Source organism: Streptacidiphilus sp. EB103A (genome assembly GCF_041261405.1).
GTDB lineage: Bacteria > Actinomycetota > Actinomycetes > Streptomycetales > Streptomycetaceae > Streptacidiphilus.
In genome coordinates this window covers 1-57,671 of sequence record NZ_JBGCAQ010000033.1, presented here as the reverse complement: position 1 = coordinate 57,671, position 57,671 = coordinate 1, and the positions used below count along the sequence as shown (strand labels likewise).

General features: G+C 72.1%; 40 protein-coding genes (1 of these 40 running past the window's edge). 10 read left to right on the top strand and 30 right to left on the bottom strand.

Features of this window, described 5'->3' with window-relative positions; translation table 11 throughout:
* The 5 genes from dapB to eccD all read right to left on the bottom strand — a co-directional run.
* Positions 1-596, bottom strand: the 5' portion of a protein-coding gene (dapB, locus tag ABH941_RS38290) for a 4-hydroxy-tetrahydrodipicolinate reductase (RefSeq protein ID WP_370135735.1). Its footprint begins 163 nt before the window's first position; 596 of the gene's 759 nt are visible here — the first part of the coding sequence; its start codon is at positions 594-596; its stop codon lies off the left edge, out of view.
* Between the two features lie 72 nt (positions 597-668).
* Positions 669-2,027, bottom strand: a complete 1,359-nt coding sequence (locus tag ABH941_RS38285; RefSeq protein ID WP_370135732.1) for a M16 family metallopeptidase — start codon at positions 2,025-2,027, stop codon at positions 669-671.
* Positions 2,028-2,160: 133 nt separating this feature from the next.
* Complete coding sequence (locus ABH941_RS38280; protein WP_370135729.1) at positions 2,161-4,377, bottom strand: polyribonucleotide nucleotidyltransferase; 2,217 nt, start codon at positions 4,375-4,377, stop codon at positions 2,161-2,163.
* A gap of 431 nt (positions 4,378-4,808) precedes the next feature.
* Entirely contained in the window at positions 4,809-5,099 is a 291-nt protein-coding gene (rpsO, locus tag ABH941_RS38275) for a 30S ribosomal protein S15 (protein WP_030265570.1), read from the bottom strand.
* Between the two features lie 161 nt (positions 5,100-5,260).
* Positions 5,261-6,745 carry a type VII secretion integral membrane protein EccD gene (eccD, locus tag ABH941_RS38270; protein ID WP_370135726.1) on the bottom strand — a complete coding sequence of 495 codons (1,485 nt, stop codon included), beginning with the start codon at positions 6,743-6,745 and terminating at the stop codon, positions 5,261-5,263.
* A 305-nt stretch (positions 6,746-7,050) separates the two neighbouring features.
* Between eccD and eccCa the strand changes: the two genes are divergently transcribed.
* Both eccCa and ABH941_RS38260 read left to right on the top strand, forming a co-directional pair.
* Entirely contained in the window at positions 7,051-10,998 is a 3,948-nt protein-coding gene (eccCa, locus tag ABH941_RS38265; RefSeq protein ID WP_370135724.1) for a type VII secretion protein EccCa, read from the top strand.
* A gap of 400 nt (positions 10,999-11,398) precedes the next feature.
* Positions 11,399-12,805, top strand: a complete 1,407-nt coding sequence (locus ABH941_RS38260) for an APC family permease (protein ID WP_370135721.1) — start codon at positions 11,399-11,401, stop codon at positions 12,803-12,805.
* Between the two features lie 39 nt (positions 12,806-12,844).
* Here the strand turns inward: ABH941_RS38260 and mycP are convergent, their stop codons facing one another.
* From mycP to eccB, 4 genes are all read right to left on the bottom strand, one after another.
* Complete coding sequence (mycP, locus tag ABH941_RS38255; RefSeq protein WP_370135719.1) at positions 12,845-14,071, bottom strand: type VII secretion-associated serine protease mycosin; 1,227 nt, start codon at positions 14,069-14,071, stop codon at positions 12,845-12,847.
* Positions 14,072-14,178: 107 nt separating this feature from the next.
* On the bottom strand, positions 14,179-14,475 hold the full coding sequence (locus tag ABH941_RS38250; RefSeq protein WP_370135716.1) for a WXG100 family type VII secretion target: 297 nt from the start codon (positions 14,473-14,475) through the stop codon (positions 14,179-14,181).
* Positions 14,476-14,531: 56 nt separating this feature from the next.
* Entirely contained in the window at positions 14,532-14,843 is a 312-nt protein-coding gene (locus ABH941_RS38245) for a WXG100 family type VII secretion target (RefSeq protein ID WP_370135714.1), read from the bottom strand.
* A gap of 223 nt (positions 14,844-15,066) precedes the next feature.
* On the bottom strand, positions 15,067-16,572 hold the full coding sequence (gene eccB / locus ABH941_RS38240) for a type VII secretion protein EccB (RefSeq protein WP_370135712.1): 1,506 nt from the start codon (positions 16,570-16,572) through the stop codon (positions 15,067-15,069).
* Positions 16,573-16,740: 168 nt separating this feature from the next.
* Between eccB and eccE the strand changes: the two genes are divergently transcribed.
* The 3 genes from eccE (at position 16,741) to ABH941_RS38225 (ending at position 20,909) form a co-directional block, all read left to right on the top strand.
* A complete protein-coding gene (gene eccE, locus ABH941_RS38235) occupies positions 16,741-18,099 on the top strand; it encodes a type VII secretion protein EccE (protein WP_370135710.1) in 1,359 nt (452 codons plus the stop codon).
* A 14-nt stretch (positions 18,100-18,113) separates the two neighbouring features.
* Positions 18,114-18,851 (top strand): hypothetical protein, encoded by a 738-nt coding sequence (locus ABH941_RS38230; RefSeq protein WP_370135708.1) that lies wholly within the window; start codon positions 18,114-18,116, stop codon positions 18,849-18,851.
* Positions 18,852-18,944: 93 nt separating this feature from the next.
* Positions 18,945-20,909, top strand: coding sequence for an AAA family ATPase (locus ABH941_RS38225; protein ID WP_370135706.1), 1,965 nt, complete (start codon positions 18,945-18,947; stop codon positions 20,907-20,909).
* A 57-nt stretch (positions 20,910-20,966) separates the two neighbouring features.
* Here the strand turns inward: ABH941_RS38225 and ABH941_RS38220 are convergent, their stop codons facing one another.
* From ABH941_RS38220 to rimP, 10 genes are all read right to left on the bottom strand, one after another.
* Positions 20,967-21,920 (bottom strand): bifunctional riboflavin kinase/FAD synthetase, encoded by a 954-nt coding sequence (locus ABH941_RS38220; RefSeq protein WP_370135703.1) that lies wholly within the window; start codon positions 21,918-21,920, stop codon positions 20,967-20,969.
* A 35-nt stretch (positions 21,921-21,955) separates the two neighbouring features.
* Entirely contained in the window at positions 21,956-25,024 is a 3,069-nt protein-coding gene (locus tag ABH941_RS38215) for a serine protease (protein WP_370135700.1), read from the bottom strand.
* Positions 25,025-25,202: 178 nt separating this feature from the next.
* The gene (gene truB / locus ABH941_RS38210; protein WP_370135697.1) at positions 25,203-26,114 is read right to left on the bottom strand and encodes a tRNA pseudouridine(55) synthase TruB; all 912 of its coding nucleotides are present in this window, start codon (positions 26,112-26,114) and stop codon (positions 25,203-25,205) included.
* Between the two features lie 61 nt (positions 26,115-26,175).
* Complete coding sequence (locus ABH941_RS38205; protein ID WP_370135694.1) at positions 26,176-27,264, bottom strand: bifunctional oligoribonuclease/PAP phosphatase NrnA; 1,089 nt, start codon at positions 27,262-27,264, stop codon at positions 26,176-26,178.
* A 2-nt stretch (positions 27,265-27,266) separates the two neighbouring features.
* Positions 27,267-27,743 carry a 30S ribosome-binding factor RbfA gene (gene rbfA / locus ABH941_RS38200; protein ID WP_370135691.1) on the bottom strand — a complete coding sequence of 159 codons (477 nt, stop codon included), beginning with the start codon at positions 27,741-27,743 and terminating at the stop codon, positions 27,267-27,269.
* A 117-nt stretch (positions 27,744-27,860) separates the two neighbouring features.
* Positions 27,861-28,157 (bottom strand): DUF503 domain-containing protein, encoded by a 297-nt coding sequence (locus tag ABH941_RS38195; protein WP_134000350.1) that lies wholly within the window; start codon positions 28,155-28,157, stop codon positions 27,861-27,863.
* Positions 28,158-28,286: 129 nt separating this feature from the next.
* On the bottom strand, positions 28,287-31,430 hold the full coding sequence (gene infB, locus ABH941_RS38190; protein WP_370135686.1) for a translation initiation factor IF-2: 3,144 nt from the start codon (positions 31,428-31,430) through the stop codon (positions 28,287-28,289).
* 152 nt (positions 31,431-31,582) lie between these two features.
* Positions 31,583-31,882, bottom strand: a complete 300-nt coding sequence (locus ABH941_RS38185) for a YlxR family protein (RefSeq protein WP_370135755.1) — start codon at positions 31,880-31,882, stop codon at positions 31,583-31,585.
* Positions 31,883-31,973: 91 nt separating this feature from the next.
* Complete coding sequence (gene nusA, locus ABH941_RS38180) at positions 31,974-32,987, bottom strand: transcription termination factor NusA (RefSeq protein WP_370135683.1); 1,014 nt, start codon at positions 32,985-32,987, stop codon at positions 31,974-31,976.
* A 44-nt stretch (positions 32,988-33,031) separates the two neighbouring features.
* On the bottom strand, positions 33,032-33,604 hold the full coding sequence (gene rimP / locus ABH941_RS38175; protein WP_370135681.1) for a ribosome maturation factor RimP: 573 nt from the start codon (positions 33,602-33,604) through the stop codon (positions 33,032-33,034).
* A gap of 146 nt (positions 33,605-33,750) precedes the next feature.
* Here rimP and ABH941_RS38170 point away from each other — a divergent pair, with 146 nt between their 5' ends.
* The 3 genes from ABH941_RS38170 to ABH941_RS38160 are packed head-to-tail and all read left to right on the top strand — an operon-like array spanning position 33,751 to position 36,705.
* The gene (locus tag ABH941_RS38170) at positions 33,751-34,737 is read left to right on the top strand and encodes a ferritin-like domain-containing protein (RefSeq protein WP_370135678.1); all 987 of its coding nucleotides are present in this window, start codon (positions 33,751-33,753) and stop codon (positions 34,735-34,737) included.
* Between the two features lie 48 nt (positions 34,738-34,785).
* Positions 34,786-35,709, top strand: coding sequence for an aminoglycoside phosphotransferase family protein (locus ABH941_RS38165; protein ID WP_370135675.1), 924 nt, complete (start codon positions 34,786-34,788; stop codon positions 35,707-35,709).
* A gap of 51 nt (positions 35,710-35,760) precedes the next feature.
* Entirely contained in the window at positions 35,761-36,705 is a 945-nt protein-coding gene (locus ABH941_RS38160; RefSeq protein WP_370135673.1) for a sensor histidine kinase, read from the top strand.
* 47 nt (positions 36,706-36,752) lie between these two features.
* On the opposite strand, the gene ABH941_RS38155 is transcribed toward ABH941_RS38160, so the two are convergent.
* The 11 genes from ABH941_RS38155 to ABH941_RS38105 all read right to left on the bottom strand — a co-directional run bounded on the left by ABH941_RS38155 (position 36,753) and on the right by ABH941_RS38105 (position 54,728).
* Entirely contained in the window at positions 36,753-37,307 is a 555-nt protein-coding gene (locus ABH941_RS38155; protein ID WP_370135669.1) for a GNAT family N-acetyltransferase, read from the bottom strand.
* A gap of 67 nt (positions 37,308-37,374) precedes the next feature.
* The gene (locus ABH941_RS38150) at positions 37,375-39,255 is read right to left on the bottom strand and encodes a hypothetical protein (protein WP_370135666.1); all 1,881 of its coding nucleotides are present in this window, start codon (positions 39,253-39,255) and stop codon (positions 37,375-37,377) included.
* A gap of 185 nt (positions 39,256-39,440) precedes the next feature.
* Positions 39,441-40,274: a GNAT family N-acetyltransferase gene (locus ABH941_RS38145; RefSeq protein ID WP_370135751.1), complete on the bottom strand. Its 834-nt coding sequence runs from the start codon at positions 40,272-40,274 to the stop codon at positions 39,441-39,443.
* A gap of 122 nt (positions 40,275-40,396) precedes the next feature.
* Entirely contained in the window at positions 40,397-41,557 is a 1,161-nt protein-coding gene (ispG, locus tag ABH941_RS38140; RefSeq protein WP_370135663.1) for a flavodoxin-dependent (E)-4-hydroxy-3-methylbut-2-enyl-diphosphate synthase, read from the bottom strand.
* 170 nt (positions 41,558-41,727) lie between these two features.
* On the bottom strand, positions 41,728-43,035 hold the full coding sequence (locus ABH941_RS38135) for an RIP metalloprotease (RefSeq protein ID WP_370135661.1): 1,308 nt from the start codon (positions 43,033-43,035) through the stop codon (positions 41,728-41,730).
* The gene (gene dxr, locus ABH941_RS38130; RefSeq protein ID WP_370135657.1) at positions 43,032-44,276 is read right to left on the bottom strand and encodes a 1-deoxy-D-xylulose-5-phosphate reductoisomerase; all 1,245 of its coding nucleotides are present in this window, start codon (positions 44,274-44,276) and stop codon (positions 43,032-43,034) included. The genes ABH941_RS38135 and dxr overlap by 4 nt, the downstream gene beginning before the upstream one ends.
* A gap of 37 nt (positions 44,277-44,313) precedes the next feature.
* The gene (locus tag ABH941_RS38125) at positions 44,314-46,737 is read right to left on the bottom strand and encodes a protease pro-enzyme activation domain-containing protein (RefSeq protein ID WP_370135654.1); all 2,424 of its coding nucleotides are present in this window, start codon (positions 46,735-46,737) and stop codon (positions 44,314-44,316) included.
* A gap of 203 nt (positions 46,738-46,940) precedes the next feature.
* Positions 46,941-48,932, bottom strand: coding sequence for an acyl-CoA dehydrogenase family protein (locus ABH941_RS38120; RefSeq protein WP_370135651.1), 1,992 nt, complete (start codon positions 48,930-48,932; stop codon positions 46,941-46,943).
* Positions 48,933-49,276: 344 nt separating this feature from the next.
* A complete protein-coding gene (locus tag ABH941_RS38115) occupies positions 49,277-50,722 on the bottom strand; it encodes an aldehyde dehydrogenase family protein (RefSeq protein ID WP_370135648.1) in 1,446 nt (481 codons plus the stop codon).
* Positions 50,723-50,874: 152 nt separating this feature from the next.
* Positions 50,875-52,482 carry a PucR family transcriptional regulator gene (locus ABH941_RS38110; RefSeq protein WP_370135645.1) on the bottom strand — a complete coding sequence of 536 codons (1,608 nt, stop codon included), beginning with the start codon at positions 52,480-52,482 and terminating at the stop codon, positions 50,875-50,877.
* Between the two features lie 116 nt (positions 52,483-52,598).
* Positions 52,599-54,728: an ATP-binding protein gene (locus tag ABH941_RS38105; protein WP_370135642.1), complete on the bottom strand. Its 2,130-nt coding sequence runs from the start codon at positions 54,726-54,728 to the stop codon at positions 52,599-52,601.
* A 241-nt stretch (positions 54,729-54,969) separates the two neighbouring features.
* Here ABH941_RS38105 and gabT point away from each other — a divergent pair, with 241 nt between their 5' ends.
* A complete protein-coding gene (gabT, locus tag ABH941_RS38100) occupies positions 54,970-56,340 on the top strand; it encodes a 4-aminobutyrate--2-oxoglutarate transaminase (protein WP_370135639.1) in 1,371 nt (456 codons plus the stop codon).
* Positions 56,341-56,726: 386 nt separating this feature from the next.
* The gene (locus tag ABH941_RS38095; RefSeq protein WP_370135634.1) at positions 56,727-57,338 is read left to right on the top strand and encodes a phosphatase PAP2 family protein; all 612 of its coding nucleotides are present in this window, start codon (positions 56,727-56,729) and stop codon (positions 57,336-57,338) included.
* Positions 57,339-57,671 lie beyond the last annotated feature (333 nt).

Sequence of the window (57,671 nt, the reverse complement as noted above, 5' to 3'; positions counted from 1 at the left end):
TGGGCCAGCAGGCCGCGCATCCGCACCGCGTGCACCGGCACCCCGTCCACGACGGCGCCGCGGGCGCCGTCCAGTCCGTGGGTGGTGGGATCCGTCTGCGGAGCCAGGCCGGCCTCGGCGCGGGCCGCGGCGATGAGTTGCGCCGTACGGGTGGCGGTGCCGCTGGGGGCGTCCGCCTTGTTGTTGTGGTGCAGCTCGATGACCTCGACGGACTCGTAGTAGCGGGCCGCCTGCTGGGCGAAGCGCATGGTGAGCAGGGCGCCGATGGAGAAGTTGGGCGCGATCAGGACGCCGGTGCCGGGGGCGCCGGCCAGCCAGGTCCTGAGGGTGTCCAGGCGCTCCGCGGTCCACCCGGTGGTCCCCACCACCGCGTGGATGCCGTTGTTGACGCAGAACTCGACGTTGTCCATCACCTGGTCGGGGTGGGTCAGCTCGACGGCGACCTGCGCCCCGGCGTCGATGAGCTTCTCCCGCTTGTCGGCGCGGCCGAGGGCGGCGACGAGTTCCAGATCCGGGGCGGCCTCGATGGCGCGGACGGCCTCGGAGCCGATTCGGCCGGTGGCGCCTACTACAGCGACGCGAATGGGGGTGGTCATCCGGGGTGCAACTCCTTGTCTGAGGGCGGGTGACGGCAGGGCGTTGGTTGGCAGCGCAGTTCCTCGCGCCCCTTACAGGGCTTCGGTGAGGCGTTCGGCGCGCTTGCCGCTGACCGGGCCTATGACGGCCAGCGAGGGCTTGTAGGCGCCGAGCACCGAGGAGGCGACCTCGCGGACGTCGTCGAGGGTCACCGCGGAGATCTTGGCCAACAGGTCGTCCACCGAGAGGTGGGTGCCGTAGCAGAGCTCGGCCTTGCCGATGCGGGACATCAGCGACCCGGTGTCCTCCATGCCCAGCACGGTCGAGCCGGAGATCTGCCCGATCGCCCGCTTCAGCTCCTCCTCGGTGATGCCCTGGTCGGCCACGCGCTGGAGCTCCTGGCGGCAGATCGCCAGCACCTCTTCGACCCGCTTGGGCTGGCAGCCGGCGTAGATGCCGAACAGGCCGGTGTCGGCGTAGGAGGAGGAGTAGGAGTAGACCGAGTAGGCGAGACCGCGCTTCTCCCGGACCTCCTGGAACAGCCGGGAGCTCATTCCGCCGCCCAGCGCGGAGTTGAGCACACCCAGGGCCCAGCGGCGCGGGTCGCTGCGGGCCAGGCCCGGCAGGCCGAGGACCAGGTGGGCCTGCTCGGTGGGCCGGTCCAGGATCTCGACCCGGCCCGCGGTGCGCAGCGCCCGGGTGCCGCCGCGCGGCTCGGCCGGGACGCTGTCGGTCCGGGTCAGTGCCCCCGCCGCGGCGAAGGCCTTCTCGACCTGGCGGACCACCTTGGCGTGGTCCACGTTGCCGGCCGCGGCCACGACCAGGTGCTCCGGGCGGTAGCGGCGCTTGTAGAAGCCGGCCACCTGGTCCCGGGTGAGCGCGTTTATGGTGTCGACGGTGCCGAGCACCGGACGTCCCAGCGGCGAGGAGCCGAACATCACCTGGGCGAACAGGTCGTGCACCACGTCGCCCGGGTCGTCCTCGGTCATCGCGATCTCTTCGAGGACGACGTCGCGCTCGGTGTCGATGTCCTCCTGGCGGATCAGCGACCCGGTCAGCATGTCGCTGACGACGTCGATGGCCAGCGGCAGGTCGTTGTCGAGCACCCGCGCGTAGTAGCAGGTGTACTCCTTGGCGGTGAAGGCGTTCATCTCGCCGCCGACCGCGTCCAGCGCGGAGGAGATGTCCAGGGCGCTGCGCCGATCGGTGCCCTTGAAGAGCAGGTGCTCCAGGTAGTGCGTGGCGCCGTTGAGCACCGGCGTCTCGTCGCGCGAGCCGACGCCGACCCAGATGCCGAAGGCGGCGGAGCGCACCGTCGGCAGGGTCTCGGTGACGACCCGCAGGCCGCCGGGGAGGACGGTCCGGCGCACGACGCCGGCCCCGTCCGTGCCCTTGAGCAGGGTCTTGGTGGAACCGGGGCGCTGCTGCGCAGCCGTGGGCTGCTGTGCCACGTGACTTCCTTAGGCGCTGACGACTGATGAGCTGGAGGGACGAGCTGAAGTAATGAGCTGGAGGGACTGCTGCATACGGGGTGCGGCCCGGTCCTCCGAACGGGGGACCGGGCCGCGTGGTGGTGCTGCGCTGCTACTTGGCCTCGGCCTCGGCGGCGGCCTCGTCGCCGCCCTCGACCACGGGGATCAGCGAGAGCTTGCCGCGCGGGTCGATCTCGGCGATCTCGACCTGCACCTTGGCGCCGACCGCGAGCACGTCCTCGACGTTCTCCACGCGCTTGCCACCGGCGAGCTTGCGGATCTGCGAGATGTGCAGCAGGCCGTCCTTGCCCGGCATGAGCGACACGAACGCGCCGAACGTCGTGGTCTTCACCACGGTGCCCAGGTAGCGCTCGCCGACCTCCGGCATGGTCGGGTTGGCGATCTGGTTGATCGTCGTACGGGCAGCCTCCGCCGAGGGACCGTCGACCGCACCGATGTAGATGGTGCCGTCGTCCTCGATGGTGATGTCCGCGCCGGTGTCCTCCTGGATCTGGTTGATCATCTTGCCCTTCGGGCCGATGACCTCACCGATCTTGTCAACCGGGATCTTGATGGTGATGATGCGCGGCGCGAACTCGGACATCTCGTCCGGGACGTCGATCGCCTCGTTCATCACGTCCAGGATGTGCAGACGCGCGTCGTGGGCCTGCTTCAGCGCGGCGCCCAGGACCGAGGCGGGGATGCCGTCGAGCTTGGTGTCGAGCTGCAGCGCGGTGACGAAGGTCTTGGTGCCGGCGACCTTGAAGTCCATGTCGCCGAACGCGTCCTCGGCGCCCAGGATGTCGGTCAGCGCGACGTAGTGGGTCTCGCCGTCGATCTCCTGCGAGATCAGGCCCATGGCGATACCGGCGACGGCGGCCTTCAGCGGCACACCGGCGTTCAGCAGCGACATGGTCGAGGCGCAGACCGAGCCCATCGAGGTGGAGCCGTTGGACCCGAGAGCCTCGGACACCTGACGGATCGCGTAGGGGAACTCCTCGCGGGTCGGCAGCACGGGGAGCAGCGCACGCTCGGCGAGCGCGCCGTGGCCGATCTCGCGGCGCTTGGGCGAGCCCACGCGGCCGGTCTCGCCGACGGAGTACGGCGGGAAGTTGTAGTTGTGCATGTAGCGCTTGCGGGTCTCCGGCGCCAGCGTGTCCAGCTGCTGCTCCATCCGGAGCATGTTCAGCGTGGTGACGCCCAGGATCTGGGTCTCGCCGCGCTCGAACAGGGCCGAACCGTGGACGCGGGGGATGACCTCGACCTCGGCGGCCAGGGTGCGGATGTCGGTGACCCCGCGGCCGTCGATGCGGACCTTGTCCTTGATGACGCGCTGGCGGACCAGCTTCTTCGTCAGCGAGCGGTACGCGGCGGAGATCTCCTTCTCGCGGCCCTCGAACTGCGGGAGCAGCTTGTCGGAGGCGAGGCCCTTCACCCGGTCCAGCTCGGCCTCGCGGGCCTGCTTGCCGGCGATGGTGAGCGCCTGCGCGAGCTCCTCGGTGACCGCGGCGCTGAGCGCCTCGAACACGTCCTCCTGGTAGTCCAGGAAGATCGGGAACTCGCCGGTGGGCTTGGCGGCGTGGGCGGCCAGCTCGGACTGGGCGCGGCACAGCTCCTTGATGAAGACCTTGGAGGCCTCCAGGCCGGCGGCCACGACGTCCTCGGTCGGGGCGGCGGCGCCGCCCTTGACCAGCTCGATCGTCTTGGTGGTGGCCTCGGCCTCCACCATCATGATCGCGACGTCGCCGTCCGGCAGGGTGCGGCCGGCGACGACCATGTCGAACACGGCCTCCTCCAGCTCGCTGTGGCGCGGGAAGGCGACCCACTGGCCCTTGATCAGCGCGACCCGGACGCCACCGATGGGACCGGAGAACGGCAGGCCGGCCAGCTGGGTAGAGGCGGAGGCGGCGTTGATGGCGACGACGTCGTAGAGGTCGTCGGGGTTGAGCGCCATGATCGTGCAGACGACCTGGATCTCGTTGCGCAGGCCCTTGACGAAGGACGGGCGCAGCGGGCGGTCGATCAGACGACAGGTGAGGATCGCGTCCTCGGAGGGGCGGCCCTCACGACGGAAGAACGAGCCGGGGATGCGCCCGGCCGCGTACATCCGCTCCTCGACGTCCACCGTCAGCGGGAAGAAGTCGAAGTGGTCCTTGGGCTGCTTCGAGGCGCTGGTCGCCGAGAGGATCATCGTCTCGTCGTCCAGGTAGGCGACGGCGGAGCCGGCGGCCTGCTTGGCGAGACGACCGGTCTCGAAGCGGATGGTGCGGGTACCGAAAGAACCGTTGTCGATGACGGCTACGGCTTCGTGCGTGGTGTTGTCTTCCACCTGGAAGATCTCCTTCGTATTCCTCAGGTGGAGCGTCCCCGCACCGATCGACCTGGTGGCGGCCCTGGCCGGTCTTCGATCGAAGCCTCCGGACGGGCGGCGCTGATGCGCTCGTTCCTCCGGCGGCCACTACCGAGGACCGGCGCCCGGTGGCGCCGATGGTCGGGATGCGTGTGGACGCTCCGCGTCTTTGCGGGCGGCGACCGGTCCGGTCGTCCCGCGGTGTCGGGCCCTCTCGTCGTCACGCGCGGCGCGCGCGACCGGAGGACGCTCCACCCTTCCTTCTCACCTTACGCACGCAGTCTTTCCCACGCGTGCGCCCTGCCCAATCATTTCCGCGGGGCGGCTCCTCCCGCTCGGGGAGGAGGATCGGGGCCAGGATGTGCCGAAGGGCGGCTCCCATGTGATGGGAGCCGCCCCCGGGCGAGGTACTAGCGGGCCGCGCCGGCGGCACCGCGGCGGATGCCGAGGCGGTCGACCAGGGTGCGGAAGCGCTCGATGTCCTTCTTGGCCAGGTACTGCAGCAGACGGCGGCGCTGGCCGACGAGGAGCAGCAGGCCACGACGCGAGTGGTGGTCGTGCTTGTGGGTCTTGAGGTGCTCGGTCAGGTCCGAGATACGGCGGCTGAGCATGGCGACCTGGACCTCGGGGGAGCCGGTGTCGCCCTCCTTGGTGCCGAACTCGTCCATGATCTGCTTCTTGACAGCGGCGTCGAGGGCCACAGCAACTCCTTGGTGTCTCGTGGTGCCGGATGGTCCTGGTCTGCTTCACAGGAACTCGTGGAACCCGGCGGCGGGGCCAAGGACAGGCCTTGAACCCTGCACCAGCCTACCAGCGCGGCAGAGTACCCCTTGACAGCGTCTGCTCCGGCCTCGGCCGGGCCTCAGCTGGTGAAGCTGCGGACGGTCGAGTAGACGTCGAGGACAGCCAGCGCCAGCGGGATCAGCGAGATCAGCAGCAGGCCGTCGACCAGGTCCAGGATGCGGCCCCAGAACGGGCTGACCCCGCGGACCGGGACGATCAGGCCGACGGCGACCAGCAGTGCGGCGCCGAGGGCGATGGCGGCGCCCAGTCCCAGGATGCGCACGTCCACCGCCGAGGTCCTGGCGACGTTCGCGACGAGGAAGCCCTGCAGGTTCAGGGAGATGCCGACGACCAGCAGGCCGAGGCTGAGCAGGCCGGCCCCGAGCAGGCAGATCACCTGGGTGGTGTGCCGGAACAGGCGGGCGCGGAGCATCGTGCTCAGGCCGAGGACCAGGGCGAGCACCTCCGGCATGGTGCTGTCGGTGAAGGCGAGCACGGCGGTGCTGCCGATGACGACGGCGGCACAGCCGCCCACCAGCCCGACCAGCAGCTCATGGCCACGGCGGGCCCTGGCGGCGATCCGGGTGTAGTCGGCCGGGTCCTCCTCGGCGGCCGGCTGGGCGCCGGACTGGGCGCCGAGCCGGTCGCCCGCGCGCGGGTCGACCTGCTGCGGGGCGTGGAAGGCGACCGGGAGGCGTGCGAAGCGGGCCGAGAGCTGGGGCAGGAAGCCGATCAGCGCGACGGCGACCACGGCCGCCGCCGAGGCCACCTGGCGGGCCGAGGCGTCGGTCAGGATGGCGGCGAAGGTGGCCAGGGTGCCGGCCGCGGAGACCACGGTGGCTGCCACGAAGGGCGCGTCGCCACCCGGCATCAGCGCGGTGAGCAGCACCGACAGGATGAGTACGGCGACACAGCCGACCAGGAACTGGACCCGGCCGGGACCGTTCGTCATGGCCTGGTTCTGGTCGATCGCGATGATCCCGGAGCCGCCGATCAGCGCGTGCGGCAGCGCGGCGAGCCCGAGCGCCAGCGCGCTGCCCCGGTCGTCGTAGACCCGGGCGCGGACCCCGGCGAGGGCGGTGAGCACCAGCGCGGTGACGCCGGAGAGCAGGCCGGGAAGGGAGTGCATGTCGTGGCGCAGGTCGCAGAACCACAGCGCGAAGCCCAGCAGCACCAGCAGGACCACCCCGCCGATCAGCGCGGCGCCGCGCATCAGCTGCGGACCCCACAGGCTGCGGTCGGCGGAGACCGCGGTGGCGATGGCCTCGGCCACGTCGTCGTAGACAGCCGGCGGCAGCGAGTCGGCGAAGGGGCGCAGGCTCAGCAGGTCACCGTCGCGGACCTGCTGGGCGACCAGCGGCAGACTGCTGTCGAGCACCGTGCCGTCGCGGCGCACCAGGTGGAATCCGGTGGGCGCGCCCTCGGGCAGGGTCTGCCCGGACAGCCGCAGCACCTCGGGGTAGACGTCGGCCAGCGGGATGTCCTCGGGCAGCGCGACATCGATCCGGCTGTCCGGTGCGACGACGGTGACCCGGCAGAATCCGGTGGATGCGCTGGTGCTCACCCGGAGCCCCTCCCCCTGTGAGTGCCGCGTTGGCAGTCTTTGCTGTCCTCTGTCAGGCGCTCACCCTACCGGCAGCCGGGACGGTCCTCGCCCCCGGCCGGGGCGCCTTCGTCCGCCCGTGCGCCCTGTCCCTCCGTACACCACCGGACCACCGCTGCAGAGCGGTCTGCCGGGACACCCTCATGGCCTGCCCCTGTCACGGTAGGGACTAGGATCGGCCCCTGCGGAGAGCGGTGACACGGGGAGCGCCAGCGGCGACCGTCCGTGCCCGTCAGGGGACTCGACAGGACGAGGCTGGTACGACCTTGAGCGTGGTAACCGTCAAGCGACCGCCGCGGGTGCACCCGCCCGCGGTGCCGGGCGAGGAGATCCGCCTGGAATCGCCGCCGGAACTGCCCCGCGGCGACGGCGGCAAGTGGTGGCAGGCCATGCTGCCGATGCTGGCCACCGCGGGTTCCGCCGCCTTCTTCTTCATGCCCGGCATGCAGATGATGATGAAGGTGATGGGCGGTCTGATGGTCGCCTCGACCGTGGCCATGGCCGTCGCCCAGGTCAGCTCCCAACGCAAGGGCGGCGGCGGGGAGATGGAGGACGCGCGCCGCGACTACCTCAAGTACCTCGCCCAGCTGCGCAAGCAGGTCCGCCGCACCGCGGCCGACCAGCGCGACGCCCAGCTCTATCTGCACCCCGCCCCGGACCAGTTGTGGGCCGTCGTCGCCGAGGGCCGCCGGCTGTGGGAGCGCCGGGCCAGTGACAGTGACTTCGCCCAGATCAGGCTCGGCACCGGACCGCAGCAGCTGGCGACCCGTCTGGTGCCGCCGCAGACGGCCCCCGTGGACGAGCTGGAACCGCTGACGGCCGAGGCGATGAAGAGCTTCCTCGCCGCCCACGGCACCCTGCCCGACCTGCCGCTGGCCGTCTCGCTGCGCGCCTTTTACCACCTCTCCGTCTCCGGCGACCCGGACAGCGTCTACGGGACGGTCCGCGCCGCACTGGCCCAGCTGAGCACGCTGCACTCCCCCGACGACCTGATGATCGGCATCGCCGCCGCCCCCGGCGCCGGACCCGAGTGGGAGTGGGCCAAGTGGCTGCCCCACGTCCAGCACCCGACCGAGTCGGACGGCGCCGGATCGGCCAGGATGATCTGCACCTCGCTGGACGCCCTGGAGGGCATGCTCGCCGACCAGCTGGCCGGCCGCGCCCGCTTCCACCGCGACGCCACTCCGGTCCCGGAGCAGCCGCACCTGGTCGTCGTCCTGGACGGCGCCGCGGTCGGCGCCGACTCGTTGCTGGCCAGTGGCGAGGGTCTGCAGGGCGTGACCGTCATCGAGGTCGTCCCCGGTGACCTGGACGAGCCGCGCGGCGCGCTCGCCGTGGTGGTGAGCCCCGAGCGGATGCAGCTCACCACCGTCGGCAGCGTCTACCACGGCCGACCCGACCTCCTCAGCGCCTGGCAGGCCGAGGCGCTGGCCCGGCAGCTGGCCCCGCTGCGCGCCTCGATCGGCGACGACGACGAACCGCTGCTGGCGAACCTGGACTTCACCGATCTGATGGGCGTCGGCGACGCCATGTCCGTGGACGTGGCCCGGACCTGGCGGCCCCGGGCGATGCACGACAAGCTGCGCGTCCCGATCGGCCTGGGCGCCGGCGGCGAACCGGTGATGCTGGACCTCAAGGAGGCGGCGCTGGAGGGCATGGGCCCGCACGGCCTGTGCGTCGGCGCGACCGGCTCCGGCAAGTCGGAACTGCTGCGCACCCTGGTGCTGGGCCTGGCGATGACGCACTCCTCCGAGACGCTGAACTTCGTCCTGGCGGACTTCAAGGGCGGTGCGACCTTCGCCGGCATGGCCGACATGCCGCACACCTCGGCGGTCATCACCAACATGGCCGAGGAGCTCACCCTGGTCGACCGGATGCGCGACTCCATCACCGGCGAGCTGAACCGCCGTCAGGAGCTGCTGCGCGCGGCCGGCAACTACGCCAACGTCCACGACTACGAGCGGGCCCGCGCCGCCGGGGCCCCGCTGGAGCCGCTGCCCTCGCTGCTGCTGATCATCGACGAGTTCAGCGAACTGCTCACCGCCAAGCCCGACTTCATCGAGATGTTCATCCAGATCGGCCGGATCGGCCGCTCCCTGGGCGTGCACCTGCTGCTGGCCTCGCAGCGGCTGGAGGAGGGCCGGCTCCGCGGCCTGGACACCTACCTCTCCTACCGGATCGGGCTGCGGACCTTCTCGGCCGCAGAGTCCCGGGCGGCGCTGGGCGTCCCCGACGCCTACCACCTGCCGCCGGTGCCCGGTGTCGGCTACCTCAAGTTCGGCACCGATGTGATGGCGCAGTTCAAGGCCGCCTATGTGTCCGGCCCCTACCGCAGCGGCGCCGTCCAGGAGTCGACCGGGCGGGTCCGCAGGCAGCGCCCGGTGCTGTTCACCGGCGCCCCGGTGGCCAAGCCGCTGCTGCCGCTGAACGAGATGGAGCCGGAGGCCCCGCGCCGCCAGGACGACGCGCTGGCGGACACCGTGCTGGACGTGATCGTCGACCGGCTGGAGGGCCAGGGCCCGCCGGCCCACCAGGTGTGGCTGCCGCCGCTCAGCGAGGCCCCCTCGCTGGACCAGTTGCTGCCGCCGCTGGGGGCGGTGCCGGACCGGGGGCTGTGCGCGCCCGAGTACGCCGGGACGGGCCGCCTGGTCGCCCCGATCGGTCTGGTCGACAAGCCGTTCGAGCAGCGCCGCGACCTGCTCTACCTGGACTTCTCCGGCGCCGCCGGGCACGGCATGGTGGTGGGCGGTCCGCGGTCCGGCAAGTCCACCCTGCTGCGCACCATGATCAGCTCCTTCGCACTCACCCACACCGCCTCCGAGGTGCAGTTCTACCTGCTGGACTTCGGCGGCGGCGGCATGATCGGCATGCAGGACCTGCCCCATGTCGGCGGGGTCGCCGGACGGCTGGACGCCGACAAGGTGCGCCGCATGATCAGCGAGGTCTCGGGCCTGCTGACCCAGCGCGAGGAGCTGTTCCGGGCGCAGGGCATCGACTCCATCGCGACCTTCCGCAACCGCCGCAAGAACGGCTCGCTGCCCGGTGAGCCGTACGGCGACGTGTTCCTGGTGGTCGACGGCTGGCTCACCTTCCGGCAGGAGTTCGAGCTGCTGGAGCCGCTGGTCACCGACATCGCCCAGCGCGGCCTGGCGTACGGCGTGCACGTGGTGGTGGGCGCCTCCCGCTACGGGGAGATCCGTCCGGCGCTGAAGGACCTGCTGCAGACCCGGATCGAGCTCAAGCTCGGCGACCCGATGGAGTCGGAGATAGACCGCAGGGTCGCCCAGAACGTCCCGGCCGGAGCGCCGGGCCGCGGTCTGACCGCCGACAAGCTGCACTTCCTCAGCGGTCTGCCGCGGATCGACGGCTCCAGCGGGATCGACGACCTCGCCGACGGCGTGACCGCCTTCGTCCAGGCCGTGAACAGTTCCTGGACCGGGCCACACGCGCCCCAGGTGCGGATGCTGCCCGAGGTGCTGCCGGCCGACCGGCTGCCCAAGGGCTTCGAACACCCCGAGCAGGGCATCGCCATCGGCATCGACGAGAACTCGCTGGCGCCGGTGTTCCTCAACTTCGACTCGGACTCGCACTTCATCGTCTTCGGTGACGGCGAGACCGGGAAGACGGCGCTGCTGCGGCTGCTGCTCAAGGGCATCACCGAGCGCTACACCCCGGACCAGGCCCGCATCGTCATCGGCGACTACCGGCGCTCGCTGCTGGGGGTGGTCACCAGTCCGCACCTGCTCGAGTACGCGGCGGCGCAGCCGGCCCTGCAGGCATTCCTCGGCGACATCAGGGGCTCGATGGAGCGCCGCATCCCCGGCCCCGACGTCACCCAGGAGCAGCTGCGGGACCGCAGCTGGTGGTCCGGCGCCGAGCTGTTCCTGGTCATCGACGACTACGACCTGGTGGCCACCTCGACCGGCAACCCGCTGCAGCAGCTGCTGGAGGTCCTGCCGTTCTCCAAGGACATCGGGCTCCACATCATCATCGCCCGCCGCTCCGGCGGCGCCGGCCGGGCCCTGTACGAGCCGGTGATGCAGCGGCTGAAGGAGCTGGGAGCGCAGGGCATCGTGCTGTCCGGCGACCGGGACGAGGGCGTGCTGCTGGGCAACGTCCGACCCCAGCAGATGCCGCCGGGCCGGGGCGTCCTGGTCACCAGAAGGCGCGGGACGTTCACCGTGCAGACGGGGTGGGTCGGGCAGCAGCAGTAAATCGTTATCCCGGCACGGCAGTCCGATCCGAAGGGGTCGCTGAGTGATTCGTCACTCGGCGACCCCTTGTGCGTTGCCCTGAGACCGCTCCGAAGATCCATAAGCATGACAGGCAGTCGGCGATTTTGATCTTTTATTCGAAGGCTCGATATTGATACTGCGATCGATATCAAGGCGTATGGACAAAAGGTTCATTTGACTCAGAACGCTGATGGGCCATCACTTCAGTTGCCGTTTGACCACTACACAACGAAATCCGAAGCAAATCCGCCCTTGACGCCCCGTTAACGGCAGGGGTTACATGGCGGCCGGAGAGCGACAGATTCGCAGCAGCCCATCCGACCGGAGGCGATACCGCTTCTCCCCGCACCAGAGCCCCACCGATCCGATCGGAACGCACATGACCGACATCCTGAGCCGTCCGCCCGAGGACCGCGTCGCACTCGCGAAGGCCCCCCTGGCCGACGAACCCCAGAAGCTGAAGCGCTCCATCGGCGTCGTCGGCGGGACCCTGCTGACGCTGTCGTGCGTGACCCCCGCTTCCTCGCTGTTCGTGCTGGTGCCCGCCTCCTTCGCCAGCCTCGGCACCGGGACCGCGCTCACCCTGCTGATCGCCATGGTCCTCTGCGTCGGCGTGGCCTGGTGTTACTCGGAGCTCGGCACGCTGATCCCCAGCGCCGGCGGCGAGTACGCGATGGCCGGGCACACCGTGGGCCGCTTCGCCGGGTGGCTGGCGTTCGTCCAGGCGCTGATCGTGGTCATGATCGTGCCGCCGATCATCGCCCTGGGCACCGCCGAGTACCTGGCGCCGTTCGTGCACGTCGATGCCAAGGTCATGGGTGCGGTCGTGATGCTGGCCGCGACCGTCGTGGGCCTGCTGGACCTGCGCGCCAACGCCTGGATCACCGGCATCTTCCTCTGTCTGGAGGTCGCTGCGGCCTCGCTGGTCGCCGTGCTCGGCTTCGCCCACGCGAACCGCCCGGCCTCGGTACTGATCCACCCCCAGCTCCCCGGCGGGGCCGTCGGCACCGGCACGATCATCGTAGGTCTGGCCGCTGCACTGTTCATCACCCAGGGCTTCTCCACCGCCGTCTACCTGGCCGAGGAGATGGACCGCCCGCAGCGCACCGTCCCCCGCACGGTGATGTGGACGCTGGTCATCGGCTCCGCCGTGATCCTGGTCCCGGTCATCGCCATCACCCTGGGCGCGCCCAGCCTCAAGGCCCTGGCCGACGGGGACATCAGCGGCATGGTGACCGCCTGGACCAACTCGACGGTCGGCAACATCGTCAGCCTCTGCGTCGCCCTGGCCATCATCAACGCCGCCATCGTCATGGTGATCCAGAACTCCCGGGTGCTCTACGCCTCCGCCCGTGACAAGGCCTGGCCGGAGCCGGTCAACCGCGCCTTCGCCACCATCAGCACCCGTTTCGGGGCGCCCTGGGTGGCCACCCTCGCGGTCGGCGTCCCCGGTGCAGGGCTCTGCTTCGTCAACCTGACCACCCTGGGCCTGGTCACCGGGGTGGCCGTGACCCTGCTCTACGGCTTCGTCGCCGTCGCGGCACTGGGCGCCCGACGCGGAAAGCACAAGGAGTCGGGAGCCTGGCGGATGCCGGCCTGGCCGGTCGTGCCGGTGGTCATCCTGGCCGTGCTCGGCTACGTCATGCTGCAGCAGAGCGCCGAGGCCCTGTGGATCACCGGTGGCATCACCGCCGCCGCCGCTCTGTACTGGGTGTTCTACCTCCGGCCGCGACCGGGGAGCCGCTGGGTGATCACCGTTCCGGAGGACGAGAAGTCCGCCGTCTGATCTCCGGCCCCAGCACGTCCCGCAGCGTCGCCGTACGGCTCAGTCCGTGCGGCGACGCTGCATGTCGCGGACGACCACGGCGGTGCCCGTGATCAGCAGGACCGCGAGCAGGCCGATGCCCAGGGTGTAGGCGGCGGTTCGACGGTCACGGTCGGCCTGGGTCTCACCGAGCGACATCGGCATCGCCTGCAGCGGCGCGGCCGAGGTCCTGTTGTGGACCGTGGGTACGGCGGCGGACTCCGGCGGGGAGTCGTCGGAGAGGGCCGCGACCGGGTCGACCACGCCCCAGCCGATGAAGTCGTTGCGGCCGGCGTCGGTGCGCTGCGCGGTCTGCTCGATCCGGGCGATGATCTGCGCCGGCGTCCAGTTCGGGTACTTCTGCTTGAGCAGGGCCGCGACGGCGGCCGCGTACGGAGCGGCGAAGCTGGTGCCCGAGTCGACGCACTGGCCGCCCTTGGGCACCGTGGAGACCATGTCCACGCCCGGCGCGGCGACCTGCACCGAACGGCCGGTCTCGGAGAAGCCGTCGGCGCGCTCGTTGTCCCGGTCCGAGGCGCCCACGCCGAGCACCCCGGGGAAGGAGGCCGGATAGGTCGGGTCCGAGAGGTTCTCGTTGCCGGCCGCCGCGACCACGACGACCCCGTGCTGGATCGCCTTGGCGATGGCGACCCCCAGGGCTCCGCTCTCCGGCTGGTAGACCGGCTTCCCGTTGGCGGAGACGTCCTGCGAGATGTTGATGACGCCGGCGCCCTTGGCCACTGCCTCCTTGACGGCGTCGGCCATGCTCTGGACGCTGCCGCCGCTGCCCTGGCCGTCGTTCTGGCGCAACGACAGGATCTTCGCGTCCTTGGCCAGGCCGACGAACCCGGTCCCCCCGCTCGGGCGGGCCGCGATGATGCCGGCCACCATGGTGCCGTGCCCGACGGTGTCGGTGAGCGCCGTGCCCTTGTCGTTCGTCAGATAGCTGGTCCCCGCGATGACCGCGCCGCTGAGCTGCGGGTTGGTGTCGTCGACACCGGTGTCTATCACGGCCACGGTCACCCCCTTGCCGGTGGCGTAGCGCCACAGCTGCGACAGCAGGACCCGCTGCAGCGACCAGGGCTCGCCGGGGATGTTCCCGGACGGGAAGACGCACTGGCCGTCCGAGGCGAGCGCCGTGCGCGGGGGATGCGTGAGAGCCAGAGCGGGGCCCGGCGCGGTGACCGTCAGCGCGGCCGCGACGGCCAGTGCCGGGAGCGCACGGCGACGGTGGTGGTGCCTGCTCACTGCTGTTCGATCCCCCGCGGTGTCCGTGGTCCAAAGGGCGTCGGGAACAACGCGCCGTGCCGGGCCGCGCTCACGCGGGCCCGGCACGGCGACGGCGACGTCGGCCCTCAGCCCCAGATGCTGGCGTTCTTGTTCTCGGTCGCCTGGTAGTTCTGCGCGGCGCTGTCGAGCGCGGCGGCGATCTGGGTCAGCACGGTGTGCAGGTCGGTGGCGGAGGAGTTCCACTCCGCCTGGCGGGCCTGGTAGCCCTCCTGCGCCTTGCCTTCCCAGCTCTGGGCGATCCGGGAGACGCCGGCCTGCAGGTCGTCGAGCTGCGACTGGACCCGGGCGGCGGTGCTGCGAACCTCTTCGGCGGCGTTCGAAATGGTGGAGAAACTGACCAGGATGTGGTCGGCACCCGACATGATGTCCCCGATTCCTTCAAGCGGTGAAGCAGACAGTGGAGTTGATGCGGCCCAGGTCAGCCGAGGGCGGAGGCGATCTTGCTCATCGAGGACTGCTGCTCCTGCTCGGTGCCGGAGTACGTCGCCGAGGTGGCGTCGATGGCTTCCTTGATCTCGTTGAGCACCTTGTTGAGCTTGGCCGCGTCCTGGTTCCACTTCGCCTGAAGCGTGTTGTACGACTGCGCGGCGGAGCCCTGCCACCCCGAGGTGATGGAGCTGACGAGGCTCTCCAGCCGGCTGAGCTCGGCCTGGATCTGTGCGTTGACGTCGGAGATGCGGCTCGAAAAAGCCCGCATCTCATCGGCGGTAGTCCTGAACTGACCCGACATGTACACCGTCCCCCATGAGACAGACCAACGAGACCGGGCACCCTTTCGGGCGCCGGCGGCCGACACCACTGCAGTGATGTCCCACAGCACTCTAGCTGTCATGTGCAACGCCCCCAACACCGGGCTGTGGACAACTTTGCCGCCCGGCGCGAGCGGTGCGAACACGCACCGCCCCTGCCTGCGCCGACGTCGCCGCCCGGGCCGCACGGGTGCTGACGGAAAGTCAGGACCCCTGCTGCTGGCCCGCCGCCGCCGAGGTGAGAGCCGGGCCCGCCGAGAGCAGCCCGGTCCACGCCGCCGGGACCGGCAGCGGGGTGACCCCGCTGTAGCCGAGCCGGGCCTGCGTGTTGTCCTGCTGCTGACTGGTCTGGGAGGAGCCGGTGGAACCGCTGCCCGCCGCGGCCGAGGCTCCGGCGGAAGGGCTGCCGCCGTCGGTGTTGAGCTGCACCGGGTAGCGCAGACCGGTGTCCGTCAGCAGGCTGACCGTGCCGGACGTGGTGCTCACTCCGGTGACCGAACGGAACAGCAGCCCGGTGCCGGGGGTGACGTAGACGCCCGCCGTTCCCGACGAACTGTCGACCGGATAGCCGGATCCGGTCCACAGGCCCAGCACCGGGACACCTGACGCCGTCGTGGAACCCGTGTAGACACTGCACGACACCGTGGAGGTGGAGGTGTTCACCTGGCTCACGGACCCCACGGGCCAGTCCTTGCCCTGCTCGAACGGCGCCTTGTCGTTGGCGCCGGCCACAGCGGCCGCGGACATCACGGTCTCCGTGGTCTGCTGTGCGTGCATCAGGGCCTGGACCAGACCGTCGGTGAAGTCGGACATCGGATGGACGCCGTCCTTCAGCACCACGTAGTGCAAATAGGAGCCGTTGTCCGCGGACACCTTGAAGGTGTCGCCCACGTGGAAGTCGTGGTTGAGGAAGTGCACCGGTTCCCCGAAGTTCGGGATGTCCGACCGGGGGTTGCCGATGGGGTCGCCGGTCCGCAGGGTGGCCAGCCAGTCCTTGGTCACGGTCTGCGGCTGGCCGACGGTGGCCCCGAAGGCGGCCGTGGCCAGCACCGCGGCCTGCCCGCTGTCCGCGGTCAACTGGTGTGCGGCGCCGGTCGAGTCGACCAGGTAGGTGCCGCTGGGAGCCTGCACGTAGGCGGCATGGCCGGCGTCGACCCGGCCCGCTCCGGAGACCCTGGCCGCGTCCGGTCCGCCCAGAACGAACAGCTTCTGGTCGGTGGTGTTCTGGCCGCCGGAGGCAGGGCGCTCGCAGTCGGCCCAGGCCTTCGCCGTGCCCGCGTCCTTGGCCGTCGGCAGGCTGTCGGGCGCGTAGGGGATGCCCACGGTCGGAGCGTGCGGAACCTTGCCCGAGTTGAGGACCTTGTCGTCGACCTCCTCCACCGTGGAGCCGGCCGTCAGCAGCAGCCGTGCCGAGGCGATGTTCAGCACCGGGTGCAGCTTGTGGTCGATCATCACGTAGCGGGTGGTGGTCTCCTTGTCCACGATCACCGCGTTGGCGGTGTCCCAGTGCAGCGGCGCGGACGGCTTGATCATGCCGTAGGCGCCGAAGCCGGCCACGGCCACCGCCCCCACGATCAGACCGGGCACCACCGCACGCCTGGGCTTGGGAGCGTCCTCCTCGTTGCCCCCGCCGGAGGGCTGGAGGAAGGCCGCGACGGTCCGCCTCCGTGAGAAGGTGTAGGCGCTCAGTTCGTTCCGGCGTGACGCCATGCTGTCGACTCTCCCCGTCCCAGTTCTCCGACTCCGAGGGTGCTCCGGTTTCCGGGGCAACCCCGCGCCCGCGCGCGGACCCTACGTACCGTACGGGTACGGTATTGCGATCAGCCAACCGGCCGCCCTTCGCGCCGTGCCGTCCGTCCAGAAAGGTTGACCCGGGGGATGTCGAGCCAGACCGCACCACCGCGCGTCCAGCGACCCGAAGGGCCGTCGGACTCGCCCGGCGCGAGCGCCTACGCGGCCCGCCGCACGGCTCCGGTCCAGCCGGTGCCGCGGCCTCGGCCGGGGCGGCTCGGACCACTGCGGCTGCCGCAGCTGGTCCTGTTCGAGATCGCCGCGGTGCTGGTCGCGTTGGGTCTCGGCGGCGGGATGAAGGTGCTGGTCCCGTGCGGATCCGTGGCCCTGGTCCTGGTGCTGCTGGCGCTGGTGCGCCGGCACGGACTCACTCCCGCCGAGATGATGCGCGCCCGCTCCGGTCTGCGGGCCCGGCAGCGCAGGGCCCGGGCGGACGCGGCCGAGGCCGCGGCGGCGGCCGTCGAGGTGAACCCGGCGCTCGCCCCGGTGCTGGAGTGCGAGCCCGCACTGCGGACCGTGCAGCACACCGTGCAGGTGGAGGGCAGTGCGACGACCGGCCGTCGGGACCGGCGCGAGATCGGCATGATCGGTGACGGAACCTTCCTCACCGCCGTGATCCAGGTCGAGGCGATGGACGATCCGCTGCGTCCGGTCCGGGGCGCGCACGCCGGGCTTCCGCTGGATCTGCTGGCCGACGGACTCCAGGTCGACGATGTGACCCTGGACGCGGTCCAGGTCGTCCAGTACAGCCAGCCCGCCCCCGCGCCGCACCTGCCCGAGCAGGCGCTGGCCGCCCGCGGTTACCGGGAGCTGCCGGACGGCTCCACCACCCCGGGCCTGCGGATGACCTGGGTCGCGGTGCGGCTGGACCCCGAGCTGTGCCGCACCGCCGTGGCCGCCCGGGGCGGCGGCGAGGCCGGCGCCCGGAAGGCGCTGCAGCGCGCCACCGACCAGTTGGCCAGCCGACTGGTCGGGGCCGGCCTGCGGGCGACGGTGCTCGACGCGAGCGGGGTCGTCGCCGCCGTCTCCACCGCGACCTGCGCCAGCCCGCTGCGGACCAACGCATCGGCCACCGGCGGCCGCCGTACCTCGGAGACCGCCAAGGCCTGGCGCTGCGACGACCGCTGGCACGCCACCTACTGGATCGGCCAGTGGCCCAGGCTCGCCGCCGCGGGGACCGGTGCGGGCTCCGCCGAACTGGTCAACCTGCTCACCGGGATGCCCGGGCTGGGCAGCAGCTTCGGCCTGACGCTGCGTCAGGCCGGGACCGGCGCCGTCGCACTGAGCGGACACGTCCGGGTGACCGCGCGAGGTGAGGGCGACCTCGATCAGGTGACCCGGCAGTTGGAGTCCCGGGCCAGGAGCGCCGGGGTCGGACTGGTCCGGCTCGACCACGAGCAGGTACCGGGCGTGCTGGCGACGCTGCCGCTGGGCGGCACACGGTGAGGGGAGCAGGCACGGTGAGCACGGTGGAGGCAGGCGGCACGGGCGGACGGCGGGTACTGCCCGGATTCGGTCTGCGCGGGCCGCGACGGGAACAGCATGTGCTGAGCCGGGAGCAGTTGTCCGCGCTGACGCTGCCGGTCGGCGACGACGGGGTGCTGATCGGCGTGGACGGCACCGGCGCCCCCGCGGTGATCGGCCTGTTCCGGCCCAGCGCCTACGAGGTGATCCTGGTCGGCGGGGTCTGGACGGCGCAGCTGATCGCGTTGCGGGCGGCCGCGACCGGGGCGCGCGTCGCCGTGGAGACGGCCCGGCACCAGACCTGGGCGTCGGTGGCCCAGGCCGCCGGCGGCGGCCAGCCCTGCGTCACGGTGCACCCGGTGGGCCGGATCGGCCCGCAGGGCGCGTCCGTCGCGGCCCCGGTGCTGGTGGTACGGGACTGCGGCGCACGGCCGCCCCGGAGCCGGCTCTCGGCCGGTCCCTGGCAGACCACGCTGACCCTGCTGCCCTTCCTCGGGCCGGGCGCGGAACGGCTGTTGGCCGCCGCGGACCTGGTCGGCGTCCAGCGGGTCGCCCCGCAGGAGGCCACCCTGGCCGGGCAGGTGCTGGAGCTGCCGCCGGGCGAGGTCGACGCGCTCTCCACGCTCGGCGACGGAGTGACCCTCTGGGGCAACCGCAGGCGCCGGGTGTTCGTCATGAGCGGACCGACCGGTTCCGAGGCCCAGTTGCTGGGGCAGGCTCGAAGGGTGGACTGAGCCGAGTGTCAGCACCGGCGCAAGGGGGCCTGCCAGGGGCATTCGCTGGTTGACTACGCTGGTGTACCACGGAGGCGAACGAGAGGGACAGCAGTGACGAGCGATCGCGACGGCGTCTATGTCGGCGACCATGCGCCGGACGAAGACGAGGAGTGGTCGGACGCGCCCGAATACACGCCTCCGGCCTGGTACACGCAGAACGCGCAGCAGGTGGGACCGGCGCAGCCGGCTGTGCCCGAGCCCCAGCCGCCCGCCCCGTTCGTGCCCGCACAGGCGTACGAGCCGGCGCAGACGCCTGCCCTCGGGGTGACGGCACCGACGGCGCCGGCAGCGGAATCCGAGGCTGCGCCGCAGGCGGAGCCCGAGCCGGCGGTCGAGTCGGCGCCCGAGCCGGCGGACGTCGTTCCGGTCGGCGCCGACCTGCGCAAGCAGGGCGTCCCCGAGCCGGAAGCACCAGAAGCACCAGAAGCGGAGGCGGAGTCGCAGCAGCAGGCCGCCGAGTCGGCGCCGGAGACGCCCGAGGTGGAGCCCGAAGCCGCGCCGGAGCACCGACTCGAGTCCGTGGCTCCCGTCGCGGAGCCCCCAGCCCCGCCGCAGGCTTATCGCCCCGCCACCGGAGAGACCCAACCGCCGCCCCCACCGGTGGCGCAGCAGCCCGCGCCCTGGCCGCAGCAGCAGCCGCCCCAGCAGCAGTGGGCGCCGCCCGCGCCGGTCGAGCAGCAGCCGCAGTGGGCGCCACCGCCGGTGCCGCCGACGCCGATCGCCGAGCAGCCCCAGCAGCCGTGGGCGCCGCCCGTTCCCCCGGCTCCCGAGCAGCAGTATCCGCAGCAGCAGCCCCCGCAGCCGTGGGCGCCCCCGCAGGGGGTCGATCCGCGCCAGGGCGGCTGGCCGCAGCAGCAGCCGGGGGCAGCGCCCGGCGCGCCGCTGGGCTACACCGCCGCCGTCGAGCTGTCCTCGGACCGCCTGCTGCGGAAGCAGCCCGAGGAGCGCCGCAACACTCCGCGCTTCCGCTTCGGCGGCAAGGCGGCGGAGGAGGAGCGTCAGCGCAAGCTGGCGATCATCCGCACCCCGGTGATGAGTTGCTACAAGATCGCGGTCATCAGCCTCAAGGGCGGTGTCGGCAAGACCACGACGACCACCGCGCTCGGTGCGACACTGGCCTCGGAGCGGCAGGACAAGGTCATCGCCGTCGACGCCAACCCCGACGCGGGGACGCTGGGCCGACGGGTGCGCCGCGAGACCGGTGCCACCATCCGCGACCTGGTGACGGCGATCCCGCACCTCAGCAGCTACATGGACGTGCGCCGCTACACCTCGCAGGCGCCCAGCGGCCTGGAGATCCTGGCCAACGACGTCGACCCGGCCGTGTCCACGACCTTCAACGACGAGGACTACCGGCAGGTCATCGGCTTCCTGGGTCGGCAGTACCCGATCGTGCTGACGGACTCGGGAACGGGTCTGCTCTACAGCGCGATGCGCGGCGTGCTGGACCTGGCGGACCAGCTGATCGTGGTCTCGACGCCCAGCGTGGACGGCGCCAGCAGCGCCAGCACCACACTGGACTGGCTCTCCGCGCACGGCTACGCCGACCTGGTGCAGCGCAGCATCACGGTGGTCTCCGGGGTCCGCGAGACCTCGAAGATGATCAAGATCGACGACATCGTCGCCCACTTCCAGACCCGCTGCCGCGGGGTCGTCGTGGTGCCCTTCGACGAGCACCTCTCGGCGGGCGCCGAGGTCGACCTGTCCCGGATGCGGCCGAAGACCCGGGAGGCGTACTTCGACCTGGCGGCGATGGTGGCCGCGGACTTCCCGCGCACCCAGCCGCAGCCGCTCGGGTGGCCGGGCGGCCAGCAGGGCGCGCCGCCGCCGTACGGACAGCAGCAGCCGTACGGGCAGCCCCCGGCGCCGTACGGGCAGCCGCAGCCGTACGCCCAACCGCAGTACCCGCAGCAGTACCCGGAACAGCCGTACCCGGAACAGCAGTCCTACCCCGAGCCGCCGCCGCAGGGGTGGGCTCCGCCGCCGCCCGGCTACTACCCGCCGCAGGAGCAGTGACCGCATGAGAGAGGGAGGCGCCCGGCCCGGGCGCCTCCCTTCGGTTGTTCGGGTCCGTCAGTCCGTCAGCTCGCGCGCCCGCTTGACGTCGACCGCCATCCGGTCCAGCAGCGCGTCGATGGAGTCGAACTTCTCCATCCCGCGCAGGTACGCCAGGAAGTCCACGCTGACGTGCAACCCGTACAGGTCCAGGCCGACCCGGTCGATGGCGTAGGCCTCGACGGTACGCGCGGTGCCGTCGAAGGTCGGGTTGGTCCCCACCGAGATCGCCGCCGGCATCAGCTCGCCGTCGGCCGTCAGCCAGCCCGCGTAGACGCCGTCGGCCGGGATGGCCGTATGCGGCAGGGTCTCCACGTTGGCGGTGGGGTAGCCCAGCTCGCGGCCGCGCTGGGCGCCGCGCACCACCGTGCCCTCGACCCGGTGCGGACGGCCCAGCACCTCGGCCGCGCCCGCCACGTCGCCCTCGGCCACCAGCCTGCGGGCCAGCGAGGAGGAGCACGGTACGGCCTCCCCGTCCATGCCGCCGCCGTGCACCGCACCCACCGTCAGATCGCAGACGTCGACGGCGAACCCGTACCGCTCGCCGAGCTCGGCGAGCAGCGCGACGTCTCCCGAAGCGCGGTGCCCGAAACGGAAGTTGGGCCCTTCCACGATCAGCTCGGTGTGCAGCGCGTCGACCAGCACCCGCTTCACGAACTCCTCCGGCGCCAGCTGCGAGAAGGCCAGCGTGAACGGGATCACCAGCACCGCGTCCACGCCGAGTTCGGCCATCAGCTCGGCCCTGCGCCGGTGCGAGGCGAGCAGCGGCGGGTGGCTGCCGGGGCGGACCACCTCACTGGGGTGCGGGTCGAAGGTGACGACGACGGAACGGGCACCGAGCTCCCGGGCGTGCTCGACCACCTTGCTGATGATCAGTTGGTGGCCCCGGTGCACCCCGTCGAAGGAACCGATGGTGACGACGGAGCGCCCCCAGTCCCCGGGGACTTCCTCCAGGCCATGCCAGCGCTGCACCCTGACCGCTCCTCGTTCGCTTGTCGCTGTGACACCTATAGCCTGCCATGCGGCTGATCGCTGCCCTGCATTGGCTCGGCCTCGCGGAGCAGCGACAGCAGTTCCCGGTGCAGCGGATCGGCGGTGCCGGCCAGCGCTGCGCGGAAGGCGGCGAGCACCGGTGGCGGCTGGTCGACGAGGTCGCGGACGAAGGGGAGCAGCGCGGCCCGCTCGGCCGGACCGTGCGCGGTGCGGGCCACCAGCCAGGCGGCGACATGGCCCGCCGCCTCGGGGTGCACGGTGAGGTACTCCCCGACGAGCCGGGCCATGGCCGCCCTGGCGTGCGGGGCGGGAGTCGTGCCCAGGGTGCGGAGCACCGCCGCGACCTCCTCGCCCGGCTGGTGCATCCGGGTCCGGTAGCCGGAGAGGACCAGCGAGGGGTGGCTGTCCAGGGCCGGTGCCAGCGAGCGGGGCGTCAGATGGGGGTCGGCGGCGGCATAGCGGTCGACGGCGGCCGGCAGGTGACGGCCCCGGGTGGCCGGGTCGGCCACCAGCACGGCCAGGGCGGCGCCGTGGAGCTCCCGCTCGGCGGTACGGGCGAGCAGGGCCTCGGCGGCGTAGCGGAGCAGCGCCAGATCGGCTGCCCCGGCTGAGGTCCGGTCTGTGCCGGACGCCAGCGCGCGTGCCAGTGCGGGCGCGTGGACGGCGGCGGCCACATGGCGTTCCGGGCGCGGATCGTGCGCCCAGCGGTCGACCGCCCGGCACATCGCCGACGGCTCGACCACCGCCAGCTCCCGCAGCAGCGCGTCGGCCCGCGGATGGGCCGCGTCGACCAGTGCCTCGGCCAGGTCGTCCAGGCCGGTGCTGTGGTGGCCGCGCAGCAGCCGCAGCGCGGCCGGGGCCGACTGTTCGTCCCTGAGCCAGCCGCAGAGCGCGGGGAAGGCCTGGGCCGGGTCGGCGGCGAGCAGGGCGGCCACCGCGTCGAGCGGCTCCGCCGTCCCGCTGCGGGACAACAGGCGCAGCAGGTCCATCCGGACCGGCAGTGCCAGCGGCAGGCGGGTCCAGAGGGTGAGCGGCAGCGCGGGTTCCCCGGCCCGGGCCCGGGCCGCCATCCGCGCGGCGAGGGAGCGCAACAGTGGCAGGTACGGCTCCGCGTCGGGCAGTCGCAGCAGCACCGACACCAGCAGGGCGGAGGCCCACCAGTGCGCCTCGCTGTCCGGGGGCGCGGCCTCGGGGCCGTCCAGCCGCAGCACCAGTCGGCTGAGCCAGGCCTCCAGGGCCACCGGGTCGTCCTGGAGCCGCAGCAGGGCCTCGCGGACCGGCCCGATCCGGTGGTGCGGGACCGGACCCGGCGCGGGCGGCGGCTGCGGGGGTGGCACCGCGTGCCCGCGCGGACCGCCGCGGCGGTGGGTGCCGTGCGGCGCGGTGGGAGCGCCCGGCGCGGTACCGCCAGTGGCTTTGCCGGTGCTGCCGGTGCTGCGTGTGCCGGCCTCGGCGCCGAGCAGACCGTCGAGGGCGGCGGCGAGGTCCAGGTGGCCGCCCTGGATCCACTCCGACAACTCCTCGTGGGCGAAGCGGTAGCCGGGTCCGGCGGGCACCAGCAGCCCCTCGGCCAGCACCGCGGGCACCCAGTGCGGCGGGAACACCTCGGCGAACCCGCGCCGGTCCAGCGCTCCCCCGCCGGGCCCCAGCATCCGCCGGGCCGCCTCGTGCACGCATCCGGCGACGGCGGCGGCCAATCGGCGGCACTCCCCCGCGCTGCGCGGTCCCAGCCGTTCGGCGATCCGCAGGCAGGCGAGGTCGACGCGGGCTCCGAGCAGCTCCGCCCGCCCGGGGACGGGGACCAGCGGCAGTCGCGGCGCCGCCGCCCGCAGGTCGGCCAGCAGCCGCAGGGTGAACGGGTGCCGGGGGACGCCGGCCTGGTCCGGAGTGGGCAGCGGGCCCGGGAGCAGCCCGGCCGACCGGGCCGCCTGCGCCGCGACGGCCGGCGGCATGGGTCCGAGGCGCAGCGGCGGCCGCAGGTCCTCCGCCGAGAAGTGGGTGCGGCTCTGCTCCCAGTACTCTGGGCGGCAGCCGATCAGCAGCGTGGCGTCCTCGCGTCGCAGCCGGATCCCGGTCTCCGCACACCAGGCCGGCAGCCGGAGCCCCTGCGGCATCTCCTCGGGGCCGTCCAGGACGATCAGCAGCGGCCGGTGCGCGGCGGCGGCCAGTCGGCAGGCCTGGTCGGCACGGGTGCCCAGGGCACGGCCCACGGCGTCCATGACCGAGGCGTCGTCCGCGCGCACGTCGGCCCCGCGCAGCCAGACCGTCGGCAGCCGGTGGGCGGCCCGGGTGCGCCGCACCGCGAGACCCGCGAGCTCGGTGGTCCGTCCGCTGCCCGGCTCGCCGACCAGGGCGGCCACCGGACGGTCGGCCGGCAGCGCGCCCCAGCCCTCGGGCAGCCCGTCCGGGCGGTCGACCCGCGCCGACGCCGTGCCGAGCACCGGCCCGACCGTGGCGGCGGCCAACTCCAGCACCCCGGCGAGGTTCAGCGCGCGCCCGTAGGCCGGCACCGTCGCCGCGTTGCGGGCCAGCAGATCGGCGACCACGGGGTGCCCGGCCGCGGCCCGCAGCGGCACCGCCAGCACGGCGTCCCGGTCCCGGCCGCGCAGCGCCGCGGTGGCGACGGCGGTGACCGCGCCGGTCTCGGCGTCCAGCACGGGAGTGCCCGAGGCCTGGACCGGCAGTCCGTGCGGCACCTGGTCGAGTTCCAGCTGCCAGACGTCCGCGACCAGGTGCCAGCGCTCGGCCGCGGCGTAACGGGCCGTCACCAGGCCGGCGACCCAGCCCTGGAGGGTCTGCTCCGGACCCGGAAGGTTGATCAGCCGGGTGCCGTGGCCGCCCGCCAGCGGCAGCGGCGGCATCACCGCGTCGGTGCGCAGCAGCGCCAGGTCGAACTCCGGCAGCGGCACGATCTCGGCGGCGGTGAGCCGGCGCACCGCCCCGCCGGGCCAGACCAGCAGCAGCGCCGGCAGCCCGTCGACGGCTTCATGGCTGGTCAGATAGGTGCCCTCGCGGTCCACCGGGAACGCGGTGCCACGCGTCCGCCCGGCGGCGTCGGAGACCCGTACCAGCGCTTCGTCCACCCGCTGCACCCGCTCACCCCCGGTCGGCCCGCCCGACCGGAGGCTGCCCGCAGTGGCCCGTGCGCGACCCCGGGTGCACCTCGCGCCCCCCTGGTTCACCCCGAGCGCTCGCTCGATGGGGTGAGCGGGGGTCCGCAGGGGTTTGCAGGAGTTTGCAGGGTGACGGGCCGACGGCCGGTCAGACGAAGACGGCCAGCGACTTGGCCTTGCCGCCGCGCTCCTCGATCAGGGCGAGGAAGCGCCCGTCCGGGTCGAAGACCGCGATCGGTTCGAGGGACCGGTCCAGGCCGGGGCCGGGGATGCGGACGCCGTTGACCAGCAGCCGGGCCTGCTCGGCGTCGACGTCCCAACGGGTGAAGGCGGCCGCTGCGGCATCGGCGATGGGCAGCACCGCGTCCGCGAAGGAGTCCTCCAGTGCGGCGAGGGTGTGCGAGCCCTCGACGGTGTAGGGGCCGACCCGGGTGCGGCGCAGCGCGGTGAGGTGGCCGCCGGTGCCGAGCCCGGCGCCGAGGTCGCGGGCGAGGGCGCGGATGTAGGTGCCCGAGGTGCAGTCGACGGTGACGTCCAGGTCGATCAGCGGGCTGCCGTCCTCCGCCTGCGCCTCGCGACGGGCGTGCACCTCGAAGCGGGAGACGGTGACCGGACGGGAGGCGAGCTCCACCTCCTCGCCCTCGCGGACCCGGGTGTAGGAGCGCTTGCCGTCGATCTTGATGGCGCTGACCGAGGAGGGCACCTGTTCGATGTCGCCGGTCAGCTCGGCGATCCCGGCCTCGATCGCCGCCGGTGTCACCGCGGCCGTGGAGGCGGTGGACGTGACGTCCCCCTCGGCGTCGTCGGTCACCGTGGCCTGGCCGAGCCGGATGGTGGCCTCGTAGGTCTTGGACGTCAGTGCCAGATGCCCGAGCAGCCGGGTGGCCCGCTCGCAGCCGATCACCAGCACGCCGGTGGCCATCGGGTCCAGTGTCCCGGCGTGGCCGACCTTCCTGGTCCCGGCGAGCTTGCGGATCCGGGCGACCACGGTGTGCGAGGTGATGCCTGCGGGCTTGTCCACGATGACCAGCCCGTCGGGGCCGGTTCCCTTGCGCTTCAACGATCAGAGCCTTCAGTCGGCGTTGCTTCAGGTGCTTCAGGTGCTTCAGGTGGGCGGTGCGTCAGCCGGCGCGGAGTGCGGCGCGGAACCGGGCCACGGTCTCCGCCACCGGGTCGTGCGAGGTGAAGCCGGCCGCGTAGGCGTGTCCGCCGCCGCCGAGGGCCCCGCAGGCCGCCGCCACGTCCACCGCGCCCTTGGCCCGGGACGAGCCGCGCAGGCTGCCGTCCGGATCCTCCTTGAGCACCAGGGTGGCCTCGGCCTCGGACGCCTTGCGGACCACGTCGATCAGGCCCTCGATCTCCTCGGGGAGCACCCCGTGGCTCACCAGGTCCGCCCAGGGGACCCAGGTCCACACCAGGCCGAGCCCGTCGGCCGCCTCGGGATCCAGCACCGCCCGTTCCAGCGCGGCGGCCAGCACCTTGAGGTAGCCGAAGGACTGGGTGTCCCACAGTCGGCGGGAGATCAGGTCGTGCCGCACTCCGGTGGCCAGCAGCCGGGAGGCCAGCTCATGCGTGGCCGGCGTGGTCGCCGAGTAGCGGAAGGAGCCGGTGTCGGTGGCCACCCCGGTGTAGAGGCAGGTGGCGATGGAGACGTCCAGCGGGACCCCGAGGCGTCGTACCAGTTCGTCCACCAGGACCGCGGTCGCAGGGGCGGCCGGGTCGATCAGCAGGTGCGTGCCGAAGCCGCCGTTGGAAGCGTGGTGGTCGATCACCACCAGCGTCTCCGCGGCCTCGGCCTTGGCCTGCAGCAGACCGAGCCGCCGTACGTCGGCGACGTCGAAGGTGATCAGCAGTTCCGGCCGGTCCGGCACCGCCGAGGCCGGGACCAGCAGGTCCTGTGCGGGCAGGAAGGCCAGCGAGGCGGGCACGATCTGCGGGTCGTCCCCGAAGGACACCCGCACCTCGACGCCCAGCGACCGCAGCGCGATCCCGGCGGCCAGCGCGGAGCCCAGGGCGTCGCCGTCCGGCAGCACATGGCACACCAGGTCCACCGAGGAGGCCGCGCCGATGGCCGCCAGCACGGGCTGCCAGTCGGCTTCGGTGAGGCCCGGCAGGCCCGGCGCCGCCGCCTGCCCGTTGCGCGGAGACGGCAGCGCCGGGACGCCCGCCACCAGCGTGGCGGGCGTCCCGGCGGCCTGCTGCGCGGCCACGGCTACTCGTCCCCGGCTGAATCGACAAGCCCGTCATCGGCAAGCCCGTCGAGGTCGTCCTCGCCCGGCTTGCGGTACGGGTCGGCCTCGCCGGCGTAGGTCTTGCCCACGGCGACGCTGCGCACCTCGGCGTCCTGCTGCCTGGCCTTGACCAGCAGGTCGTCCAGGTGCCGGGCGGTGTCCGGGATGGCGTCGGCGACAAAGGTCAGGGAGGGCGTGAACCGTACCCCGGTCTGCCGTCCGACCTCGGTGCGCAGCACGCCCTTGGCGCTCTCCAGCGCGGCGGCGGAGGCCGCCCGCTCGGTCTCGTCGCCGTAGACCGTGTAGAAGACGGTGGCCTCGCGCAGGTCACCGGTGACCCGGGTGTCCGTGATGGTCACGAAGCCCAGGCGGGGATCCTTGATCCGCCGCTCCAGGGTCTCCGCGACGACCACCCGGATGCGGTCTGCGAGCTTGCGCGCCCTCGCGGTGTCGGTCACTGGTCCTCCTCGTGCAGTGGGCTCGATCGCCCCTTGGGCCGGATCGCCCCATGAGACTCCGGGCCCGCCCACAACGTACCCGGATGCATCCACCTAGGGATGCCATGTCTGATTGTGCTATTCGTCATCGTCGTCCCGGAGCCGGCGGCGGGCCGACAGCAACTGGACCTCGGGACGCCCGGAGACCAGCCGTTCACAGCTGTCCAGGATCTCGGTGACGTACGAGACGTCGCCCGACACCACGGCCAGTCCGATCTCGCTCCTGCGGTGCAGGTCCTGGTCCCCGGTCTCTGCAGCGCACACGCTGTACTTGCGCTGCAGTTCGGCCACGATGGGCCGGACGATCGAACGCTTCTCCTTGAGCGAGTGGATATCGCCCAGCAGAAGGTCGAAGGTCAGTGTTCCCACGAACATGAGTGACAGGTCAAGCCGACCTGAAGGCCTCGAAGGTGTGCTCCGGTTTGCTGAAGCCCCGCCACCGTACTCAACGCGGCCGGGGCCGGTCGACAGGTTTCGTCGACCGGCCCCACCCGACTCCGTGACCTACGCGCGCGGCTTCTCGCGCATCTCGAAGGTCTCGATGACGTCCTCCACCTTGATGTCGTTGAACGACCCCAGGGTGACACCGGCCTCGAAGCCCTCGCGGACCTCGGTCGCGTCGTCCTTGAAGCGGCGCAGGCCCTCGATGGTGAGGGACTCCGCCACGACCTTTCCGTCGCGGATGAGGCGGGCCTTGGCGTTGCGCCGGATCAGGCCCTCGCGGACCAGAACACCGGCGATGTTGCCGAACTTGCTGGAGCGGAAGACCTCGCGCACCTCCGCGGAACCGAGGCGCACCTCCTCGTACTCCGGCTTGAGCAGGCCCTTGAGCGCCGCCTCGATCTCCTCGATCGCCTGGTAGATGACCGAGTAGTAGCGGATGTCGACGCCCTCGCGCTCCGCCGCGGTGCGCGCACGACCGGCGGCGACCACGTTGAAGCCGATGATGATGGCGTCGGAGCCCATGGCCAGGTCGACGTCGGACTCGGTGATCGCACCCACACCGCGGTGCAGGATGCGGAGCTCGACCTCCTCGCCCACGTCCAGCTTGACCAGCGCGTCCTCCAGGGCCTCCACGGAACCGGAGACATCGCCCTTGATGATGAGGTTGAGCTGCTGGATGCCGCCGGCCGCGATCGCCTTGTCCAGGTTCTCCAGGGAGATCCGCATCGGACGGCGGGCGAACATGGCGTTGCGGTCACGGGCCGAACGCTTCTCCGCGATCTGACGCGCGGTGCGGTCGTCGTCGACGACGATGAAGCTGTCGCCGGCGCGGGGCACCGAGGTCAGGCCGAGGAGCAGCACCGGACGGGACGGACCCGCCTCGGCGACGTTCTTGCCGTTCTCGTCCAGCATGGCGCGGACGCGGCCGTGGGCGTCGCCGACGGCGACGGAGTCACCGACGCGCAGCGTTCCACGCTGGACCAGGACGGTCGCCATGGCGCCGCGGCCCTTGTCCAGGTGCGCCTCGATCGCGATGCCCTGGGCGTCCTGCTCCGGGTTGGCGCGCAGGTCCAGCGAGGCGTCGGCGGTGAGCACGACGGCCTCGAGCAGCTGCTCGATGTTGAGGCCCTGGCGGGCGGAGATGTCGACGAACATGGTGTCGCCGCCGTACTCCTCCGCGACCAGGCCGAACTCGGTCAGCTGACCGCGGACCTTGGTCGGGTCGGCGCCCTCGACGTCGATCTTGTTGACCGCGACCACGATCGGCACGCCGGCGGCCTGGGCGTGGTTCAACGCCTCGACCGTCTGCGGCATGACGCCGTCGTTGGCCGCGACCACCAGGATCGCGATGTCGGTGGACTTGGCGCCACGGGCACGCATGGCGGAGAACGCCTCGTGACCGGGGGTGTCGATGAAGGTAATGGCACGCTCTTCGCCGTTCACCTCGGTCGTCACCTGGTAGGCGCCGATGTGCTGGGTGATGCCGCCGGCCTCGCCCGCGACCACGTTGGTCTTGCGGATCGCGTCGAGCAGGCGGGTCTTGCCGTGGTCGACGTGACCCATGACGGTGACCACCGGCGGACGGGACATGAGGTCGGACTCGTCGCCCTCGTCCTCGCCGAACTCGATGTCGAAGGACTCCAGCAGCTCGCGGTCCTCGTCGTCACGGCTGACGATTTCCAGGACGAAGCCCATCTCCTCGGCGAGGAGCTGCAGCGTCTCGTCCGGGACGGACTGGGTCGCGGTGACCATCTGCTCGAGGTTGAGCATCACCGAGACGAGCGCGGCCGGGTTGGCGTTGATCTTCTCGGCGAAGTCGGTGAGGGACGCGCCGTGCGACAGCCGGACCGTCTGGCCGTTGCCGCGGGGCAGCATCACGCCACCGATCGACGGGGCCTGCATGGCCTCGTACTCCTGGCGCCGCTGACGCTTCGACTTGCGTCCACGCGCCGGACGGCCACCGGGGCCGCGACCGAACGCGCCCTGCGTGCCACCACGGGCGCCCGGGCCGCCGGGACGACCGCCGAAGCCACCGGGACGGGGACCGAAGCCACCGCCGCCGCCACCACTGCCGCCGCCACCGGGGCGACCGGCGAAGCCGCCACCGGCCGGGCGTGCGCCCGGACCGGCCGGACGGCCCTGGAAACCGGGACGCGCGCCACCGGCGCCACCACCGGCCGGACGGCCGCCGGGGCCACCCGGACCACGGCCACCGGGGCCGGGACGGCCGGGGCCGCCGCCGTTGGAGGCGGGACGCTGCGGCATCATGCCCGGGTTGGGACGCGGCATACCGGACGGGCTCGGGCCGCCGGGACGGGGACCGCCCTGCGGACGGGGCATCCCGCCGGGAGCGCCGGGACGGTCGCCGCCCGGGCGCGGGGAGCCGCCGGGGCGGTCACCGGACGGACGGGCCGGACGGTCGCCACCGGGACGGGTCGGACGGTCGCCACCCGGAGCCGGACGGTCGCTGCCGGGACGGGACGGACGGTCGCCACCGGGGCGCGGAGCGCCGGTCGGACGGTCGCCACCCGGGCGGGCCGGACGGTCGCCGCCGGGAGCCGGACGGTCGCCGCCGGGTCGCCCGGAGGGACCCGGGTGTGCGCCGGGGCCGGCCGGACGGGCGCCGGGGCGCGACATGCCGGTGTTGCTGGACGTGAAGGGGTTGTTGCCCGGACGCGGACCGGCCGGACGGGCGCCCGGGGTCGCGGCGGGACGCGGCGCGGGGGCGCCGGGACGCGGACCTGCGGCAGCGGGGCGCGCGGCGGGAGCCGACGGCGCCTCGGGGGTGGCCGGAGCCGGGGCCGAGAACTCGGCCGCCGGGGCGAGCGGGCGCGGCGCGGGGGCGCCGGGACGCGGACCCGGGGCAGCGGCGGGACGCGGCGCGGCGGGAGCTGCGGGCGCCGCCGGGGCGGCCGGAGCAGCGGCGGCGGCAGGGCGCGGCGCTGCGGGGCGCGGTGCGCCCGGACGGGGTGCCGAGGCGGGCGAGGCCGCCGCGGGCTTGGGGGGCGTCGGCTTGCTCGACGACGCGGGCTTCGAGGGGGCGCTGGCCCCACCGAAGGCAACTTCCAACTTTCGTACGACAGGCGCCTCGATAGTCGAGGACGCCGAACGTACGAACTCACCGAGCTCTTGGAGCTTGGCCATGACGACCTTGCTCTCAACGCCCAAATCCTTGGCGAGTTCGTAAACCCGGACCTTAGCCACTTCGCTCCTTTGTAGGTCCGGGTGTTCCGCCGGACCGTCGCTACTTCATGCTCGTACTCATCGCGTACTCATCGAGTGCTCATCGCAATCTCGACCTACTTTCGAACTCGCGAGGTACCTGGTGCTCGGCCCCCGCACATGGGTGCGGCAGCTCAGTGCTCTGACATTTCTGCGACCCTCGGCAGTGCCTCTACGTACCGCTGGACTGCCGCGGTGTCGAGCGGCCCCGGCAGGCGGAACGCCCTGGGGAACGCCCGGCGGCGCAGCGCCAGGTCGAGGCACCCCGGCCTGGGGTGCAGGTGCGCTCCCCGGCCGGGCAGCGTGCCTCGGGGATCGGGGACGCAGACGCCCCCGACCGCCGTCACACGCAGCAGGTCATGTTTGGCCGCTCGCTCCCTACACCCGACGCAAGTGCGTTCCGGGCATGAAAGGGCACGCGTCCGACCAGACATGTCCAAGTCTACCCCTCTGATGGTCTTCACTCCGAACCACTTACGGCGCTCTTCCAGCGAACCGTCCCCTCCGGGACGGCCCGGCGGTGGTTCAGCGGTCGCGGTCGTCGCCGGAACCGGGAGGGCCGTCGCTCTCCACGTCCGGGCGGATGTCGATGCGCCAGCCGGTGAGACGCGCGGCCAGGCGGGCGTTCTGGCCCTCCTTGCCGATCGCCAGCGACAGCTGGTAGTCCGGGACGGTCACCCGGGCGGAACGGGCGTCGTAGTCGACGATCTCCACGCGGGTCACCCGTGCGGGGGACAGCGCGTTGGCGACCATCTCGGCCGGGTCGTCCGACCAGTCCACGATGTCGATCTTCTCACCGTGCAGCTCGGCCATCACCGCGCGGACCCGGCCGCCCATCGGGCCGATGCAGGCGCCCTTGGCGTTCAGCCCCGACCGGCCGGTCCACACCGCGATCTTGCTGCGGAAACCGGCCTCGCGGGCGATGGCGGCGATCTCCACCGAGCCGTCCGCGATCTCCGGGACCTCCAGCGCGAACAGCGCGCGGACCAGGTTGGGGTGGGTCCGCGACAGCGTCACCGAGGGGCCGCGCACGCCGCGGCGCACCGCGACGACATAGCACTTCAGCCGCAGCCCGTGCTTGTACTCCTCGCCGGGGACCTGCTCCTGGGCCGGCAGGATCGCCTCGATCTTGCCGATGTCGACCAGGACGTTCTTGGGGTCCTTGCCCTGCTGCACCACACCGGTGACGATGTCGCCCTCGCGTCCGGCGTACTCGCCGAAGGTCAGCTCCTCCTCGGCGTCGCGCAGCCGCTGCAGGATCACCTGCTTGGCGGTGCTGGCGGCGATCCGGCCGAAGCCGCTCGGGGTGTCGTCGAACTCGCGCGGGGTGGCGCCCTCGGCGACCTCGTCCGCGTCCTCCTTGGCCCAGACCGTCACATGGCCGGTCTCGCGGTCGAGCTCGACCCGGGCCTTCTGCCGCGAGCCCTCAGTGCGGTGGTAAGCAATGAGGAGGGCCGACTCGATCGCCTGGACCAGCAGGTCGAACTTGATCTCCCGCTCCTGCACCAACCTGCGCAGGGCACTCATGTCGATATCCACGGCTACGCCTCCTCTTCTTCTCTTCAGTCAGTCGTGGGGTACTGCTACGCCTCGTCGGAGAGGGCTTCGTCGCTGTCGTCGCCGTCGACCTCGGTCTCGGCGTCCTCGATCTCGGCGTCCTCGTCCAGGCCCTTGCGGTTGAACTCGATCTGCACCCGGGCCTTGGCGACGTCCGCGAACGGCAGCCTGCGCTCGGTGGCCCTGCCCCTGCCCTTGACCGGGGGGATCTCCAGCAGCACACCGTCCTCGTCGGACTCCAGCACCCGGCCGGTGACCTCGGCGCCCGTGCCCAGCTGCGCCTTCACCAGACGGGTGCGCGCGCGGCGCCAGTGGCGGGGCAGGGTGAGCAGCCGGTCCACGCCCGGGGAGCCGACTTCGAGGCGGTACTCGCCGTCGCCCAGCACCGCGGTCCCGTCGGGTCCGTCCAGCGCCGCGCCGAAGGCCCGGCTCAGCTCGGCGACGGTGTCCAGGTCCACTCCGCCGTCGGCGTCCAGGACCACGTCGAGGACGCGGCGCCCGCCGACCTTGGTGAGGGTGACCTCTTCCAGATCAACGCCCGCCTCGGAGGCGAGCGGTTCCAGCAGAACCTGCAGCCGGTCATTCAGGGTGGTGCTCATCCGGGTGACTCCTCGGCCGCGTCTGCTGTTGTCTGTAGGTCTAAAGAACAGCCCACAGCCTATCTGCTTCCGACCCGAAGTGCCGATTCGGCGACTTTGCGGGGGCGCTGCCCATCGAAGCCGATCACACGGTAGCGTCCCTGCTCGTGACCATCTCTGCCCCCGGAATCCGGCGCCGCTCCCTGCTCAGCGCGGGGCTCGGGACCGGAATCGCCGGCCTGCTCGTCGCCTGCGGGAGCGTTTCCGCGGGCACCTCGGCGGACAGCCGCGCCGCCCGCACCGTCGAAGCGCCCGATCCGGACGTACCGGTGCGGGCCCGGGCGCTGGCGGCGACGCGGGCACTGGCCGCGCAGTACGACGCGGCCATCGCGGCGTTCCCTGCGGCGGCGGGCGAGCTGAGGCCGCTGCGGGCGCAGCTGACCGCGCAGGAGACGGTCTTCGGCGCCGCGACGGCCTCGGCCTCCGGTTCACCCTCAGCCACTGCCTCCGCGACGCCCCCGTCCGTACCGGCGACCAGCCGGAGCGCGGCGGTCGCCGCGCTGGACGCCGCCGAACGCGCCACCGTCCAGGCCAGGTTGAAGGATCTGGCGGCCGCCTCCCCGGCGCTGGCGCGGCGGCTCGCCTCCGCCGCGGCCGACGGCGCGCAGCACTCGATGGTGCTGCGCGGCTCCGTACCCGCGGGACCCGCCGCCGCGCCGCTGACCCGGGCCGCCCTGCCCGCCGCCGCCCTCGCCGCGCTGCAGGCCGCCCTCGCCGCCGAGGACGCCGCGGTCTACGCCTACGGGGTCATCGGCGCGCAGCTCGGCGGCGACCGCAGGACCCGGGCCACCGCCTCCTACCAGGCCCATCGGGACCGGCGCGGGGCGCTGCAGCAGCGGATCAGCGCCACCGGCGCGAACCCGGTCGCCGCCGCGCCCGCCTACCAGCTGCCCGCCCCGGTCTCTGACGCGGCCTCAGCGGTCGGGCTCGCCGGGCTGGTCGAGGACCGGATCTGCGCCGTCTACGCCAACGCCGTCCAGGCCACCTCGGGACCGCTGCGCGCGACCATGGCCGCCGCCCTGCGCCAGGCCGCGCTGGACACCCTGGCCTGGCGCGGCGCCGGCAGTGCCTTTCCCGGCCTTCCGCATGGCTGACAATGGTGCACGTGCACCACCACGGGGGCGAACGAGCGAAAGGCCGGTATGGCAGCGACGGAACAGCAGATCAACATCCCGGTGCGGCTCCAGGAGACCGTCACCGCCTGGGAGGGTGAGCCAGGGGTCCGCTGGCTGGAATCGCTGCCCCGGCTGACCCTGGAGTACCTGGAGCGCTGGGAACTGACGCTTGAGCGGGTGTTCGAGCCGGGCGGGCAGATCAGCCTGGTGCTGTACGTCCGCAGGGCCGACGGCACGCCGGCGGTGCTCAAGCTCGGCCTGCCCGCACCGGAGACCGCCCAGGAGCACGCCGCGCTGGCCCACTGGGAGGGCCGCGGCGCGGTACGGCTGCTGGCGACGGCCCCGGACGGCGAGGCGATGCTGCTGGAGCGGCTGCACGGAGAGGTGCCGCTGCTGTCGCTGGCCGAGAGCAAGGCGATGCTGGAGGCCGAGGGCACGCTGCAACGGCTGTGGGTGGCGCCGCCGGAGGGCCATGCCTTCACCTCGGTGGCCGACTACGTCACCGGACTGTGCGCGACCCTGCGCAGCCGGCGCGACCTGGCTGCCGCCGCCGATCTGCGGCCGCTGCTGGACGAGGCGCTGGCGACGGCCGAGGAGCTGCTCGGCAGCGGCACCGAGGAACTGCTGCTGCACGGGGACTTCCACCACGGCAACGTCCTCGCCGCGGAACGCTCGCCCTGGCTGGCCATCGACCCCAAGCCGCTGGTGGGCGAACGTGCCTACGACCTGGCCTGGCTGGTGCAGGACCGGCTGGAGACCCTGGCCGGGGTGCCAGGGCCGCAGGCCGCCGCACGGCGAAGACTCCAGCGCCTGTCAGACGCGGTCGAGGTGGACCGGGAGCGGCTGCGCGGCTGGACCCTCTTCCGGACCGTCGAGGCCGGTCTGTGGAGCCTGGAGGTCGGCGACCCCCGCAGCGCCGCGCTCTACCTCGAATTCGCCGCCATGCTCTAGACACAGCATCCGACAGCACCGCTGACCCCGACCGCCGAGAGGACCCCGCCCGTGGCCGGCCGAGCCCACCGCAAGCGGATCACCGACCAGGACATCGAGAAGATCCGCGGCTTCAACCCGTCGTACGCGCTGATGCCCTGGGTGCTGATGGTGCTGGGCCCGGCGCACGCGGTGGTCGGTGGCAGCTATCCGCGTCCCGACGCCGCCCTCTGCGGGCTCGGGGTGTTCGTCCTGCTCTACTGCGCGACGATCCTGACCGCGTTCCAGCCGCGGTTCCGGGACGGCAGGCTGCCGACGGTGCTGACGCTGCTGCTGGTGCCGGTCACCGGCGCGCTCGCCGGTTCGCTGCCGCACGCCCTGCTGCTGTACTCACTGCTGGCCATCGCCGGCGCGGTGGTGGTTCCGGGGCGGGGCGGCCCGCTGGTGTTCATCGGCATCCCGGCACTGGCCGCCTTCACCGCGTACCTGCGGAGCGGGCAGAGCGGGGAGGTCATCAACGCCGCCTGGAGCAGCTTCCTGCCCGGCGCGCTCACCTTCGTCACCCTGAAACTCCTCGCCGCGGTGAGCCAGCTCCGGGAGACCCGGCAGGAGTTGGCCGAGGCCGTCGGCGGCTACCGGGAGGCCGGGCTGTCCGAGGAACTGCAGCGGGCCCGCTCGCTGCTGAGCGCCGGCGGGATCGAACCGGTGCTGCGCGAGTCGGGACCGCCGCTGCCCGCGCAGCTCGACCTGCTGCTGGCCTGGGTGGTGCGCGAGGGTGTCACCAATGTGGTGCGGCACAGCAGGGCCAGGCGCTGCACCATCGAGCTCGAACGCGGCTCGGACCCGGTCCGGCTGAGCATCACCGGCGAGGGGGCCTCGGCCGTGGCGGCGTCCGGCTCCGACGGCCTTGGGCTCCAGGGCCTCAAGGAACGGATCACGGCGGGCGGCGGCCTGCTCACGACGGAGCGGACCGAGAAGGGGTTCCGGCTCGCCGCGGCGATCCCGGCCCAGCGCTGACCCGACGTCGGCGACGGCTGTCGGCGACAACTGCCAGGGGGCCGGTGTCAGCGACGGGGCGGGAACGGCAGCGGGGCGCCCATCACGGCGTAGGGGACGGCCGTGTTGGGGAACATCACCTGGCGGGCCAGGTCCCGGTAGCCGAGCGAGCGGTAGAGCGCGCGGGCCGGGGTCTCCCGGTCGATGGCCGAGAGGATGGTCCGGGGCAGCCTGGTCCCGGCACAGAGCGTGGTGATGATGCGACGCCCGAAGCCCAGGCCCTGGTAGTCGGGGTGGACATGCAGTTCGGTGACGGAGAAGGACTGGTCCAGCCAGTAGCCGAGGCCCTTCGCCTCAAGATGCGGCTCGATGACCGAACTCCACCAGTGGGCCCGGTCATTGGGCATGCCGTAGCCGAATCCCACCAGCCGTCCGAGATCCCCGGGGTGGCTGCGTTCCACGGCGCCGAACGCCCGCACGCCCGGGACCAGGGCGTGCCTGCCGACGATCTGCAGCCGGACTGCGACCTCCTCGCTGCCCAGCCCAAAAGCGGCGGCCTGCACCGCCAGGGCCTCTGAAGCCCGCCCTGCGAGGTCGAATGGCTCGATCGTGACGTCGTTCATCGCCCTCGCACCGTACCCGGTCGGCCACGGGACGGGACAGTCTCCCGGACCCGTGGCCGACGGAGTGTCACCGAACGCGCGGACGACGGCGTCCGATCAGCAGGAACGCGGAGACGCCGAGCAGCATCAGTGAGACGGCGAGGCCCACGTACGGGAGGGTGGTGCGGGAGGCCCCGGTCTCCGCCAGCACACCGCTCATGGCGGTGCTGGTGGGCTTGGCCGCGGTGGTGTGCATGATGGGCGCGGCCGCGCTGTGGCTCGCGATCGTGGGCGGGATCGTGGTGGTCACCGGCGCGGCGGAGGTGGTCATGGGTGCGGCTGTGGTGGTCGTCGGCGAGGCCTTGGTGGTCATCGGTGCGGCGGCGGAGGAGCTGGCCGAGACCGGGACCGGGCTGGGGGCCGTGTCGTGGATCTGGACGACGGCGGGCGCCGACGTGGAGACCGGCACGCCGATCGCCTGGACCGATCCCGAGGAGGGCGACGCGGAGACCGCCGGAGCACCGGACCCGGCGGCGACCGCGGTCGCGGACGCCGACGCGGACTTCGCCGCGGAGGCGGATGCGGCGGTGGACGGCGAGACCGAGGCCGAAGGGGCGGCCGAGGTGCTCGCCGCGGGGCTGCTGGATGCGGCACTGGCCGAGGCGGAAGCAGAGACCGATGCCGATGCCGATGCAGAAGCCGATGCCGAGGCGGAAGCCGACGCCTGCGGGCAGTTGAGGTTGGTGAGCGAGGCCGTGAACCGCGCTGTCAGGAAGTCGAAGAGGTTCTGACCCGCCTGGGGCGACGCAGCCCCGGTGAAGAAGGCCTTGTCGGCATTGATGCGCTGGAGGCCGGTGGTGGCCAGGCTGGCGCAGTAGGCCAGCGGATCCCCGGTGTCCCTGCGGCTCAGCGCCGGCATGTCGACGCCGGCCCGGTAGAGGTTGGTCTTGGCACGGCTGGTCGCACCGTTCACCTGGGCCATCGGGTCGTTCACCGGCACCAGGGCGATCGGCGCACGCTGGAACGCGGCCGCCTGGAGCTCGTCCAGGCCCAGCGAGGTCACGCTGTGGCCGGGGTCGGCGAGATCGGGCGCCGTGTACGGGGTGCAGCCGAGGGCCGGGTCGACGAACGCGGTCAGCAGCAGGTTGTCGCTGCCGTTGGCGAGCGAGACGGACGCGGGCTGCGCGGCGACGGTGAGCGCGGTCTTCTGCGCCAGGGTCCCGGCGGCGGTGGCCAGGTAGTCGGTGGTGACGTTGTCGCTCTGGTCCTGGTCGATCAGGCCGAAGTCACGGGTGCTCAGGCACGGCTTGCCGTCCTTGCCGGTGCCGAGCGCGGGAACCTTGAGCCTGCCGGACCGCTCCGCGCGGTTGGCCGCGGCGAAGAAGGCGGGTGCGTTGCAGTAGGCGAACTGCGTGAACAGCGAGCCGTTCAGCCCGTTGACGCAGTTGCCGGCCCGGAGGCTGCCCTGGCTGCTCTTCAGGGTCAGCGTGCCGGCGTTGAAGCCGAACCAGATGCCGACCACGGCACGGGCCGGGAACTTGGGAAGCACCGGCGCGACAGCGGCCTTGGTGCCCTGGTCGATCACCAGGGGGTTGTAGACGGCGATCGCCCCGGTCGCCGGGTCCACCACGGTGGCCTGGACGAAGGCCGACTGGGCGGTGTTCGCCTCCTGGCAGGGGCCCTGGGCCGGATCGGTGGCGGAGAGCTGGTACGGGGTCGCCAGGCCCTTGGCGCTCAGCGGGTTGGCCGGGACGGTGAGGGTGCAGTTGGCGTTGGGGGTGGCCGGCGGGGCGGCGGCAGCAGCAGGGGGAGTACCGCCGGTGGCGCCGAAGGCGCTGCCGAGCAGGGTCGCCAGGCCGAGGATTCCGGCCAGCACGCCGATCAGCGTGGCCCGCTTGGTGCGGCCGCGCGGCGGGCGTCGTCGATGGGCCTGGGTGGTACCGGTTGATGCTGCGTCACTCGGGTGCATGCGCAGTCCTCTGTCAGAGGGCACCTTGGAAGCGGTGACATCCGGAGGGCTCAAGCCCGTCCTGGGGGAAGGAATGTCACTCAAGGTGATGACGGCGCGAGTGTATGCACAGCGTGCATCCGTACGAGGCGGTTCCCGGAACACCTGTCACAGCTACCACCTAGGCGCTCAGCTGCGGCCATCAATCAGAACAACACGCTCATGAACGTGCCTACTTCGGAGAATCCCACGCGTCGGTAGGCAGCGCGGGCAACCGTGTTGAAGTCGTTGACGTAGAGGCTCACCACCGGGGCGACCTCTCGCAGCGCGTACTCGACCACGGCGGCCATCCCGCTCTCGGAATGGCCCCGGCCGCGGTGGCCCGGGGCCACCCAGACGCCCTGGATCTGGCAGGCCTGCGGGGTCGCCGCGCCGATCTCGGCCTTGAAGACGACCTTGCCGGCCTCGAAGCGGGCGAAGGCACGCCCGGTGCTCACCAGCTCGGCGATCCGGGCCCGGTAGAGCAGACCGCCGTCCCCCGCGAGCGGGGAGACCCCGACCTCCTCGGTGAACATGGCGACGCAGGCGGGGATGAGCAGGTCCATCTCGTCCCGGCGGACCCGGCGCACCCGGGGGTCGGGGGCGATCTCGGCCGACGGTTCCCAGGTGGCCATCAGCGGCTGGTTGGGACGCACCTCGCGGGCCGGGCCCCAGGCGGGCTCCAGCAGCGACCACAGATGCGCGGTGGCGTCGGCCGGGCCCACGATGGACGAGCAGCGGCGGCCCTGCCGCCTGGCGCGCTCGGCGAAGCCGGCGATGGCCTCGGGCCCCGCGCTCAACGGCACCAGGTTGGCCCCGGCATAGCAGAGCGCCTCCAGGCGGCCGCCCTCGTACCAGCCCCACATCTCGCCGCCGAGCCGCCAGGCGTCGAGCCCGGCGACGGCGACACGGGCTGCGACGAAGGCGTTGGCGATCGGGTCGCGTTCCAGTACGCCCAGGGCAGCCGGGAGGTCACCGGGCTCCAGGACCCGCGTCGTCATCACCGAACCGCTCAGCACGGAGGCACCCTACCCCGTCACCACGCCCGGAGAGGAGAGCAGGGAGGCGGTATCCGCCCCACGCTGTTCTCCACTCCGCCGTCGTGTGTTCCGCTGCCGGCCGACTACTCGCTGACCGAGACGCTGGGCTCACCGGAGGCGACACCTTCGTCCTGCATCTGCTCGGCCAGCTTCAGGGCCTCCTCGATCAGCGTCTCCACGATCTTCGACTCCGGCACGGTCTTGATCACCTCGCCCTTCACGAAGATCTGCCCCTTGCCATTGCCCGACGCCACCCCCAGATCCGCCTCACGCGCCTCACCCGGACCGTTGACCACACAGCCCATCACAGCGACGCGGAGCGGCACCTCCATGCCCTCCAGCCCCGCGGTGACCTCCTCCGCCAGCTTGTACACATCCACCTGCGCCCGCCCGCAGGACGGGCAGGACACGATCTCCAGACCCCGCTGACGCAGGTTCAACGACTCCAGGATCTGATTGCCGACCTTCACCTCCTCGGCCGGAGGCGCCGACAACGACACCCGGATCGTGTCCCCGATCCCCTCACTGAGCAGCGCCCCGAACGCCACCGCCGACTTGATCGTGCCCTGGAACGCCGGACCCGCCTCGGTCACCCCCAGATGCAGCGGATAGTCGCACGCCGCCGCCAGCTGCCGGTACGCAGCGATCATCACCACCGGATCGTTGTGCTTCACCGAGATCTTGATGTCCCGGAACCCGTGCTCCTCGAACAGCGAGCACTCCCACAACGCCGACTCCACCAACGCCTCCGGCGTCGCCTTCCCGTACTTCTCCAGCAACCGCCGGTCCAACGACCCCGCGTTCACCCCGATCCGGATCGGCACCCCCGCCCCCGACGCCGCCTTCGCGATCTCCTTCACCTTGTCGTCGAACTGCCGGATGTTGCCCGGATTCACCCGCACCGCCGCACACCCCGCGTCGATCGCCGCGAACACGTACTTCGGCTGGAAGTGAATGTCCGCGATCACCGGGATCTGCGACTTGCGCGCAATGGTCGCCAACGCATCCGCATCATCCTGCGACGGGCAGGCCACCCGCACGATCTGACACCCCGACGCCGTCAGCTCCGCGATCTGCTGCAACGTCGCATTCACATCCGAGGTCACCGTCGTGGTCATCGACTGCACCGACACCGGCGCATCACCACCGACCGCCACACTCCCCACCATGATCTGACGACTCCTACGCCGCACGGCAAGCGGCTTGAGCGGAGCGGACGGCATTCCGAGCGAGATCGCGGTCATCTCTGGCTAATTCCCCAAGGTGAGGTGGCGGCCCGACCGGAACTCCCGGTGGTCCGGGAGGCTGGGGCTGGTCCCAGCACTCCCGGACCAACCGTACGCCACAGGGCCGACCTCACTCACATCCCGACCAGCATCGCAACCCGGGGTTTCCCCGTTGTTCGGGTGGCGGGTCAGTTGACCTTCACCGGATTCACCACGTCGGCGATCATCACCAGCACGGTGAAGCAGAGGAAGACCCCGGCCACCACGTACGCCACCGGCATCAGCTTGGCGACGTCGAAGTGGCCCGGGTCCGGACGGCGGAACAGCTGGGCCATCCGGCGGCGGAAGGACTCCCACAGGGCGCCGGCGATGTGGCCGCCGTCCAGCGGGAGCAGCGGCAGCATGTTGAGCAGGAAGAGCGAGAGGTTCAGTCCGGCCAGCAGCTGGACCTCGAAGGCGAACCGGTCGATCAGCGGTGCCTTCATCGCGAACACCTCACCGCCCACCCGGGCCACGCCGACCACCCCGACCGGGGAGTCGGTGGCGCGGGGAGCGCCGTTGAAGACCGAGTCCCACAGCGCGGGGATCTTGGACGGCAGGGCCAGGACGGAGTGCACACCGCTCTTGGTCATGTCGTACATCTGGGTCATGCTGGCGCCGAAGCTCAGCGGGACCGTGGTCGTCACCGGCGAGAGGCCGACGAAGCCGGCCTTGGTCGTCTGACTCGTCGGGTTCCCGTTGGCGTCGTCCACATAGACGGTGTTCTCCACCGGGGTGACGGTCAGCGTCACCGGGGCGCCGTTGCGCTCGACGACCACCTTGATCGGAGTGCCGGCGACGGACTTGCGGATGTCGCTCTGCAACTGGTCGTAGCTGCTGATCGCATCACCGTTGTAGGAGACGACCTTGTCCCCCGCCTTCATGCCGGCCGCTGCGGCCGGTGAGGGCTTGGCGCCGGTCGGGCAGGTGTCGGTGGTGGCACTGCCCTGCGCCAGGACACAGGCGCTGACGTAGCTCACCGTCGGCACGGCCTTGGCCATCCCGAAGCCCATGAACAGGGCCAGGAACAGGCCGAACGCCAGGATCAGGTTCATGAACGGCCCCGCGAACATCACGATGACCTTCTGCCACGGCTTCCGCGTGTAGAAGAGCCTGGTCTCGTCGCCCGGCAGGATCTCCTCGTAGGACTGCTCGCGGGCGTCCTCGATCATGCTGCGCCAGGGCGAGGTGCTGCGGGCGGTGACCTTCCCGTCCTTGCCAGGGGGGAACATCCCGATCATGCGGATGTATCCGCCGAGCGGGATCGCCTTGATGCCGTACTCGGTGTCGCCCTTCTTGCGCGACCAGATGGTCGGGCCGAAGCCGACCATGTACTGCGGCACCCGGATCTTGAAGACCTTGGCCCAGCTGAGGTGCCCCAGCTCGTGCCAGGCGATCGAGAGCAGCAGGCCGAACGCGAAGATGGCGATGCCGAGGAGGGTCATGAGTGCCGTCATCGGCCACCTGCCTTCTTGATGTGGTCCTGCGCGGTGCCGCGGGCCCAGGTCTCCGCAGCCAGGACGTCCGCGAGGGTCAGAGCGGTTCCCGGACTCGGCCGACCGTGCTCGGCGACCACCTTGGCCACCGTATCCACGATGCCTGTGAACGGCAGCCGACCGTCGAGGAAGGCGTCGACGCACTCCTCGTTGGCGGCGTTGAACACCGCCGGGGCGGTGCCGCCCAGCGAGCCGACGTGCCTGGCCAGGCCGACGGAGGGGAAGGCCTCGGTGTCCAGCGGGAAGAACGTCCAGGTGGCGGCCTTGGTCCAGTCGCATCCGGGTGCGGCGTCCGGGACCCGGTCCGGCCAGCCGAGGCCCAGCGAGATCGGCATCCGCATGTCCGGCGGGCTGGCCTGGGCCAGCGTGGAACCGTCGGTGAACTCCACCATCGAGTGAACGACCGACTGCGGGTGGACCACGACCTCGATCTGCTCGAACGGGATGTCGTAGAGCAGATGGGCCTCGATCACCTCCAGGCCCTTGTTGACCAGAGTGGCCGAATTCACGGTGATCACCGGGCCCATGTCCCAGTTGGGGTGGTTGAGCGCCTGCTCCCGGGTGACCCCGGCCAGCTGCTCGCGGCTCCAGCCGCGGAAGGGTCCGCCGCTGGCGGTGACCACCAGCCTGCGGACCTCGCGCCGCGCGCCGCCCATCAGCCCCTGGAACAGTGCGGTGTGCTCGGAGTCCACCGGGACGATCTGACCGGGCTGGGCGACCGCCTTGACCAGCGGGCCGCCGACGATCAGCGACTCCTTGTTCGCCAGCACCAGCACCCGGCCTGCCTCCAGCGCCGCCAGGGTCGGCGCCAGGCCGATGGACCCGGTGATGCCGTTGAGCACCGAATGGCACTCCATCCCGGCGAGCTGCGTCGCGGCGTCCGGCCCGGTCAGGATCTCCGGGAGTTCCTGACCGGGCTCCGCCGCGGCCGCCAGCGCCGCACGCAGTTCCGGCTCCGCCTCGGCCCGCGACAGCGCGACCTTGCGCACCCCCAGCCGCAGCGCCTGCTCGGCCAGCAGCCCGACCCGGCCGCCGGCGGCGGACAGGCCGACCACCCGGAAACGGTCGGGGTTGCGCAGCACCACGTCGATGGCCTGGGTCCCGATGGAGCCGGTGGATCCGAGGATCACCAGCTCCCGGGGGCCTTCGGGGTCGGCGACGACGGGGACGAAGCGCAGGTGCGGATCGGCGAGAGAGTCCATGTCGACCATTGTGGACTGCCGCGCCGACAGTGGAGCGTCAGGTGCCGTTCGGATGCTGTCGGAACCAGGTGAGGAAGGACGCGGTGGGGCTGCCGAGGCCGGTGACGTCGTCGTAGCCCTTGGCGGTCTTCAGCGAGGAGTCCTTGTTCAGGGCCACCAGGAGCAGCGTTCCACTGCTGTTCTGGGCCAGGAAGCTCGGCTCGTGGCCGTCCACCGGGTTCGGCACCACATCGTGGAACTGCGAGGTCCCGTTGAGGTGGTAGAGCACCGGGTTGGCGTAGCCGAGCGGGCTGCCGGAGCTCTGCACCGCCAGCGCCTCCATGCCGGAGAACAGCGGCGAGGCCAGGCTGGTGCCGCCGACCGGCTGCTCGCTGTACTTGCCGCCGGTCATGGTGAAGTTCACGCCGCCGTCGGCCGCGGTGGTGGCGGTGACCTTGCCGGTGGTCTCGCCGACGGTCAGACCGGTCAGCGGGTCGGCCAGCATCGCGACGTCGGGCTCCTCGCGGTTCGCCTTGCCGGTGGCCGCGGTGGCCAGACTGTCCGGCACCACGCCCTTCTGGTACGACGGCTGCGGGAAGTAGACGGAGTTGCCGCCACCGCCGCCGCCCTGGAACTTGCCGGCCGCGGTGTCCCAGCTGCTGCCGCTCTGCGGGTAGGCCACATCGCCCCAGCCGGTCTCCCACTGGTACTGGCCCTGCGCCCCTATCCCCAGCGAGGTGCCGCCGACGCCGGTGACGAAAGGGTCGCTGGACGGGTACGAGGCGGTGGGGCTGCTGGTGGCGTTGGCGGCCTGGGTGTAGTCGCCGTCGTCACCGGTGGAGAAGTTGAAGGTGATGCCCTCGGCCGCCGCCTGCTGGAAGATCTGCTCACCGGCCTGGACGTCGTTGGTGTCACCGGTGCCCTCGGGGCTGCCCCAGGAGTTGGTGACGATGTCGGCGGTGCGGCCGCTGACGATCTGCTGGAAGGCGTTGAAGAAGTCCGCGTCGTCGGGCTTGCGGGCGGCGTAGTAGACGATCTTCGCGTCGGGGGCGACCGCGTGCACCGCCTCGATGTCCAGCGTCTCCTCGCCCCACCAGCCCGAGGCCAGGTCCGCGGTGCTCGCCGCGTCGTAGGAGTCCGGCAGGACCTGCTTGAACTGGTCCGAGCCGAGCTGCGGCAGGCCGTTGGCGGCGGACCAGCGGTTGACGTCCTGGACGATCGTCGGCGAGGCGTAGGCGTCGACGACCGCGATGGTCACGCCCTGGCCGGTGAGGTTGCTGCCGGTGATGCCGTAGGCGCTGCGCAGCTGGGAGACCGTGTAGCCGCACAGGAGCTGGGTGGGCTTGCTGCCGTCCGGTGCGACGGTGTCGGCGCCCGAGGCGACCCGCTGGCCGTAGTAGCTGCTGCAGTTGGCGCTGCTGCCGGCCGCGGTGCGCAGCTTCGGCGCGTTGACCGGGCTGGAGGTGGTGAGACCGGTGACGCTGGAGATGTAGTCGCCGACGTTGGCCGGGTACTTCGGCTGGCCGGTCGAGGCCAGGTCGGTCCGTCCCGCGTGCTTGAAGCGGTCGATCTTGATGCTGAGGGTCTTCTCCACCTCGGAGACGGTGGTGGAGACGTTGATCGACTGGGCGGTCTGCGACAGCACCTTCATCCCGGCCTGCTGGACCCACTGGGTGACGGCCTGGCTGGCGTCGGCGTGGTTGGCGAAGGTCGAGTTGAAGTCCGAGGGCGAGAGGAACTTGTGGTACTTGGAGTCCCCCGGGGTGCCGACCTCGGTGGCGTAGCCGGCGAGGCTCTCGGGGCTGGACTTGGCGAACCAGACGGTACCGGTGACCACGGTGTTGGGGTCGGCGTGGCCGACGTCGTTGGCGGGGACCGCCCACTTCGGCGGCACCCAGGAGGTGCCGCCGTCCGCGGAGGTGCCGTCGGCGCTGGTGCCGGTGCTCTTGTTCTTGCTGCTGTTGGAGGCCACGACCGCACTGACGCCGGCCACCAGGACCAGGGCGGTGACCGAGGCGATCAGCACGCCCTTCCGGGACCGACGCGGACCGCCCCCGCCGCCGCCAGGGCCCATGGGGCCGCCGGGGCCTGATGGTCCGCCAGGACCACCCGGGCCGCCCGGGCCGCCGGGGCCGCCGCCGTAGGGCGGCTGCTGGGGCGGGCGCGGCGGAGGGGGCGGCTGGCCGTACGGGTTCTGCGGGGGCTTCTGGCCGTAGGGGTTCGGAGGCTGCTGCGGCTGGCCGTAGGGGTTCTGCGGCGGTGGCGGAGGCCCGTAGGGATTCGGCTGCTGCGGCCGGCCGTACGGATTCGGCGGTTGCTGCGGCGGGGGCGGCTGCTGCGGTCGGCCGTAGGGATTCGGGTTGGGCTGCTGCGGTGGCGGGGGCTGCCGACCGTACGGGTTCTGCGGCGGCTGCGGAGGCCCGTAGGGGTTCTGCGGCTGCTGGGGGTTCTGGGGATTCTGCCCGTAGGGCGGGTAGCTCACCTGAGGGACCTGTTCTTCTCGGAGATGTGACTCTGCCGGGAGCCGGCCACTTCCGTCGGATCCGCTGACGCGGCCTCAGACGCGGCGTACGGGCCCCCGGTGTCATGTCTCCATCCGTCGTACGCCTGCGCGCATCGTACCGAGCCGGGGCAACCCCCAGGACCGCCAGGGTCGCCCCCCTCTGATGACGGATCAGCTGACGCTCAGCGGATCGTCCGGTGTACGTTCTCCCGTTGCGAGGGCCCCGGAGTGGAGTCCGCGATCCAGGGCCCCTCGCCCGAGGGATCGAGGATTCCCTGTTCGAGCCAGGTGTAGCGGCCGCCGACCACCTGGCGGGCGATCTTCCGGTCCAGGTCGTCGGTGTTGGTCCAGAGCCGGCCGAACAACTCGTCCACCCGGATCCGGGCCTGACGGCAGAACAGCTCGGCGAGCTCGTACGCCGCCCGCCCCTGCTCCGGGTCCTGACCTGCCCCGGCCGTCGTCCGCAGCATCTCCGCCCGGACGCAGACGGCGCTCATCGCGAAGAGCTCGGCGCCGATGTCGACGATCCGTCCGAGGAAGCCCTGCTTGGTCTCCATCCGCCCCTGCCAGCGGGACATGGCGTAGAAGGTGGAGCGCGCCAGCTTGCGCGCGCTGCGCTCGACGAAGCGGATGTGCCCGGACAGGTCCTGATATCCCCCGTCCGGGCGAAATTCCCCGTAGGAGGTCGGGAGTTGGCCGGGGCCCGCGGCCAGCTTGGGCAGCCACCCGGCGTAGAACGCGCCGGCCCGGGCCGCTGCGCGGCCCTTGCGCCTCAGGTCGGCCTCCGGCTCGATCAGGTCGCCGGCGACCTTGAGGTGGGCGTCCACCGCCTCCCTGGCGATCAGCAGGTGCATGATCTCGCTGGAGCCCTCGAAGATCCGGTTGATCCGCATGTCGCGCAGCACCTGCTCGGCCGGGACCGCCCGCTCGCCGCGGGCGGCCAGCGACTCCGCCGTCTCGAAGCCGCGGCCGCCGCGGATCTGCACCAGCTCGTCGGCGATCCGCCAGCCCATCTCGGAGCCGTAGAGCTTGGCCAGCGCGGCCTCGATCCTGATGTCGTTGCGGTCCTCGTCGGCCATCTGGCTGGACAGGTCCAGCACCGCCTCCAGCGCGAAGGAGGTCGCCGCGATGAAGGAGATCTTCCCGGCGACGGCCTCGTGCTCGGAGATGGGCTTGCCCCACTGCTCACGGGCGGCCGACCACTCGCGGGCGATCTTCAGACACCACTTGCCGGTGCCCGCGCAGATCGCCGGCAGCGAGAGCCGCCCGGTGTTGAGCGTGGTGAGCGCGATCTTGAGACCGGCGCCCTCGGCGCCGATCCGGTTCTCGGCGGGCACCCGCACCTGGTGGAAGCGGGTGACCCCGTTCTCCAGGCCGCGCAGGCCCATGAAGGCGTTGCGGTTCTCGACCGTGATGCCCGGGGAGCCGGCCTCGACCACGAACGCGGTGATCCCGCCCTTGTGCCCCTCGCTCCTGGGCACCCGTGCCATGACCACTAGGAGATCGGCGACCACCCCGTTGGTGGTCCACAGCTTCACCCCGTCCAGGACGTAGGACTCGCCGTCCTCGGAGGGGACGGCCGCCGTCGCCAGCCGGGCCGGGTCGCTGCCCACGTCCGGCTCGGTGAGCAGGAAGGCGGTGATGTCGGTGCGGGCGCAGCGCGGCAGGAAGCGCCGCTTCTGCTCCGCGGTGCCGAACTGCTTCAGCGGCTGCGGCACGCCGATCGACTGGTGTGCGGAGACCAGGGCGCTGATGGCCGGGCTGACACTGCCGAGCAGCGCCAGGGCGCGGTTGTAGTACAGCTGGGTGAGACCGAGGCCGTCGTACTCGGTGTCGATCTTCATCCCGAAGACGCCGAGCTCCTGCAGACCCCGGACCACTTCGTCGGGGATGACCGCCTCGCGCTCGATCAGCGCGCTGTCGATCTTCGTCTCGCAGAAGGCACTCAGCCTGGTCAGGAACGCCTCACCCACCCGCACCGACTCCTCGTCGGGGAGCGGGTGCGGGTGGATGAGGTCCAGCCGGAAGCGGCCGAGGAACAGCTCCTTGGCGAAGCTGGGCTTGCGCCAGTCCTGCTCACGCGCCTCCTCGGCGACGCGCCGGGCCTCGCGCTCGGTGACCTTGGTGACTTCGGTGACCTTGGGGACCTCGGGAGAGACGTCGGGTGTGGACATCACGCACCACCTCGCAGCGGGTTACCGACCAGTGCTACCCGACCGTACGCTGCGTCACCGACAGATCACCAGAGGTGAGACCCGATCGGGGTCAGAGCACCAGCCCCGTCAGCACCATTCTGCAACCCTCGGGGCGCGACGCCCCGCAACCCCTGCGAACCCCGAGCCGGCCAGCGTCAGAGCGCCAGCCCCGTCAGCACCATTCTGCAACCCTCGGGGCGCGACACCCCGCACCCCTGCGAACCCCGAGCCGGCCAGCGTCAGAGCGCCAGCCCCGTCAGCACCATTCTGCAACCCTCGGGGCGCGACGCCCCGCACCCCTGCGAACCCCAAGCCGGCCAGCGTCAGAGCACCAGCCCCGTCAGCACCATGACCCGCTCGTAGGTGTAGTCGGCCATCGCGTACGCCACGCCCTCGCGCCCGACGCCGGAGTCCTTGACCCCGCCGTACGGCATCTGGTCGGCGCGGTAGGAGGGGGCGTCGCCGATGATCACGCCGCCGACCTCCAGCTCGCGGTGGGCCCGGAACGCGGTCTGCACGTCGTGGGTGAAGACACCGGCCTGCAGGCCGAACTTGGAGTCGTTGACCAGCGCGAACGCCGCGTCCGTGCTCTCCGCCGAGGTCAGCGTCAGCACCGGGCCGAAGACCTCCTCGGTGGCCAGGGTGACCCCGGCCGGGACGCCCGCGAGCACGGTCGGCGCATAGCTCGCACCCTCGCGCTTGCCGCCGGTGAGCAGCTGCGCGCCCGCAGCCACGGCCTCGTCCACCCACGACTCGACCCGCTTGGCGGCGTCCTCGTTGACCAGCGGGCCGACGTCCACCGCATCGTCCGAGGGGTCGCCGGTGACCTGCACGCCGACCTTGGCGACGACCTTCTCGACCAGACGGTCGAACACGCTCGCGTCGGCGATCACCCGCTGCACCGAGATGCAGGACTGGCCGCCCTGGTAGTTGGCGAAGGTGGCGATCCTGGTCGCAGCCCACTCCAGGTCCGCCTCGCTGGACCAGTCGGCCAGGACGACGGCGGCGGCGTTGCCGCCGAGCTCCAGGGTGACGTGCTTGCGCGGCACCGAGTCCATGATCTGGTAGCCGACCCGGTCGGAGCCGGTGAAGGAGATCACCGGCAGCCGCGGGTCCTGCACCAGGGCCGGCATCCGGTCGTTGGACACCGGGAGGACGCTCCAGGAACCGGCCGGGAGGTCCGTCTCGGCCAGGATCTCGCCGAGGACCAGCGCGGAGAGCGGGGTGGCCGGGGCCGGCTTGAGGATGATCGGGGCGCCGACCGCGATGGCCGGGGCGACCTTGTGCGCCACCAGGTTCAGCGGGAAGTTGAACGGCGCGATGCCGAGGACCGGCCCGCGGACGAAGCGGCGGGTGATCGCCAACCGGCCAGTGCCGCCCGCGTCGGTGTCCAGGCGCTGGCCCTCACCGCTGTTGAAGCGGCGGGCCTCCTCCGCGGCCCAGCGGAACACCGAGGAGGCGCGGCCGATCTCGCCACGCGCCCACTTGATCGGCTTGCCGTTCTCGGCGGTGATCAGCCGGGCCAGCTCCTCGGCGCGCTCGGTCAGCCGACGTGCCACATGGTCCAGCGCGGCCGCCCGTACGTACGCGGGGGTCGCGGCGAACTCGTCCTGCACCGCCACGGCCGCGGCGACGGCCTCCTCGACCTGGGCCTCGGTGGGAACGCTGACGGTACCGACCAGGCTGCCGTCCCACGGATGGCGCACCTCGAAGGACTCCGTGCCGCTCTCCTGCCGACCGGCCAGCCAGAATGCGTGGGTGCTGGTCACCGAGGTCACCGGACCTTTCCTCTACTACCTGCTGTGCGGATGTCTGCTGTCTGCCTCCACGGTAGAGCCGGGCGGCGCGGCCTGAGCTTGTCCGCAACGGAGCACTGCGGCACGCCGTCCGTACGTACTGGAGTGGGCGGTGGCAGCGGGCGTCAGCCGTTGCTGCGGGCGCGCAGGGCGAGCCACAGCTCCATCCGGACGTCGGTGTCGTCCAGCGAGCGGCCGAGCAGCTCCTCGACCCGGCGCATCCGGTAGCGCAGGGTGTGCCGGTGTACGCCCAGGTCGGCCGCGGCGGCGTCCCACTGGCCGTGGCGGGAGAGCCAGGCCTGCAGGCTGGCCTCCAGATCGCCGCGGGCGGTGAGGTCGTGCTCGCGCAGCGGGCGCAGCAGCGCGTCCGCGAAGGCCAGTACCGCCTCGTCGGCCAGCAGCGGCAGCAGCGAGCCGGTGCCCACCTCGTCGTGGTCGACACTGCGGCGACCGCTGCGCACCGCCACCGCCAGCGCCCGTTCGGCCTGCCCGAAGGCGGCTCCGGCCGCCTCCGGGGTGGTCGGCGCCGAGATTCCGACGGACAGGGCCTCCAGGTCCTGGGCCGCCGCGACGACGTCCGTGTGGACACTCCCGCCGTCCAGGGCCAGCAGGACCAGCCGGTCGCCCTCGGGGGCCAGCAGCACCGGCTCACCCGAACGGGTGGCGGACTGTTCGGCGACGTCGCCGATGAAGTCGAGTGGCTCGCCCTCGGCCAGCAGCACCCGGACCGGCCCCTCCGGCAGCCCGCCCAGCAGTGGTTCGGCGACGGCCCTGGCCGTACCGATCTCACCGGCCAGCACCAGCCTGAGCAGCGCAGACCGCATCCGCTCGGCCGAGCGGCGCAGATCGCGGGAGCGTTCCAGGGTCAGCGTGAGCAGCGCCACGGCGGCGTTGAGGATGTAGCGCTCGGTGGGGGTGAGCCGGTCCTCGGTGCCGACGGCGAGGAAGCCCCGGGCCCGGCGGTCGGCGCCGAGCGACTGCAGGACGACGTAGTCCTGGTCCTTCTGCTCGTTCTGCAGGGCCGCGCTGGAGGGGGCCGGACGGCTCCGCAGCCGCTCGACCTCGGGCCGCAGCGCGCGCGCCCGGCGCGCGGCCCAGTCGGGCGCCGCGACCAGCACGGTGCCCGAGGCGTCGTACAGCGCCGCCCAGCCGCCGAGGCGCGCGGCCAGCCGGCGCACCAGCGCGGCGGTGCCGTCCTTGCCGAGCGCGGCCCGGGTCAGCTCCTCCTGGGCTTCGAAGCTGGTGGTCACCGCCTGGTACTGCTCGGCGGCGAGAGCGGCGGTGACGGCCTTGCTGATGGCGATGAACGGCGTCGGCTGCGGGACCTCCAGCAGCGGCAGCTCGCGCTCCGAGGCCGCCTCGACCAGGGCGGCGGGGACCTCCTGGTAGGACAGCCCGACCCCGATCCCCAGCCCGGCGACCCCGGCATCGGCCAGACGGTGGACGTAGCGCCGCAGCTTCTCCTTCCCGCGGCCGAGCTTCAGTCCGGTGGTGAGCAGCAGCTCGCCGCCTTCGAGGAAGGGCACCGGATCGTCCAGCTCGCTGGTGTGCACCCAGCGCACCGGCCGGCCCAGCTGCTCACCGCCCGCGAGCACGGTGAGGTGCAGCCCGGGTATCGCCACCAGCGACGACAGCGTGACGGCTGTGGCGCCGGAGGGGATGGCGCCGGAGGGGATGGCGCTGGACGGGGTGGCGCTGGACGGGTTGGCGGCTGTGGCGCTGTGCTCGGTCATGTCACCTTCGACGAGGTCCGCAACTGGCCGCCGGGGACAACGGCCTGCCCCGATTCTGCCTCACCGTCGCACAGCCCCGCTCATGGAAGAACGGCGGCGACAGGGCGGCGACGGGGTTACGACCGCAGGTCGACCAGCAGCGGCGGCACGGGTGTCCCGTCCACCGCTGTCAGCGAGAGAACCGCATGACCGCCGGGAAGCACCTGCGCCAGCTCCGAGGGCGACCACCGCCGGCGCTCCACCCGCCGGGTGGTGACGCTCTCGGTCTGGGCCCGCTCGCCCGCCAGTACCGTGCGGATCGCCCGCCAGGTGCGCTTGATCATTCCGCCGGAGGTGTCCGGCGCGCGGGTGACGTCCCGCTCGTCGACCCAGACCGTCCCCCAGGTCTCGGCGAACAGCGTGCCGTCCCAGGGCGCGAGGCCGGGGAAGGCCATCCTTCCGCCGACCGCGCCGAACAGCGGCGCCCGCAGGCTCTCCGGCAGGTCCGAGAGGGTGCGCAGCAGCAGCACCGCGCCGGCGTGGGCGCCGCGCAACCGCTGCAGGTCGCGGACGCTGTGGGTGTCGATCACGGCGGAGGCGTCGTCGACCACCAGGCCGGCGAAGAGGGAGCGGTCCTGCCGGGTGCCTGCGGCGTGCAGGAACTGGCCGACAGCGAGACGGGCCAGGATCCGTGCCGCCTCGGGGTGGGCGTGCTCCGGAAGGGCGATTCGGACCCGGAGTGGGTGGTCGAGGGCGTGCATGGCGAACAGCGGGAGTCCGGCGTCCTGGGCGGAGGCGGTACGGGCGGAGGTAGGGGCAGTGGTACGGGCGGCGGCGGGGGCGGCGTTGAAGCAGCCGGCGAAGACCGGCCGGTCCAGCAGGCTGAGCCGGTCGGCCAGCAGCCCGCCGGGGTCGTCGATCTGACCGTGCATCCGCTCCCGCTGGGCCAGGTCGTACTGATGATCGGTCAGCTGTCCGGACGCCCGCAGCGCCTCGCGCAGTCCCGACCAGGCATCGGCGTCGCCCCGCAGCAGCAGGCAGAGCTCGCGCAGTCCGGGCGCCCGGCCGTGCGCCGCCGCGAAGGGGCCGACGACCTGCTGGAGCGCCTGACGCGCAAGCGTGGCGCGCGGCGCCAGCTCCTCCGGGAGCAGCGCGTCCGCAAGCCGGGCCGCGCCCTCGTCGGGGCGGCGGGCTCCGCCGTACAGGTCGAGCCCGTAGCGACCGCGCGGGTCGCCGGGCGCCACCACCACGTCGTACCAGGAGTCGGGGCCGAGATCGGCGTCCGCAGCACCGACGACGACGGCCACCGCGGTCCCGGCCAGGGCCTGGAGGCACAGCGTCTCCGCCACCGGGCGGGCCAGCCTGGCCGTCTTCCCGGTACCCGACGGACCGACGGCCAGCAGCGAGGTGCCGAGCAGGGTCGGATCGAGGGCGAGGTCGACGCCGCGGTAGGCCGGAGGGTTCTTGGGCACGTCCTGGGCCGAGCCCAGCCGGATCTGACGGAGCAGCAGGTCGTTGTCCGGGCCTCGGGCGGGCAGGTCACGCGCCCCGGAGGGGTGGGCGCAGGCGGCCGAACCGTGGTCCCGTACCGCGTCGAGCAGCGCGGCCAGGCGGTCCGGGTAGTCACGGACGCACTCCAGCGCGCGGTTCAGCCGCTGGTGGTCGACGTCGCTCACCCGGCCGGCGGCCGTCTCCTGCTCCAGCAGAGTCAGCCCCCCGGGCTCCGCGACAGGCCGGAAGGCCCACCAGGGATCCACGATCTGGGGCCGACCGTCGGCCTGCGCGGGGATGACCGCCTTCTTCTCCGTGGCGTCGACCGCCCGGCGCACCAGCGGACGTCCGTAGCGGCGCCAGACCAGGGACCAACGGCCCATCCGGCCGAAGACCTTGATCAGCAGCGCGACCTCCAGCAGGTCCACCAGCCAGGTGGTGAAGGTCAGTCCGCCGCCGTCACCCACTTTGGGGACCACGAAGCCGCGGATCTCGACGTTGACCAGGCTGCCCAGGTAGTAGAAGACCTCCCAGGCGACCACCAGGTTCAGCGCGGCGCGCAGCAGCAGCTGCCAGGCGGGGATCCCCACGCCCTCCTTGTCCCGCTGCTCCTGCGGGCTCCGCGCCGCCGGACCGAGCGCGTACATCCCCGGCGTACCGGAGTGGCGGGGCGCCGAGAGCCAGCCGATCAGGTCGAAGCCCCGGTGCGGAACCGGGCGATCGGAGATCTGGTCGGAAGTCTGTGGGTACGCCTGCGGCGCGCCGCCCAGTGCCATTGCTGTCCGCTCCCTCGCGCCTGCCAAGACCCCCAATCTAGTGGACGACGGCAATCCCGAGCAGAGGCACGACGGCAGGCGCGACGGCGCCCGGCCATGCCCGGCGATGTCCGACCAGGACAACTCCCACCCGCGCACCACTCCCCCGCGGCGTATGCGACGCCCATCGTCCCGCCGTAGCCTGCGAGAGTACGAGGCGCGATCGGCGCCGAAGCCCCCATCACTCCCTGGGAGACCTCACATGAGCGCTGCTCCGTCCAGCGCCGGGCAGCTGCCCGGCGGCCCCTCGCTCCCCCAGGAGCGCCGCCTCGTCACCGCCGTCCCCGGCCCCAAGTCGCAGGAGCTGCAGGCCCGTAAGCTGGCCGCGGTCGCGGCGGGCGTCGGAACCACTCTCCCGGTCTACATCGCCCGTGCGGGTGGCGGCGTGGTCGAGGACGTGGACGGCAACTCGCTGATCGACTTCGGCGCGGGCATCGCGGTCACCAACGTCGGCAACAGCGCCCAGGCCGTGGTGGACCGCGCGACCGCGCAGCTGGCCGCGTTCACCCACACCTGTTTCATGGTCACCCCCTACGAGGGCTACGTGGCCGTCGCCGAGCAGCTCAACGAGCTGACCCCGGGCGACCACGAGAAGCGCAGCGCGCTCTTCAACTCCGGCGCCGAGGCCGTCGAGAACGCCGTGAAGATCGCCCGCGCCTACACCAAGCGCACCGCCGTCGTGGTCTTCGACCACGGCTACCACGGCCGCACCAACCTCACCATGGGCATGACGGCGAAGAACATGCCGTACAAGCAGGGATTCGGGCCGTTCGCCCCCGAGGTCTACCGCGTCCCGGTCGCCTATCCGTACCGCTGGCTCACCGGCGCGGAGAACGCCGCCACCGATGCCGCCGCGCAGGCCATCGACATGATCAACAAGCAGATCGGCGCCGAGAACGTCGCCGCCATCGTGATCGAGCCGATCCTCGGCGAGGGCGGCTTCATCGAGCCGGCCAAGGGCTTCCTGCCGGCGATCGTCGAGTTCGCCAAGGCCAACGGCATCGTCTTCGTCGCGGACGAGATCCAGACCGGCTTCTGCCGCACCGGCCAGTGGTTCGCCTGTGAGGACGAGGGCATCGTCCCCGACCTGATCACCACCGCCAAGGGCATCGCCGGCGGCCTGCCGCTCGCCGCCGTCACCGGCCGCGCCGAGATCATGGACGCCGCCCACGCCGGCGGCCTCGGTGGCACCTACGGCGGCAACCCGGTCGCCTGCGCCGCCGCGCTCGGGTCGATCGAGACCATGAAGGAGCTCGACCTCAACGCCAGGGCCCAGGCCATCGGTGCGACCATGCTGCCGCGCCTGCGCGCGATGCAGGAGAAGTTCGACATCATCGGCGACGTCCGCGGGCGCGGCGCGATGATCGCCGTCGAGCTGGTCAAGCCCGGCAGCAAGGACCCCAACCCGGAGGCGACCGCCGCGCTCGCCAAGGCCTGCCACGCCGAGGGCCTGCTGGTCCTCACCGCCGGCACCTACGGCAATGTGCTGCGCTTCCTGCCGCCGCTGGTCATGCCGGAGCACCTGCTCAACGAGGGCCTGGACATCCTGGAGACGGCCTTCGCCGGGCTGTGATCCCGTCCACGGGGCCGACCGTCAGCGTCCGCACCGTCTTCTCCACGCCACGGCGTGAAGAAGGTGTGCGGACCTGATGGCGGGTGGGTGAGGCGTGCAGCCGCACCCACACCTGTGACGTACTGTCATGACAGATGGAGAAGCAGCGCCCGTCGGTGACTGACCCTCACCGGCGACACACCGCCGAGGACACCACAGCGGACTCCGGTCCGCGACCCCTCAGCCGATCGACCGTTCGCCGCGCCCAAACCCCCCGGGCCACGCGGACCGGCGATCACCACAGCCACCCCGGGGCTCTCCCCCCTGCTCCGGGGTGGCTTCTCCATGCCCTGACGAGGGTCCTGGAATCGCTGTGGTTCCCCGTCTCGCTGCTCGTCGTCCTGGCCGTGACCACCGACCAGGTTGTCACCAAAGGACCGCTGCTGGGTCTCGACACCCGGATCCGTGACCATGTGCTCACCCTGGTGTCCGAGAACCCCTACCCGAGCCTGGACCAGCTCGCCGAGCACTGGTCCGACATGGGCGACACCAGGGCGGCGGCCCCCGTCCTGATCCTGGCCACCGTCGCCGCAGCGGTCCGGACACGCTCCTGGAAGCCGGTCCTCGCCTCAGTGCTGGCGGGGACAGCCCTGTTCTCCACCGTCATCCCCGGCAAAATCATCATCGGCCGCCCCGGCCCCGAAGGCGCACCCGTCCTCCCGGGCCAGTGGGGCTGGTTCCCCTCAGGCCACACCAGCACCGCCGGGATCTGCTACGGCACCGCGGCCTGGCTGATCGGCATCTGCTTCCTCAGCACCCACCCCCGGCTGCGCAGAACCCTCTACGGCGCGACAGCCGCCTTCTGCACCGGCGTCGGCCTGTCCCTGATCTGGCGCGACTACCACTGGTTCCTGGACGTGCTCGCCGGCTGGTCCCTCACTGGCCTGACCCTTTGGTGCCTCACCCGCTGGGGCCCTCGGCCAACGAGGGATCGACGGACGGAACAGGTAGGTAGGTAGGTAGAGGCGACGAGGGGGCTGACGAACGTCGCATCGGCGCTGGTGGGTGGTGGTGCGGGATCCCTTTGGCTGCCGAGCCCCCTTCCTGTGGCCGAGTGCCCGGTGCGTGTTCGCTCCCGGTGAACCACCATCACTTCCGTGGGGCGCGTGGGTGTGTGGGTGGCTGGGGTGGCTCGCTCCGCTCGCGGCAACTACGAGCAGCCGGGGCAGGGGCGGGGCACCGTTGCCGGGCGGCGGGGATCGCGTCCCTTGGCGTGGTGTAGCCGATCAGGGTGGGGTGGTGCGCCGGGGGCGTGGGGCCGGGTAGGTTCCGCTCCCTGCCGACAGGGTGGG

What these genes read in the sequence shown, in the direction of transcription:
- eccB (WP_370135712.1), bottom strand. Translation starts at nt 16,572, where the DNA reads ATGGCGTCACGCCGGAACGAACTGAGCGCCTACACCTTCTCACGGAGG.
- ABH941_RS38145 (WP_370135751.1), bottom strand. Translation starts at nt 40,274, where the DNA reads ATGACGACGCGGGTCCTGGAGCCCGGTGACCTCCCGGCTGCCCTGGGC.
- ispG (WP_370135663.1), bottom strand. Translation starts at nt 41,557, where the DNA reads ATGACCGCGATCTCGCTCGGAATGCCGTCCGCTCCGCTCAAGCCGCTT.
- rimP (WP_370135681.1), bottom strand. Translation starts at nt 33,604, where the DNA reads ATGAGCACCACCCTGAATGACCGGCTGCAGGTTCTGCTGGAACCGCTC.
- ABH941_RS38165 (WP_370135675.1), top strand. Translation starts at nt 34,786, where the DNA reads ATGGCAGCGACGGAACAGCAGATCAACATCCCGGTGCGGCTCCAGGAG.
- ABH941_RS38120 (WP_370135651.1), bottom strand. Translation starts at nt 48,932, where the DNA reads ATGTCCACACCCGACGTCTCTCCCGAGGTCCCCAAGGTCACCGAAGTC.
- ABH941_RS38150 (WP_370135666.1), bottom strand. Translation starts at nt 39,255, where the DNA reads ATGCACCCGAGTGACGCAGCATCAACCGGTACCACCCAGGCCCATCGA.
- ABH941_RS38195 (WP_134000350.1), bottom strand. Translation starts at nt 28,157, where the DNA reads ATGTTCGTGGGAACACTGACCTTCGACCTTCTGCTGGGCGATATCCAC.
- ABH941_RS38110 (WP_370135645.1), bottom strand. Translation starts at nt 52,482, where the DNA reads ATGACCGAGCACAGCGCCACAGCCGCCAACCCGTCCAGCGCCACCCCG.
- ABH941_RS38155 (WP_370135669.1), bottom strand. Translation starts at nt 37,307, where the DNA reads ATGAACGACGTCACGATCGAGCCATTCGACCTCGCAGGGCGGGCTTCA.
- eccE (WP_370135710.1), top strand. Translation starts at nt 16,741, where the DNA reads ATGTCGAGCCAGACCGCACCACCGCGCGTCCAGCGACCCGAAGGGCCG.
- ABH941_RS38105 (WP_370135642.1), bottom strand. Translation starts at nt 54,728, where the DNA reads ATGGCACTGGGCGGCGCGCCGCAGGCGTACCCACAGACTTCCGACCAG.
- gabT (WP_370135639.1), top strand. Translation starts at nt 54,970, where the DNA reads ATGAGCGCTGCTCCGTCCAGCGCCGGGCAGCTGCCCGGCGGCCCCTCG.
- ABH941_RS38245 (WP_370135714.1), bottom strand. Translation starts at nt 14,843, where the DNA reads ATGTCGGGTCAGTTCAGGACTACCGCCGATGAGATGCGGGCTTTTTCG.
- dxr (WP_370135657.1), bottom strand. Translation starts at nt 44,276, where the DNA reads ATGGACTCTCTCGCCGATCCGCACCTGCGCTTCGTCCCCGTCGTCGCC.
- ABH941_RS38135 (WP_370135661.1), bottom strand. Translation starts at nt 43,035, where the DNA reads ATGACGGCACTCATGACCCTCCTCGGCATCGCCATCTTCGCGTTCGGC.
- ABH941_RS38250 (WP_370135716.1), bottom strand. Translation starts at nt 14,475, where the DNA reads ATGTCGGGTGCCGACCACATCCTGGTCAGTTTCTCCACCATTTCGAAC.
- ABH941_RS38260 (WP_370135721.1), top strand. Translation starts at nt 11,399, where the DNA reads ATGACCGACATCCTGAGCCGTCCGCCCGAGGACCGCGTCGCACTCGCG.
- ABH941_RS38185 (WP_370135755.1), bottom strand. Translation starts at nt 31,882, where the DNA reads ATGTCTGGTCGGACGCGTGCCCTTTCATGCCCGGAACGCACTTGCGTC.